Source organism: Streptomyces sp. NBC_00984 (assembly GCF_045162475.1).
Taxonomy (GTDB): domain Bacteria; phylum Actinomycetota; class Actinomycetes; order Streptomycetales; family Streptomycetaceae; genus Streptomyces.
In genome coordinates, this window is record NZ_CP108735.1 from 505,894 (window position 1) to 560,862 (window position 54,969).

The following is a 54,969-nucleotide window of genomic DNA, read 5'->3' on the forward strand; positions in this document are numbered from 1 at the left end:
TCTTCGCTGAGCCGCGCGGCCAGGCCTTGTCCTATCCGGCCGTCTACGACCTGGTGCTCCGGCTGCGGCGTCGCACCGGCATCGCCTTCGACCCGCACTGGTGCCGGCACACTGCAGCCACCCGGGCACTGCGTGACGGGGTCCCAATCGAGGTCGTCTCCAAGCTGCTCGGCCATTCCTCGGTCACCACAACTTCGGCGGTTTACGGGCATTTGACCGTCGAGGACGCCCGCAGCGTCCTGGAGAAGGCCGGCTGGTTCCGCGAAACGGAGGTGCAGTGGTGACCACCGTCCCAAGCCCGCACGAGGACCGTCCTCCCCGGCCCGCGGGCCTGCTGGAAAAGCTGACGGCCGCGATCCGCCCCGAGTTCCGGCAAGAGGACCTGGCGTTCGATCCCCGGCACCCGGTCTTCGGCGGCCCGGCCTGCGCTATCGACGAATGTGACCGTCCGGCCCGAAGCAACCGCATGTGCTGGGGACACTCCGTCCGTTGGGCCCACGCGGGAAGGCCCGATCTCGACACGTTCATCGCGACCACGCCGCCCGGATGGACCGGACACCAGCCGCTGGCCGCCTGCGCGGTCGGCGGCTGCCGCTACGGCCTCGACAGCAACGGTCTGTGCCAGCGGCACTGGCGTCAGTGGAAGCGGTCCACGAGTACGGAGATGGAGGCATGGCAGAGCTCCACGGCGCCCTTGCCGCCCCCGTCGCCGCTGCCCGCGATCTGCCGGATCAGCTACTGCGACTTGTGGGTGAGAGGAAACTCGGTGTTCTGCACCGGCCACGACGGCCGCTGGACGGCGCGCGGTCGCCCCGACATCGAGGACTTCGCCGCCTCCTACGAGGAGATCGGCCCCGGCGGCTCCGAGCACATCGACCTGCGCCGACTGCCCGTCCAACTGCGGCTGGAGGTGCAGTACGCGCTGCAGTGCCGCCACGACGAAGCCACCAAGAAGATCAGGCCAGCATGGGCCCAACGCCTGGTCAATGCCCTCGCCGATGCCCAAGTCCGGTCACTTCTGGACGAGCCGGAGGAGTTCTGGAAGACCTTCCGCGGCCCGAGCGGAATCTGGGCCACCGGATGGGGCACCTTCCTTCTCGGCGCCCGCCGGCGTGTTGAGGAGCTCGCCTACGGCCGTGGCTGGGAGGCGGAATACCCCCGCGCCGTCTGGCGGCTGCGCAATCTCGGCATCGTCCACCCGCACACGTCGACCGTCACCTTCGAGAAGATCACCCAGCTCTGGCTGCGGGACCTGGCCAAGCGCTGGGCGCGTTGGCGGCTGTCCGGCGGCATCAACGCCCACACCGTACGCGCCGGAGTCCGCATGGTCGCGCGCTTCTCCGCCTTCCTCCCGGCCGAGGTGACCGGACTCGCCCAGATCGACCGCGCCCTGTTGGAGCGCTACTTGGCCGATCTTCAGGCCGTGATGGGCGGCCGCAGCACACAGAACGCGCACATCAGCAACCTGAACACCTTCCTGCGCACGATCCGGGTGCACCGCTGGGACGAGACGTTGCCGGGCAATGCGGCCTTCGTTCCCGAGGACTACCCCACGCCGCCACCTCTGCTGCCCCGGGCCGTGGCCGAGCACGTCATGGCCCAGCTGGAAGACCCCGCTAACCTCGCTCGCTGGCAGGACCCCGCACGACGGCTGATCACGCTCGTCCTGATGCGCTGCGGGCTGCGCGTCACTGACGCCATCAACCTGCCGCTTGACCCGGTCGTCCATGACGCGGAAGGGGCGCCCTACCTGCGCTACTTCAACCACAAGATGAAGCGCGAGGCGCTGGTTCCCATCGACGAAGAACTTGAGCAGCAGCTCCGTGACCACCAGCGCCGAATCCTGGAAAAACGCCCCGAGGGGGTATCGGTCCTCTTCCCGCGCGCCGACGCGAACCTCCGCGGTGACAGGCCGATCAGCACCTCCGGCTACCGGATCTCGCTGGCCGAGTGGCTCCAACAGTGCGATACCCGCGACGAGTTGGGTCGACCGGCGCACATCACTCCGCATCAGTTCCGGCACACCCTGGGCACCAGGCTGATCAACAAGGACGTCCCGCAGGAAGTCGTCCGTCAGATTCTTGATCACACTTCAGCCCAGATGACCGCCCACTACGCGCGGCTGTCGGACACGACGGTCCGTCGGCACTGGGAGAAGGCGCGCAAGGTCAACGCCCAGGGCGAGACCGTTGCCCTGGACCCGGCCGGCCCTCTCGCGGAGGCGGCCTGGGCGAAGCAGAGGCTCTCCCGGGCTACGCAGGCCCTGCCCAACGGCTACTGCGGATTGCCTGTGGTGCAGTCCTGTCCGCACGCCAACTCGTGTCTGACCTGCCCGGTGTTCATCACGACCGCCGAGTTCCTGCCCCAGCACCGTGAACAGCGTCAGCAGACCCTGCAGATCATCTCCGCGGCCGAAGCCCGTGGACAGAAACGGCTCGTCGAAATGAACCGACAGGTCGCCGACAACCTGGAGAAGATCATCACGTCACTCGAAGACGACGGCCAGCCAGACACCGGAGAGGCGACCGCCGATGCCTCCTGAGCCCAACACCGCACCGCTCGCGGCTGCCGCCCGAAAGCGTCGCGAACTGACACGCGCCAAGGCAATTCAGGCCCTGCGTGAAGTCGACCGCACCGGGGCCCCGGTGTCCTTCGAGGGCGTCGCCCGGCGTGCTGGCATCTCACGTTCCTGGCTCTATGGCCAGCCTGACATCCGAGCCGAGATCGAACGGCTCCGCGACGCGACTCGACATTCTCCCTCGCCGCAGATCCCGGCAGCTGAGCGCTCCTCCGATGCCTCACTGCACGCACGCCTGGAGGCAGCCCTGGAACGGAACCGGCAGCTCACGGAAGAGAACCAGCGTCTGCGTCGGCAGCTCGCTCATGCGCTCGGCGACCAGCGGGCATCCGCCCGCACAGCTCCCGAACCAAGTGCACCGCGTCGCTCTTCAGTAACGATCGGCCCGTGCTGATCGGACCTCGCAGGTGTCACGCGGCCAGGTCGAAGACAGTGTCCTTGACCTGGCCGCCCAGGTCACAGCCCTGCTCGATCGGCGAGCTTGAGATAACGGCCATGCCGGCGAAGAATGCGAAGAGGGCGGCGCCGTGATGGGGGCCGGCCGACCTGGACGTGGCGCACTGCTCCACTGCCCTTGCCGTGCTGCACGGTGTCCCGGCCGGGATGCGGTTTGCGGACCTCTACCTGGCGGACGGCGGGCAGCTGGCCAAGGATCCGGCCGACCACCACTACTGGCGGCTGCTGGCCGCATTGGTGTACGCGCCCAATGTCGACAGGCTCGCTGTCCCCCTGGCCGCACTGGGCCGCACGGAACTCACAGCGGACAAGCTGACCGCCAGGCTGGAGAACTACCTTCAGGCCGTGTTCGAACGCTTCGGGTAAGAGCCAGCAACGACCGGCGCCGCTTCAAAGCAGTCACGGAATGCAGAAGTCACCGGCCCGGCCGGTGGCGGGCGGCTCCCTACGGCGAGCAATAGCAGTGGGCCGATCTCCACGGCGAGACCGGCCCACTGGTGCTTCTGCGGCCCGTCTTCGCAGACCTGGACCTACCTGTGGGCCGTCTCTCGATCACATCATCTGCTGTGTCGCGTGGTTCGTTCGGTGTCCGACACCGAACGAATGAAGGTGATCGTGCGTGAGTGCAAGCCTTCGCGGCGCGACCTGATGATTTCGTCGACCGGGCGATCGAAGGCTTCGCGGACCGGCTTGGAGTGCACTTTCACCGCGCAGTCGAGATCGGTGCACAGGAGAAGACCGACTGAGTTCAGGCGTTCGCGTTTATCGCGTGAGGGGAGTTGAGCGGTGAACAGCGAAACCTCGTTGAACCGGCGGGCGAACCGGCACAGGTCGCACATCATCGCGCGCGAACCGTGCGCTGCGTCGTTTGGGGCCTGCCGCAGCAGTACTCCCAGCGCTTGGTCGTCGGCCTCGGTGACGAGGTAGGCGCGCTTCGGGGCGCGCAGATCTCGCCACCCGAGGTAGTCGATCCGGTGCCACCGGACGTCGTCGAACCAGGCCGGTAGACGGACCTTCTTCTCGGCTGGGTTGAGGTTCACGATCGCGCCGCGCACCTCTTCCCTGGTCATGGGGCGCATGGCTTCTCCTGGGGAGTTGCACAGGGGTGCAACGTGTATCGAGACGGGGGTTGAAGGAATCCTGTGCGTCGCGGCGTCGGCGTCCTGTGACGCGACGCCGCGAGTGGTGTCCGGGTCACGGTGCGAGTTGCATGCGATGGGCGACGCTGGGATCCCGCAGCGGTTTGAGTGCGAGGCGCACCAGGGCCAGTGCGTTGTCGTCACCGGCGATGCGGTTGGCGCTGAGCTCACCGCAGGACAGGCACTGGTGGATGATCATCCACTCGCCGTCGGGCCTGACCGACATGCTCAGTGCTTCCATCCGGCCGCGGCAGTCCGCGGCCCGGTCGCCCGGCACCCGTCGGTCGACGTGCAGGCTGGCCAGGCAGTTCGGGCAGTGATTGCGGTGCGTGGTGCCGGGCGCGTCCAGGGACACGTCCAGACGGCAGCCCGCGCACCGGAAATCGTGTCCCCGGTGTCCTCCCTGGCTGTGCAGGAGGTCCTTGTGCCGCTGCGGCCGCCGTGCGGCCTGTGCACGGCCACGGGGGTTCTTCACTCGTCTCGGCATGGTCGGTCTTCTCCTTCCGGTTCAGAGGTCGCCGAACGCTTCGAGCGGGAAGGGGGGTTGTGCCAGTGGCCGCACGGCCATCCGCATCAAGATGAGCTGGTTGTCGTCGGCGCAGATGGGGTTAGAGGTCAGCTCGTCGCAGCGCACGCAGCGGTGGATGACCATCCAGTCACCGGTGCGCAGCACGGCGATGGAGATCGGTGACATCCGGCCCTGGCAGTCACTGGCGCCGCCCTCGGCATGGTCGAGGACGTGCTGGGAGTGCAGGCACGACGGGCAGTGATTGCGTCGTGTGCCGTCGCCGGAGACGGCGGACACGGTCAGGCCGCACCACGCGCAGGCAAAGGTGCCGGTCAGGCCGGTGTGTGGAGTGCTTGAGAGAGTTTTGTTGGTGCTGGACACCCGGGGTGCTCCTTGCTGGGAAGTCTGTGATGACAGCAAGAGCAGGCCGAGCGGCCTCGACGAAGGCACCCGCCCCATGCGACGCGGCATGCGTGCAAGCGGAGGCAGGGGCTGATTCAGTGCACCGGAGAGTCACGTCCGGCACCGTCCGAGAAGGACGGCAGCAGAAAGATGGACTACTGGCTAGTCGGTGCAGCGAGGCGCGCGCGGCGCGGGCCGGAACACAAAATCTCTTTTCCAGGGCACAGCAGCCCAGAGCAGATCGAAAGAACTCTGCCAGAGTAACAACAGCTACGCGGAGGGGGCCAATGGATTATCGGGCACCGCTCCACCCCCGTGAGCAGCGAAGACGTGTCTCCGGTACTCCGGGCCGGTGCCCCCGGTGACGGCTGTCATTCCGAGGGTGTCCGGTCACGCAATGATGCCGGTCCGAGCGCAGCCGGTTCAGGCGGCCTGGCCGAGGCCGGCGGCGGTGAGGTCCTGCTCGCGCAGCGGAGTGAAGTCGACGTCCAGCTTGGGGTCGTACGCGTCGGGCTGGATGCCGAGTTCGTGGGTGGAGTACTCGCCGAACCGGTTGATGTGCTCGGTCAGGTAAGGCGAGATGTGCGCCAGGTCCTCCGGATCGATCTCCCATCCCTCCTCCAGTAGCTGCCGCACAATCTCCGCGATGTCCAGGGCGTTGTGGAAGATCACCGCGTTCGTGAGCAGCGCATTGAACTTCATCGCCTTCTCCTGCTCGATCGGGTCGTTGTCGGCGATGACGCCCCGGTTGCCGAAGCCGATCCACTGGGAGAACCGGTTGAACGACTCCACCTTGCTGGTCGCCGCCGTCACCCGCCGGCGAAGCGGCGCGTCCGAGAGGTAGCGCAGCAGCTCCACGGTGCGGATCACACGGCCGACCTCGCGGAAGGCAGCGTAGGTGGCGTTCTTCCTCGACCCCGACCGCAGGCGCTTGAGCAACGTGGAGGAGGAGATCGCCCCCTCGCGTACGGAGACGGCCACGCGCATCAGGTGGCGGAACTGGGACTCGATCAGGTCGAAGTCGATTGTGTTCTGCGGCGGGCCCTGGACGCCACCATCGAGGCCGCGCTCAAGCCCGAGAGGAGGGCCCAATGAAACGCCAGGTCAGCTACCAGTGGCGGCTGCGCGAGCGGATGGCCGCCGTAGGGATGTTCACCACCAGCGAGCTCGCCCCACCGCTCGCCGAGCGCGGCATCGACCTCTCCCTCTCCCAGGTCCACCGCCTGGTCACCGGCACCCCCGAGCGGCTGTCGCTGCCGGTGCTGGCCGCGCTCTGCGACATCTTCGAGTGCACCCCGGCCGACCTGATTGCCACCAAGGCGGAGAACGCCACCATCCGCAGGGTCGCCACCGGCGACGCGGTCGTCGACCTGTCGGCGATCCGTCCCAAGCGCGCCCGCATCCGGCCCGAAGGATGAGCCGCACCCGCGTCCGCGCCGAGGTCCTGTTCTGCGCGCGCTGCCGCCGGGCCGTGCGTCTCGGGGCGGCGCACTGGCCCGAGGGCTATCTCTGCCCGCGCTGCTACGACCACGCGCTGGAGACCTACGGGACTGCACCGGCTGCGGCACTGAGCGGCTGACGCCCGGCCTCGCGCCGGACGGCGGCAAGCTCTGCACCGACTGCGCCGGTGGCCTCGGCGACTTCACCTGCGAACGGTGCGGACGAGAGGCCAGGCGCTACCGGCGCGGAGTCTGCGGCCAATGCGTGCTGGCCGAGCGCCTTGGCGAACTCCTTGACGACGGCACCGGCTCCGTCCGGGCCGAACTCCTCCCACTCGTCGACGCCCTGGGGCAGACGCGCCGCCCGAAGGGCGCCCTGACCTGGACCAGCAAGCCCCACGTCCAGCGGAACCTGCGGGCCCTGGCCCGCGGCGAAGTCCCGCTCACCCACGAGGGCCTGAGCCGGCTCACCCCCTGGCGTTCCGTGGCGTACCTGCAGCGGCCGAACACCATGACCGCGACCAATCCGGACGCCCGATGGCTCTTCCCCGGCCGCCGGGCTGGACAGCCCATGACCCCGGAAACTCTGGAACTCCGACTCCGTCACCTGGCCTTCCCGACCCAGCGAGGACGCACCGCGGCGATCCGCCACCTCGTCCTCCAGGCACCCGCTCCGGTGGTCGCCCGGATGCTCGGCTACCACGACGACACCACCGCCCAGCTCGCCGTCGAGGCAGGAGGAACCTGGCGTTACTACGCTCCTGGCGACCACTCACGGTCGCCAGGAGCGTAGTAACGCCGCCCCGCCGCCCCGCCGGACAGTTCGGCGGGGCGATGCGATCACAGTGGAATCGAATGGGCTCAGGCTCGCTCTCGCACCTCGGTGCCGTCGTACGTCCCGCCGACGCAGGTGCCTAGCCCAGGCTCGATCTGCATAACCTGCCCGCCCCCGTCCAAGCACTGTTGCGGGAAGATCCAAGCTTCCGCGTTGGCGAATCCCGCGCTTCCGAGCGTGAGAGCAACGGTCCCGGCGCACAAGGCAACCGCTGTAAGGGCACGACGCATGGGGACATCCTCGGGTCGAATCGGTTGGGCAAACAGCCAATTGGATCCCCGTTCGGTGCCTTGCTTTCGGCATTCCTCCGATGGTGGGCGCGTCACGCTCGCATCCGTCGGTTGCCGAGGAACGACTACCTGGGGTGTGAAACTGGCGACCACTCACGGTCACCAAGAGCACTCAACAGCTGAGGAATACGAGACTCCCGATTACGCGAGGTCGCCAGTGTCGCCCCCCAGATGCTTCGGCGCCCCGACATCAGATGCTTCGACGCCCGGCGCGGGCGACCGCCTCCGGCGGTGCGGCCCTCATCCGGTCAGCGTGCAGCGCGGTTTCGCAGCAGAGTGTCGAGGGAGTCCACGATCCAGGCCCAGGATTCCTGCGCGTCGGGGGCGCTGTGCTCGAAGCCTCCGGCCAGCTCCAGGCTGACGTAGCCGTGGAACACGCTGCCCAGCATCCGGACCGCGTGCGTCTGGTCCGGCTCCGTCAGGTCGTAGCCGCGCAGGATCGCCCGCGTCATCTGTGCGTGCCGCACCCCGGCGCTGGCGGCCGCCGTCTCGGGATCGAGCCTGAGACGGGCGGCGGCGTAGCGACCGGGGTGCTCCCGGGCGTAGTCGCGGTAGGCATCCGCGAAGGCGGCCAGGGCGTCCTTGCCGGCACGTCCGGCCACGGCATCGGCGACCCGGTCGGCGAGTTCCTCCAGCGCGAACAGCGCGATCCTGGTCTTGAGCTCCTGGGAGTTCTTCAGGTGCGAGTACAGACTCGCGACCTTGACGTCGAACCGCCGGGCGAGCGCCGAGACGGTCACGTGATCGAAACCGACCTCATCGGCCAGCTCCGCCCCCGCCAGGGTCAGGCGCTCCGGTGTCAGCCCTACTCGAACCATAATCTTCCTCCGATCTGGCGATAACCATTATGCATTTGCCTAAAGGTTTTAGGCAAACTAGCCTGCGGTTTATGAGACCTCTGACCGAGCGGGAGATCCGCACCGCCTTCGTGAACTGCACCAAGGGCGAGGCCAAGCGCCTGTCCATCCCCCACGACCTGGCCGAGCGGCCCTGGGACGACCTGGACTTCCTCGGCTGGAGGGACCCCCAGGCCCCCCACCGGGCCTACCTCGCCACCGAGCTGGACAGCCGCCCGACAGCACTCGCCCTGCGCTGCCCCACCAACACCCCCTGGCAAACGCGGAGCAGCATGTGCTCGATGTGCTTGACCACCCACACCGGCGGTGTCTCACTCATGGTCGCCGCGAAAGCAGGCAAGGCAGGACAGCAGGGCAACTCGGTGGGCGCCTACATATGCAGCGACCTCGCCTGCCCGCTGTACGTGCGAGGCAGGAAGGACGCGGGCATCGGTGCCCGGCTCCACGAGTCGCTCACCTTGGAGGAGAAGATCCTGCGGACCGTTACGAACCTCACGGCGTTCATCGCCAAGGTGACCGCATGACGCAACCGGCCACGCACATCACGCTGTGAGTACTCAAGAGTCGACGCGGGCGCCTCAGTGTCCGAGGGGCGCCGACAGCTGTTCCCGTCTGCGCCGGTTCCACGGACCGGACCCGGCATTGCCACCGAACCGCGTCACGCCTCGCCATTCCGTGATCGTCGGGAACGAGTACGCCCATCGGCATGCTTTCCAGACGTGTGACGACCAAGCCGCGCGGCGGGAGGCCGCTGACAGAGAGGATGGCGAAGTCGAGTTCGCCGAGCTGCAGAGCATGCGCGAGGTCACGGGACCCGCCGGGGCGCGTACTCAGCCGGACGACGATCCGCGGGTGATCACGCCGACGTCGCCCACCCCGCTGTACGTGCTCCACGCCGAGCGGCACGCGTTGCCGCCGCTGACGATCACCTACATCGCGCCGTGTACGCGGTGGGCGTCATCGCCGGCCTGATCGCGTTCGGACACGTCTCCGACTGGGTGAGGCGCAAGCGGGTCCTGCTCGCGGGGGTCGTCGTCGAAGTGATCGCCTGCCTGTTCTTCGTCGAGTCGACCGGACTTCCGATGCTGATCGTCGGACGCCTGGTCTCGGGCATCGGGATCGGCGCGGTGACCGCGACCTCGATGGCCTACCTGCACGAACTCCATGACAAGGCAAGGCCGGCAGCCGGCCGCGGGCGCTTCGACACGGTGTCCGGCATCGCCAACCTGGGCGGCCTGGGGGCCGGTGCGTTGATCGCCGGAGCGCTCGCCCAATGGGCTCGGCGTCCGCTCCTGACCCGGCGCCGAGCCATCCCGGATGTCCGCGGGAACCTGATGGTGGACCCCGGTTTCACCTTGTGGGGGACGGCTGTGTCCCGGGCGAGCGGGGCCGCTACCCGGGGAAGGGGGCGACCGTCTGTCCGCCGGTCAGCGTGTTGAGCCGTGCGGCCGCGTCGTCGTCGAGGAAGAAGAGCGTCATGGCCTGGCCGTTGTGCTGGACATGGAAGCGCCGGTCCCCGTGTTCCAGCTCGTCGATGAGATAGCTCACGACCATCAAGTCGGCCCAGTCGTCCCTGACTTCGATGGGCCAGTTGACCCGCCGGCCGTCGGCTGTGTATTCGATCCACGCCTCCTCCGCGCCGAGGTCGACGTGGTCCCGCAGGCCGGACAGGGCGTCCGGCAGGCCGGCGATCCGGCACAGCTGCCGGGCGATCGCCACGTACGAACCCCGGCCGCGGACGCACTCGGTGTCGAAGTGCCATGCCCGGTCACAGAACCACCGCTCCCACGGCTCGTCCTCGACCGCGCAGCCCAGCGCGAACAGCGCCAGGTCGAACGGCTTGCGCTCATATGCCTCCCGCGGCCACGAGTACAGCAACTCGTCCACGGTCCGGCCGGCCGCGAGCGGCAGCCCCAGTTCCGCCAGCCTGTCCAGCTGATCTTCAAGACGCATGACTCGGATCGTAACCACTACCTCGGACAACGCCCCCGGACGCTATGAGGCTGGCTCCGCACCCGGGGTGCCGCGGCGCCAGGCTTCGGCACGCTCATGCCGGCCCCTGCTGGACTTTGATCACCGCGGGGTGCTTCACCGCCTGGTTCATCCTCGCGCTGGTCGAGCTTTCAGCCCGCACCGCCTTGACCAGGCCTTGGTGGCTCGGTCCGTGGTCGGCCCCGGCGAACACGCACTCACCGTTTGCGGATCGATGCGGGGTGAGGGACGGTTCGGGCCGTGTAGAAGGATGGCTGGAGTCGGCCGGTCAGCGTCAGGAAGGCGACGAACGCGCCTGTGACGATCCAGCCGGGCCATCCGGCCATGCTCATGTGCAGGGGATCCAGTGCTGCCTTGGAATCGGCGAACTCCTTGACCATACCGACACTCACCGAACTCACGAACGCATGGCCGATGACGGCGGGTACGACCGAGCCGGAGCGCAGACGCAGCCATGTGAAGACGGGCAGGATGAGGAGGCAACTCACCAGCATGGCGGGCACCGACACATACCAGGGCCGACCTGGGTACTGGCCGCCCATCAGCAGTGTGGGCAGGTGCCACAGGGCGAAGGCCGCGCCGGTGATTGCGTACGCCCGTATCAGGCTCCGGCGGTCACCGTCCTGTGCGAGGCGCGGGAAAAGGTAGCCCTGCCAGCCCAGTTCCTCGCCGAAGAACAGCGGAAGCGACACCAGCATGTTCAGCACCGCTGCGGCCGCCCACGCGCCGAGCCCGTTCCAGTGCACTCCACCGAACGGGTAGCGGCCGGCGAAGGTGCCGACGACAAGAGCAGCCGTGGTGAGGCCGGCGGGGACGACGAAAGCCATCAGGCACGCCCGTGCAGCACGCCCCCAGGGCTTCGTCCAGCGCAGGGCGAGCGTGTCTCGCACCCGGCCGCTGCGCTCGACATAGCGGACGACGAGGATTGCGGCGAGGGCAGGCGCCAACATCGCGGCCGCGATACACACTTGCTCCAGCGCACCAGTCTCCTCGCGTGCGTCGCCGCGCTGGTAACCGCTGGCCAGGAGTGGTGACATGGCCGCCCACATGCCGAGGTAAGCGACTCCGAGGAAGATGAACAGACCACGTCGCCGGTTGACGAGGGGTAAGTGCCTGGTTGAGAGCGTCATGACGTCGAACCTACGGATCAGCGCAGCAGCGAGGAATCCAGCTGGAGCGCGTATCGACAGTGGAGCCAGCTCCACTTCCTGCATGGGGATCTCCCCACCCATCGAAGACAGTCAGCGGTTGACTTCGAGGTTCGTCAGGACCAGCAGAGGGCGCAGGAGGGTGGGTGACACGAGCGGGTTTGGCGCGGAGTTCGGCTTCCCGCGCAGCGGTTCCAGCTTGCCCCGCACGCTGACATCCACCCCCAGCATCTCGCCGACCTGCCGGGCCATGACCGGTCCGGCGGCCTTCCGCACGGCGGCGAGGATGCGCTGGTAGTCCGACGGGGGCGTGCTTTCCTCCACGTCCGGCGCGCGGTGCGGGATCAGCCTGACCGCCCGACCACCCGCCTGGCCGGGTACCGGCGCGGCCGAAGCGCGCTCGTCGGCCGGCTGCTCGCTCACCCGCTCAAGGACGCGTTCGGCGACGGCGAGTTCGTCCCGCTCGGCCCTTACTTCCGTCAGCTCCTTGGCCAGTCGCACTTCGAGTTGGCGGAGGCTCAGTGCGAGCCGGGCCCCGGCCGTCGCCCTCTGTCCTTCAGACGGACGGGTCGCTGCGTGGGTGACAACGACGCGCTGGCCGTCCAGGGCGCCGCCGACGAACTCGACGTACTCGCGGCCGGGCTGCTCGGCGGGGTCGGGGCCGTCGTGGTCCGATCCGTACACCCGTCGCTGCGGTAGTCCCAGTCATGCGATCAGGCCGGCACCGGCCGCCCGGCGACGTCATCCCTTTGTGACTGAGCACCCCAGCCGGACCGGCTGGTCAACTGGAGCGCTCACAGCAGGTGCTGGGCGGCGCGGTCGCCGGACGTGAGGTACCGCCCCGGCGTTTGGTCAGTGGTTGGCGAGGAGCTCGAGCGTATCGATCACGCGGTTCGAGAAGCCCCACTCGTTGTCGTACCAGGCGACCACCTTGACGTGGCGCCCGTCGACGCGGGTAAGGGCCGAGTCGAAGATCGACGAAGCGGGATTGCCCGTGATGTCGGACGACACGAGCGGGTCGTCCGAGTACTCGAGTACGCCGGCGAGCGGCCCCTCCGCTGCGACGCGGTAGGCAGCCAGCACCTCGTCGCGCGTCACGTCGCGGGCGACGGTTGTGTTGAGTTCGACGATCGAGCCCACCGGGACCGGCACGCGGATCGAGTCACCCGACAGCTTGCCGTCGAGGTTCGGCAGTACGAGGCCGATCGCCTTGGCGGCGCCCGTGGTGGTCGGCACGATATTGACAGCGGCGGCACGGGCCCGGCGGGCGTCACGGTGCGGACCGTCGTGCAGGTTCTGCTCCTGCGTGTAGGCGTGCACCGTCGTCATGAAGCCGTGCTCGATGCCGGCAAGGTCGTCGAGCACCTTGGCCAGCGGTGCCAGCGCGTTGGTCGTGCACGAGGCGTTCGAGACGATGGTGTGCACGTCCGGGTCGTACGCATCCGTGTTGACCCCGAACGCGAGCGTGACGTCGGCGCCGTCCGACGGAGCACTGACGAGCACCTTCTTCGCGCCCGCGTCGAGGTGGCCGCGGGCGGCCTTGGCCGACGTGAAGCGGCCGGTCGCTTCGAGCACGATGTCCACGCCGAGCCCGGCCCACGGCAGCTGCGCCGGTTCGCGCTCGGCGAGCACCGTGATGCGGCGGCCCGCTACAACGAGGGCGTCCCCGTCGACGGTCACCGGGCGACCGAGCCGGCCGGCCGTCGTGTCGTAGGCGAGCAGCCGCGCGAGGGAGACGGGCTCCGTGAGGTCGTTGACGGCGACGACCTCGAGGTCGCTGTCGCGCTCGAGCAGCGCGCGGAACACGTTGCGTCCGATGCGGCCGAATCCGTTGATGGCGATGCGAGTCATGAATGGTGTCCCTTCGGTTCACCATCAATTTCGCGTGCTGCATCCGCCCGCGACAGCGGCATGATCGCCACGGTTCAAAAGGATCTCGCCACGTGGCAGCGGGCTACTCACCCTGGGTGAAGGTGCGCCGGTACTCGCTCGGCGTCGTGCCGAGGATCCGCTGAAAGTGCAACCGCAGATTGGCACCGGTGCCGAGACCGACGTCGGTGGCGATCTGCTCGACGCTCCGCTCCGAAGATTCGAGCAGCTCACGGGCCAGGTCGACGCGGGCGCGCATGACCCACTGCATCGGCGTGTATCCCGTGTCATCGACAAAGCGACGCGAGAACGTGCGCGGCGACACCGCCGCATGCCGGGCGAGCGCCTCGAGGGTGAGGGGCTCGCCGAGCCGGTGAAGCGCCCACTCGCGCGTGGCGGCGAACCGCTCACCGAGTGGCTCGGGCACGCTGCGTGGTACGTACTGTGCCTGACCGCCGCTGCGGTAGGGGGCCGCGACAAGACGCCGGGCCGCATGGTTCGACGCGGCCACTCCGAGGTCGCCGCGCAGGATGTGGAGGCACAGGTCGATGCCCGAGGCGGCGCCGGCCGACGTCAGCACGCTGCCCTCGTCGACGAACAGAACGTTCTCGTCGACCTGAACGAGCGGATGCCGTGCCACCAGTGCCCGTGTGTAGTGCCAGTGCGTCGTGGCGCGCTTGCCGTCGAGCAGGCCCGTGGCGGCGAGCGCGAAGGCGCCCGTCGAGATGGCGGCGAGCCGCGCGCCCCGGGCATGGGCGGCGATCAGTGCGTCGAGGACGGCCCGCGGGGGGTCGTCGCGGTCCGGGAACCGGTAACCGGGGACGAAGACGATGTCGGCCCACGCAAGTGCGTCAAGGCCGTGGGCGACGCCGTACGACAGACCATCGCCGCCGGTCACAAGACCGGGTGCCGCCCCGCACACCCGCACCTCGTACGGCATGCTCGCGCGGGTCGCGAAAACCTGCGCGGGAATTCCGACATCGAGCGGCTTCGCACCTTCGAGCACAAGTACGGCGACGCGATACAGGCGGGAGGCTGGCACGTGAGAGAGGCTACGTGGGGTGCGCCTTCGATACGCCCACTGCGTGGACCAGGCGGATGACACCGGCCGGACCGTCTTCCCCGTCGCGGTCCACCCGCCGTCCGTGGGAGCACGGCGTTGCTGCACTGCGACGGGTTTTCGCTGTACGAAGCGACGGCGGGGTTCCTCGACCGTGAGGCGGCGGTGATCGCGCCGGCGGAGCCGTCGGGCGTCGAGCCGAAGCCGAAGCGTGCACGTTGCCTCCGCTCGTAGAACTCCGCGAGCGCGGTCCGCAACAGGGTGAGGCGCCGACGCCGCAGCGCCTCCTCCGACAGCCCGAGGACCGGCGGGGGTCGCGGATCTCCAGCACGTCGATCTCGAATCCGCGTTCCCCGACGCGCGGCCGCGTGTTCATCGCCGGCGAAGACGGTCGCAGGGTCAGGACTGCTTCTGGCAGGGTGCGGTCATGAATACGACCCCGGATGGACGTCCGATCCCGCCTGCGTATGCTGACGAACGAGTCATGTTGGAGGCGTGGCTCGACTTTCACCGTGCGACTCTCGCCCTCAAATGCTCGGGCCTCGAAGATGATCAATTGCGACTGACCTCGGCACCGTCGTCGATGACGTTGCTGGGCCTCGTCCAGCACCTGGCCGAGGTGGAGCGCAACTGGTTCCGGCGTGTGTTTGCACGCCAGGACCTGCCCCCGGTTTTTGGGGAGAGCAATGGCGACGGTTTTGCCCTTGATCCGGACCGAGGCCTCGAAGAGGCGATGACTGCCTGGCAGACGGAGATTGCTCGGAGCCGCGAGCTTATCGCCGCCGCGTCGCTGGACGATGCCGGGCATCTGTCCGAGCAGGAGGCCGGCCATGTAGGAGATCAGGGAGTCTCCCTGCGCTGGATCATGGTTCACATGATCGAGGAGTACGCGCGTCACAACGGCCATGCCGATCTGATCCGAGAGCGCATCGACGGAGTCGCCGGGGTGTGAGACGCAGTGGCGAGGTGGGAGCGACCGCGCGGTCGGCCGTCTCCCGGCTCGGCAGGTTCAGCAGGTGTGGAACCACACACCAGTGACGGGGCAGGGGACGACGCCGCCAGGGTCGTCCCCCTGCCGCGATTCCGGGACGGCAGAGCCAGTGAGGTAGAGAGGCTTCCGGTCTCTGGCCCTTGGGACAAGAACATGAGACGAACGACCGCTTGATCGTTCGCTCATTGCAGTGCTGATCCCGCTTTCGATCCATGCAGCGGTGTTCTTCGCCTTGATCGTGGCGGCGTCTCAGCTGATCGAGACCGGGGGCTTCGCGCCCCGTTCTTGCTGCTCGGGGGTGGGGGGATGTCGTGTGTGCTTGGCGAGGTCCCGATGAGTCTTCGTCACGTGAACGGGCAGATCTGCGACGCCCGACCTCGGAGGGCTACAGGCGTCGACGTCTTCGAGCCTTCGGTGCCGTGGCGTACGTTCCCCCGGCGCCACGGCCAGAAGCAGTACTCGGGCACGTACTGGTCCTCCGCGATGCGTGACCGTGTTGTCTCCAAGTCACGGTTTGGGCTGACGTGCCTGCTCCACGCCGACTTCGACCAGGACGTGACGGCGGTCTTCGCCCGGCTCGGCTGGGCGCGCGAGGTTGCTGTCTCCCGCGGTTGGGACTTCGAAGTCTGGTGCGAGCCGCCGGAAGCGGAGTTGGCGAAACCTGCGCTTCCTCGCCGGCTGCCGCCACGACTGGCTCTTCGACAAGGACCTGCTCGCAGAGATTTGGGAGGCAGACCTGTACGGGCCCCGCTCGGCGAGGCGTTCCGCCTCCGTGCGGCCTGCTGTACTGGCAGGAGGGCACCCTGCGCCCGTGATCTCCCCAAGGCCAGGGCCCGGCCCGTCATCTGTACGGTTGCACTCGACGATCAGCGGGATTCCGCGCGTCCGCATCACCCCGGAGGCGCCGTAATGGACCTGCGTCCCTATGCAGGAGGAGGCGGTCACGGCGGTGGCGGCGGGCCTGCGCGATGGCGGGATCCGCCGCCTGGCCGTTCACTGCCAGTAGTTCCTTGCCCGCGGCGATGTGACCGCCTCGTTCGGCCAGGTCCTCCGCACCTGCTCGTACTGCTTACGCAGGTCATCGACCCAGCCGTGGCCCACGTCCAACCAGACTCGGACCGAAGAGATTGACTCGGTTTCGTCCTTCACCGTGACGATGGGCACGGGCACCGAAAACTGGCGGTCGATCTCAATGTGAATCTCGGTATTGCACAGCCAGCGGATGCCCCGGCCGGCTGCAAGCTCGTCCAGGGCCGAGTACCAGTCGTCCAGATCCTCGGGTGACAGACACACCTCAACGCGCCCGTTGGCGAAGCCACTTGTGACGATGACCTCGGCGTCGAGATAGTCGTTGTACGGAGTCGCCCCCGGCCTGTGTCGACCCAGCACCCGCAGCCGGACGCTGCTGTCCGCGCCGACCATACGGATCAAGTCCACCCCGTCGTCCTCAACCACGAGCCCTCCCGAAACCCAAGACGATCATTTTCATCATGCAGGACTCGTGGACCGACGCTTCCGCCTCGCGCAGGACGACGTCGGCGAGCGCGTTGTCCTCGGAAACGAGGCGGTACACGACCCGGCGCAGCGTGACACCGCCCTCGTAGCTCTCCACGCTCTCCCGGGCCCGGCCCATGACGACCGGCCACCGGATCGGCTCACTCGCCATACCGATACTCGTACCCCTTTGCGTCGTTGTGCGCTCCCAGCAGCGGTCAGGGGATGGTCCGGGCTCGGGCTGGATCCGTCACCGGGGACGGGCGCGGCCGCTGGGGGGACTGCTGGCCCCTCTGCGCCTACCGCTAGAGTGCGATGCTTGTTCGATTCGCCGTGAGGCGGAGGGGGAGGGGCTGTGAGCGCACAACTGAGAGACACTGCCGTTGAGTTGGCGGAGATCTTGTGGCGGGAACACACCGTGTACCGGGAGCGGTCCGGCGGCGTGGTCATCCGGGGTGAGCATGTACGGCGGTGGATCAGCCTCGCTCCGGCGGGCGGCCGGGACGAGATCCTCGTACGCGCGGGGCGCATCCTGGACGGCGGCACCACCGCTCCGGCGCGTTCGGAGGCCGTGGTGCCCCTCTCCGCCACTACGGACGTGCTCGCCGCGACCTGCCGTCGCCTGCTCGCCGACGCGGCGGCCGACGCGGCGCTGGTCGTGCCGCGGGCAGCGTCCGGGCGGTCCAACCGCTCCAGGAAGGCCGCGCGGCCCAAAGGCAGTGGGAAGCACACCAGTTTCGGTTCATGGGTGATCCTCACCTGCGTCGCCGGTGTGATCGCCCTGTATGTCTACAGCACCGCGATGTACGGCTAGGAGCGTGGGTCATAAGCGGTACTCATGGGTTTCGTGATCGCTCGTGCGGGATGACCTCGGTGTACGTGGTGAGGACGGCCTGTTCGAGTCCGAGTCGGTCGAGACGAAGTTCTTCGCTGTCTTCGTCGGGGCCGGCATCTCGCGCAGGTTCGCCACGGTTCTTCTCATAAGCTGATCCACGCCCATGTCCTGGATAGGAAGCGTGAGATGACAGACGACGTAAGAGCCATCGCACAGCGCGTGTATGAGGCATTCAACGCCCGTGACCTCACCGCGGCAAAGACGATCTTCTCCGCCGACTTCGTGAGCCACCCGTTGGGCACCGTTGGCGTCGACAGCGTTGTGAAGGCGTGGAACGGGCTCCACACCATGTTCCCGGACATCCAGGTCATCGTCGAGGACATGCTCGTGGATGCAGACAGAGCCGCAGTCCGTACGAGCCTGCACGGCATCCCGGCGGGAGTTGAGGAACAGGCTCTCCCTTCGATGATGGAGATCTTCCGGGTACAGGACGGCCACATCGCCGAGCTGTGGGGCCTGTCCTCACTCAACCGCCCCGGGCGCTGAACTCAGCATTCAGCCTCCACCCTCGGTTCACGCGTTGAGCCGAGAACCGGGGCTTTCGCTGTTCGGCGGACAACAGGGCGGCCATGGGTGATCAGATGCGGGATGATCTCGGCATGCGTAGTGGGGAGGGTCTGTTCGAGGTCGAGCCGGTCGAGCCGAAGCAGCCGCAGGGCCGTCCGGCGGCGGTGGGCAAGCGTTTCAGGGCGTTCGACCCCCACCAGGTCCTGCTGCTGCCCCCGTCGCTGGACGACTGGCTGCCCCAGGACCATCTCGCCCGGTTCGTCGCCGACCTGGTGGACGAGGTGCTGGAGCTCGGACCGGTCCTGGCGGACTACACCGAGAAGCGCGGCTACCCGCCCTGCGACCCGCGGCTGATGCTGCGTCTGCTGATCTACGGCTACACCACCGGGGTGTGCTCCTCACGGGCGATCGAGCGCAAGTGCGCCGACGACATCGCGTTCCGATACCTGGCCGCCGACCAGGCCCCGGACTTCCGCTCGATCTCGCGGTTTCGCCGCCGCCACCTGAACGCCCTCGCCGACCTGTTCACCCAGTCCCTGCACCTCGCGCAGAAGCTCGGCATGGTCAAGATGGGCCGCGTCGTTTGGACGGCACCAAGCTCGAAGCAGGCGCCTCCAAGCACAAGGCGATGAGCTACGGCCGCCTGATCGACAAGGAAGAGCGGATCGAGGCCGAGATCGCCGCGCTGGAGGCCGGGCCACAGCCTTCCTGGCCGATGCCGATGCCGATGCCGATGCCGATGCCGATGCCGGATGCCACCGACGCCGCCGAGGACCAGAGGTTCGGCGCCGACGGCAAGGACACCGACCTGCCCGCCGAGCTGGACCGGCGCGAGAAGCGCCCGGCCAAGCTGCAGGCCACCCGCGCGCAGATCGAGGCCGAAGCCGCCGACAAGGCCCGCCGCCACGCGGAGGACAAGGAACGCCGCCGCCAGGAGCGCGCCGACACCACCGACGAGCAGGCCCTCATCGACGCCGGGCGTAAGGCCGCTGCGAAGGTCCGTCCCAAGCCCAAGCCCAAGGCGCAGGCCAACTTCACCGACCCCGACTCGCGGATCATGAAGAACAGCGACGGCGCCTACATCCAGGCCTGCAACGCCCAGGCCGTCGTGGACGCCGAACACCAGGTCATCACCGCCGCCGACGTGACCTGCAACGCCTCCGACGCGCTGAACTACACCACGATGCTCGACCAGTCCGCGGCGAACACCGGCGTCCACCCCAAGCAGGCACTGGTCGACGCCGGCTACTGCTCCGAGGCCAACCTTGAGGCCGCGAAGGAACGTCAACTGGCCTGCGGTACCGACACGTTCTCATCGTCCCTCGGCGACGAGGTGGATCTTGGTGGTGAATCCTCCGCGGCTCCGCCGGGAACGGGCGCTCCCGCAGGGAAGCTGAAGCTCTGGCTTTCGCCGCATGCGATGTCTCGGGCGACGGCGTACCCCAGTTGCTTGTTGCTGCTGTCCAGAGCGGACGCGGTGGTCTGCCGGCAATTCGCCGGGTCGACCGACTTCCAGGTGCAGCCGGGCCGTCGAGGTCTCAACGTAGATCGGTGCGCGGACACCGCGCTCGTGATGGTGGCGGTCACGTGGGCGCCGGGCGGATGCCTTCGCTCAACCCGGCGTGAACGCCTCATCGAGGAGTGGCGAGTTGAGCGTTGTGGATGGCGAGGGAGCTGATCTCGCCCCCGACACGCAAGCTCTTGCCGCCACCGCCCGAATCGACCGGGACGCCGCAGCCCAGCCCACTCGGGGTCGTGGCGCATGAGCAGACAGGGCTCACGTGCCGGGGTGTCGTTGAAGGCTCCGCGTCAGCGGGGCGCGAGGACGCAGAACTCGTGGCCCTCCGGGTCGGCCAGGCACCTCCACGGGATGTCGCCCTGGCCGAGGTCGAGGTCGGTGGCGCCGAGGGCCTGCAGCCGCGTCACCTCCGCCTCTTGATCGTCACCGGGGTACGGCAGCAGGTCAATATGAACGCGGTCCGGCACGGTCTTCACGTCGGGCGTGCGGAGGAACTCGAGATACGGGCCGACACCCTTGGCGGAGCGCAATACTGCGTGATCGTCAGTCACCTTGTGCAGGGTCCAGTCCACCGCCTCGCCCCAGAACCGGGCCATGGCCCGAGGATCCGCACAGTCGACCACCACCGCGGCGATCGGCCCGGTGTCCCGGTAGATCTCCCGAGGTTCCAGCACGCAGAACTCGTTGCCCTCCGGGTCGGCGAGGACCGTCCACGGCACTTCGCCCTGGCCCACGTGGGCGGGCGTCGCACCGAGAGCCCGGAGGCGCGCGACCAACTCCGCCTGATGGGCCACAGAGGTGGTGGCGAGATCGAGGTGCACACGGTTCTTTGTTGGTGTCTTGGGTTCCGGGACGGTAACGACATCGACGCAGACGGCGACCGGGTCCGGCCAAACGAATCCGCCGACGGGTTCAACGTTGGTCACGCCGGGACCCTCGCTCGAAACACCCCAGCCGAGCGCCTCCGCCCAGAACCGGCCGACCGCCGAGTCATCAAGAGCCTTTATGTTCACGTTGACCGGTCGCAGTGCCATGCCGACGATCCTATGCACCCGCTCTGCAACGACATCCGCACCGTCGCCAAGCAGAGATCAACTCGCTCACCAGCCGCAATGCTCAGCTCGCCAACCAGAGTGCTCAGCCCCGCAGGTCACTACCTCGCTTCGGACGCCGCCAGCCAGCTACATCACCGGCAACAACCTTGTCGTCTCCACAAACAGCGGTGAAGGGCGCAGGTCTGCACGGTGTGGTCGGGGGGTCTGGAGTTGGCCAGGAGGAACTGGCGAAGCGGCCCGAAGTGCGCCTCTGTCATGTCGTGTGCGGAAGCCGCCTCGGCGAGCACCGCGCCGGACGGGGACGAGCCCCCGTGGCCCATGGCCGCATGCGACATGTGCGTATGCGACATGGCCGCGTGCGACATGTGCGCGTGTGCCGCATGCGCGTTGTCCATCGGCATCGGAGTGCGGACAGGCGGCGCGGACACGGCGACGGCCGCCGCCTGGGACCAGGAGAACACCGCGTGGAGCGCGCTCTGCACGACCACGGACATCGCCGTGACAGCCAACAGTCCGCGTTCGCGTCCTGCGAGTGTCCAGGCAACCGCCACGGTGACGGCGAAGGCGAGTAACAGTGTCCAGGCGGGCACGCCCTGCCCCGACATCAGAATGTGGCCGGTGGCCGCGAGCAGTACACAGACGGCCGCGAACATCGCGGCCCGCACTCCTCGCGAACATCGGCCTGGTGTCATGGCGCGCCCATCCTTGCACCCCTCCTGGAGGCATGAGGGCGGGTACAGCCGTCATGAGGCCGCCCCTCGGCCTGCCGGGACATAAGTACGCGACTGGGGCGTGTTCCACAAGAGTGCCCCGGGAACTTCCGGCAGGGGCGAGGCGACTCCTCGAAGGCGACGACGTTCGGCCGGACGGGGACTGCGGGAGGGAGTACGAAGTGAGGACCGCAGGCAGCAGCGTCGTCTTCCCGGACCCGTTGGTCCCGGTCAGTGCGCTTCGCCCACCGGCGGCGATCTCCAGATCCACACCCACCACGGCTTCGTTGCGGCCGTGCCGACAGGCGACTCCGCGCATGTGTATGTCCAGTCCACCCATCCCGTGCTTCTCGCCGCTTCCGTGTGGGCGCGGTGAAGGAGTCGGACGGAAGAGACGTCGAGTTCCCGCGCCATGGCGGGAACCGGAGGGCACCGCGGTCCGACAACCTCTCCGTCGCCCCTTCTCCGGAACAGGAGCCCCACATGAACCGCAGGCAGATACTCCGCGCCGCCACCGCCCTCAGCGCCACGGGCGCACTCGCCGGCACGGCCACCACCCCCGCGTCCGCTGCCGAGGAGGCCGGAACGACCGGGCCGCTGCGCGTCCATGCAGTGATGTACGACGGTGTCGAGGAACTGGACTTCGCCGCCCCGTACGAGGTCTTCTCGGCCGCCGGGTTCTTCACCCCGCGCCCGGTCGAGGTCCGCTACGTGTCGGCCACCGGAGCCCGCACGGTGACCGCTGCCTATGGCACGGTGATCCGGGGCATACACCACTGGGCCCCGGACACGGCGGACATCCTCGTCGTCCCCGGCGGCGGTTACGCACGTCGCGACAGCCCCGGCGTCTGGGCCGAGATCGACCGCGGCACCTTGCCCCGAGCCCTCGCTGCCGCCACCCGCCCCGGCCTCACCATCAGCGCCCTGTGCACCGGCGTCATGCTCCTCTCCGCCGCCGGCCTCACCCACGGCCGCCCCTGCACCACCCACAACAAGGCCAAGCCCGACCTGGAGCGGCAGGGCGGTCTCCTCAAGAACGCCCGCGTCGTCGACGACGGCGACCTCGTCACCGCCGGCGGCATCACCTCCGGCCTCGAACTCGCCCTCTGGCTCAGCCGCCGCGAACTCGGCGCCGACGCCGCGACCGACCTGGAGACCATGCTGGAGTACGAGGCCCGCGGCACCGTCTGGACAGCAGGGTAGGAGGACGCGAAGCCGGCCGATACGGAGAGACTCGGCCCGACCGGACATCTGAACGCTCAGAGAACGAGCTCGTCCTGCACAGGTGGAGCCCGGGTTACCGCAGGTCGTCGGGCCTGCGAGCTTCAGGCACCAGGGCTGAGTCGCGTCGGCCGGGGGCTGTGGTGTGGGCCGGGGCTGCCGTGCGGGTGAGGCCCCCGTGTGGCACCTGCCGAGCAGGGTGGCCGAACGGAATAGTTGTCCACGAACGCAAGATCGGATTCAGGGTGCAGACCTGGAAGGATGCGTCGTGGACAATTCTTTGCTGGCCCAGATCGAAGCAGCCGTCGGCAGGGGGAAGGTTGTCGTCGCGGCGGACGACGACGCGGTCGTGGCCCTGGTGCAGGAGACCATCAAGAGCGGCAGAACTGCTTCCTTCTACCTGTCGCGTGAGCAGGCCCGCACTCTCCGGGACCTGCACTGGACGCCCGAGCTGGTCAAGGCCTCCCGGCTCGAACCGGTGTCGGCCGAGGAGAGGGCGCGGATCGAGTCCGAGCTGGGGATCGCGGACATCGGCGCCTTCCGATTCGGCCGCTTCACGTGCAAGCAGGGCCACGAGTTCGGCGCGTTCGATTTCCTGCAGCACGGGATCCGGGAACACGGGCCGGACGCGGTGAAGGCGATCTTCGAGCTGAAGAACGCGGCCTTCCTCCGCGTCAACCCGTACTTCGCCGTCAACTGCGCCACCTGCGATCAGCTGATGGAGGGGGGCATCACGTACGAGGGCGACACCTACGCCGGGTGCTCCTACCCGGACCCGCCGGTCTGCGTGTAGCCGGCTCCGGCCTCCGTAGCCCGGTCGGTCTCGCGGGCAGCCCGGCGGACATGCGCGCCGTCCTCGGCGAGGACGACCGCCGGAGTGACGTCCCCGACTGGAGTCGACCGCCTCCGCGGCCCCGGGGAAGCGGTCCGGAGCCCCGGGAGGAGTTCTCCGCTCAAGGCGAGAAGACCCGACTCGTGCTCGTCGGCTGGCCGGGGATGCGTAATCGATGGAGCATGAGGGCATATGGGTGTGCGACGTTCGTGGGATCACCTCATGGAGCCCCCATCAGGCCGTGGTCTGGTGGCGATCCCGTTCGTGCTGATCGTGACGATCACCGTGCTGGATGTCTACACCGGTAGCGATGTCCAGCTGGGCCCACTGCTGGTCATCGCGCCCGCTCTGACCGCCTCCCTCGCCGGGACACGGCTCACCGCCCTCGCCGGGGTCCTGGCAGTGGCGGCCCAAGTGTTCATCGTTGTCTTCCTCGGCACAGTGACCACGCCCAACCGCATGGCGCAGATCATCGGGCTGACCGTGCTCTCCGCCTTGGTGGTCTTCATGCGGTTTGTGCGGGAGCGGCGCGACCGGGCGCTGAGCCTGGCACGCTCCGTGGCGGAGACGGCTCAGCGGGTTCTGCTTCGGCCTCCGCCACGCCGGATCGGGCCGTTGCAGGTGGCATGGCTGTATATGTCCGCGCAGGACGAGGCCGAGATCGGGGGTGATCTGTTTGCGTTCGCCCGCGCCGCGCATGCCGCGACCCGGGTGGTCATCGGCGATGTCCGGGGCAACGGGCTGGCCGCCATCGGTGAGGCCTCGCTGGTGCTGGGGGCATTCCGTGAGGGCGCTCACCGGTATGCGACCCTCCCCGAGCTGGTAACTGCCCTCGAAGAGAGCGTCTCCCGGAACCTGGAGGACGTGGCGGACACCGAGCACGACCCCGGCGAGCACTTCATCACCTGCCTCGTCCTGGAGATCCCCGACGACGCCCCACCTGCTGCCGCCGAGATGATCAACTGTGGGCATCCCCCGCCTCTGCTGGTGCACGATCAGCGGGTCACGGTCCTGCATGCCCGACAGCCGCTGCCTCCGCTGGGCGTGAGCGAACGACCGATCGAGGACGACGGCATCGACCCGTTCACCTTCACATGCGGTGACATGCTCGTCCTCTACACCGACGGAGTCATCGAAGCCCGCTCGCCGTCCGGAGCGTTCTACCCGCTCGCCGAACGAGTCGCCTCCTTCCCCACCACCAGCCCCGATACTCTGCTGCACCACATCCACCGCGATCTGCTCGCGCACATCGGCGGCCACCCCGCCGACGACGTCGCCCTCCTGATCATCGAATGCGCCCCGTCCCACCGGCCGCACCTCACACCCCATCCCCTTGGTCACTACCGGCACCACCTCAATGGATCGACCCCGCCCCCAGGCCGCTGAACCAAAGATCCGGGCGACCCCGGCGGGTGGTGTCAGGCCCATTCCACACCGAGCTCTGCGACCTGCGCCCGCTCGCGCAGAACGGGGCGACCGGCAGTTCCGGGAGGGCGGCGCGCTCGCCCGAAGCAGTCGGCGGGCCGGCCGTTGCGGCCCCCGCGCATCCCGCCCCGATCAGCGGGTCCCGTGTGCGCCCCCGTTCACGTGCAGCACCTGGCCCGTGATGTGGCGGGCCCCGGGGGAGGCCAGGAAGGCGACTGTGGTCGCGATGTCCGTGGGGGTACCGGCGCGGCCCGTCGCCGTGGCGGAGACGAGGGCGGTGCGGCGGGTGTCCCACCCTGCACCCCAGGCCGGGCGCTCGCGCCAACGCCCGTCACCACGATGTCCTGGCCCCCGACCGCAAGGAACGTGCCCGCATCCGCAGTGAGAAGGGCATCTACTGGGGCGGGCGCCTTCTCAAGGCCGTTGTTTGATCCGGCCTGATCCGAACGAAGGACCCTGGTGGGGGTCCTTGCGCATGCACCACGTGCGAGGGCCGTTGTCGGGGAGCGAGATCTCGGCTGTGACCTCGAAGCCGAGGCGCTCGTAGAATTTCACGTTCCGCTCGCTGGAGGTCTCCAGGAACGCAGGGTACCCGGCGTCTGCAGCCGCCTCGATGCCGGGGACGAGCACCGCACTGCCAAGGCCCTGCCCCTGGGCTTCAGGGGCGACTCCGACCGTGTTGAGGAACCACGCCGGCTCTTGCGGCCGGTACGGTGCGACGGCCTGCTCCGCAGACTCATACGCAGCTGCCCGGTCACCGGCGAGGTCGCCGAGCAACGGGCCAACCTCGGCAAAAGCGGGCGAAGGGTCCTGGTCAGGAGCGGCCCAGACAGCGACAGCGCGGCCCTCGTCCGCAACCCACACTCGCCCGTACACCATCCCGACACGGGTCAAGCAGAGCTCTTGGAAGCGCCGGATCCGGTCCTCGTGGTCGTCAGCGGCGACCACGTGCCGGGTGTAGGGGTAGTCGGCGAAGGCCCGGGTCAGGGTCTCGACGGCGGCGGGGATGTCGATGTCGGTGATGGGGCGTACGACGGGGGCGTTCTGATTGTGCGGCATGCTGGTTGAACGGCTTTGCCAGGAGGCGAGTTCCCGGGAGTGTCTGCACGCGGCGGCTTCGGGAGAACAGAGTCGACTGGTTTGGCTGATGTCCGGTGCTGTGGTCGGAGAGCTCTGCCGGCGTGGTGTGTGCGGAGAGCTGGGCGGCGACCAGGAGGTCGTCCAGCTGAAAGGCCGGCCGGTCCGGACTGCGCAGGAGCATGGCGCTCGGACAACGCGGCGCCCGCGCAGCGGTGTTGCCGGATTCGTATGGTGACCGTTCGGAACGCCGCGGTTGTCGCCCAGCAGCTCTGAGCATGCCGTATGCCCGTGCGGCGGGACGCGGCGTTCAGCGGGAGCGAGGTTTGGCGCGGACATGTACGCGCTCGCCCTGGCCACCGAAGAGATTGAGGACCTCCACGGCCGAGTCACCGGCAGACCCGAACCAGTGGGGCAGGCGGGTGTCGAACTCGGCGGCCTGGCCCGGTTCCAGGACCAAGTCTTGTTCGCCCAGGACGAGCCGTACACGTCCGGACAGGACGTACAGCCACTCGTACCCCTCATGTGTGCACGGCTCGGGCAGGTTCTGGGCGGCAGGGATGACCGACTTCCATGCCTGCAAGGGACCCGGTCGGTTGGTCAGCGGAATCAGGGTCCGGCCGTTGCGCACGCGTGGTCTGCTGTGGATACGGGGGTCGCCGACCTCGGGTGCCCCGACCAGCTCGTCCAGTGGCAGTTGGTGGGCTTGCGCGATCGGCAGCAGCATTTCGAGGCTCGCGCGGCGCTGGCCGGATTCCAGCCTCGAAAGTGTGCTCGTGGAGATCCCCGTGGCCTCGGCCAGTGCGGACAGGGTCACGCCGCGCTGCGTACGGATGTGTCGGAGCCGCGCGCCGACCTGCGCCAGTGTGGCGGCAACGGGGGATTGCTCGTCCATGAACCCCATCCAACCCAAGCCGTTCCGGAAATGGCAAGGGAAGTTGCTAAAAGAGCAAAGTGAACATTGTGGAGGGCAGGTCAGGGTAGGCCAGGGCGATACTTGCGGAAATGGCAAGTTCATTTGCCGATGTCTCGATTGGGGATGCACGCTCGGGGCGGAGGTGATCGCCATGAGCGATACAACAAACAATCCGCAGAACTCGCCTGCTGACGATGGCGTGTATGACGTGGTGGTTGTGGGCGCGGGCGCGGCAGGCTTGAGCGCCGCCCTGGTCCTGGCCCGGTCCCGTCGCCGGGTTGCGGTGGTGGATGGGGGAGAGGCGCGAAACGCTCCTGCCGCGCATATGCACGGCTTCCTGTCCCGGGACGGGATGCCTGTGGCCGACCTGCTGGCAGTGGGGCGGGCCGAGGTCACCGGCTACGGGGTGGACCTGTTCGAGAGCCGTGTGGATGAGATCGACCCCGGCTTCTTCGTCCGGCTGGACGGCGGCGCGGTACTCAGGGCCCGCCGGGTGGTGGTGGCCACCGGACTGCGGGACGAGCTCCCCGCGATCCCGGGCGTACGCGAGCGGTGGGGCAAGGATCTGCTGTTCTGCCCCTACTGCCACGCGTATGAAGTACGCGACCAGCCCATCGGAGTGCTGGGCACCCACGCGGGCGCGGTGCAGCACGCGCTGCTGTTGCGACAGTGGTCGCACGACATTGTTTTCTTTGCGCACACCCTGGACCTCGGCACGGAGGAGCGCGAACAACTGTCCGCCCGCGGAATCACTGTCGCCGACGGCGCCATCAAGCGCCTGGTGACGGAGGGCGACCAACTGCGCGGCGTCGAGCTGGCCGAGGGCCATGTCTACCCCCGCTGTGCGGTCTTCCTCTTCCCGCACATGGTGCCCCACGACGCGCTGCTCACCGGCCTGGGGTGCGAGCGGGACCAGAACGGCTGGGTAACCACCGACACTGCGGGACGGACCAGTGCGTTCGGGGTATGGGCGGTCGGCAACGTATCCGACGCGAAGGCGCTCGTGATCACCGCAGCAGGGCAGGGCGCCGCGGCCGCGTTCGCACTCAACCATGACCTCGTCGCGGAAGACATCGAGCGTGCCGTGGAGAACAGCAGACCCACGTCCCGGACACCCCAGCACTTCCCGCAGTCGGCCCCGCAGGCCGCCTTGTCCGACTGACCCCGGCCGTTTCGCCAGCCGTCTTCCGGCACCTGCCGTCCGGGCCCGCCGGGAGCCACGCGCTTACAACGAACACACCAAGAAGGAGAGTCTCACCATGGCAGCAAAGTCCACCGGACCCGTGGACAGTGTCACCGAGCAGACATTTCCCGCCCGCGTACTGAAGGCAGAGCGGCCCGTCCTGATCCAGTTCTGGGCTGCGTGGTGCGGGCCGTGCATGAGGGTCACTCCCATCGTCGAGGCGCTGGCCGCCGAGCACGCGGGCGTCCTGGACGTCGTCAAGATCAACGTGGATGAGGAGCCCGGACTGGCGGACCGGCATGGAATCTCTTCGATCCCCGCGTTCGTGGTCTACGCCGACGGCACCCCTGCAAAGGCATGGACGGGCGCTGTCCCGAAGCCCCTCCTGGAACGCAACCTCAGCCCCTTCCTCCGCTGAGCTCCGGCGGGCACCACGCACTCGACGCGGCAGAGCCGGGCCGAATCGGGGTGCCCGCCGCTCGTGCTTCTGGAACTGGAGGACCCATGAACTCACATCACCATCAGGACATCACCATCAGGACACCGGGTGGGACTCCTTGGGCGCGTACCGCGAACACGAAGCGACGCGGCTTTCTCGGGCTGCCGTGTAGACGGGCTTGAGGACATGCGCATCGCGTCGATGAAGATCACCGGGTGGACGGCGTCGAGGGGCCGGTTCTGCCATTCGGCCATGCCGTCCATGACCTTGCTGGTGATCGTGGCGATCGTCTGGCTCCGGTGTCGGCCTCGATGAGCAGTTCGCGCCCTGCACGGGGCAGCCGAGCACGGGGACCATCCAGGTTGGCGAGTGCGCTGGACATCCAGGGGCCCGAGCGGAGGACGACCTCGTCGGTGTGACCACCGACGTGCCTGTCGCCGTCCCGGCTGTTCCCCGTGATCGACTGAATACGGCTGCTCAGGGCATGGGGTGCGTGGCTAACGCTCGTAGCGGGCGTGCCCTATGTGCCACACGTAGGAGGCTGCGACGGCTTCCACGGCGCGAGCGTGATCCGCGAGTGCGTTCTTGCTGTTGACGGCGAGTTCGGTGATTCGAAGGCGTGCGGTGGCGGCTTGGTCCTCACACATGCGGGAGGCCAGGCGGAACGCCTCTTCGAGGTCGCACTCGCGTTGTCGGATCAGCAGTGTCGGCAGGCTCAGAGGAGTCGGGCCGGCGTGATCCGTCTCCTTCGCGTACGAGGCGAGGTCGTTGATCCACCCGGCAAGGTCGGCAACGGCCTTCTCCAGTTCCCGCACCGCTGCCGAGGCTCGCTGATCCTCGGTCAGTTCGTAACCGAGCGCGACTTCCGCGGTCGCCATGACGGTCCGGACGAAGACTGTGTGTGGCCGCATCGCGCAATAGTCGCTCAGGGTGACCTGGTCGAGCCTGTCGAGGTGATGGGCCTCCCAGAGGATGCCGAAGAGATTGTCCCGCAGGTGCGCGGTGAGCCGCAGGTACTGCGTGGGCGTGGCCCGTTCCCGGAACCGGTGCAGGAGGTCCCGCAGGGCGGCGATGTAGGCGTCGTCATCGGCTGCCGGCTCGTCATGGTCGGCCAGCAGATGGACACAGTGACTGATGCGGCGGACCAGACGGGCGGTGTCACGGCCTCCTTCGGCCTCGCCGTGCACGTCGTCGAACGCGGTGAGCCACAGAAAGAGATCGGCGCAGAGGATCACGCCCTCCCGGTCCGCCGTGGGCAGGACCCGAGCCACCCCCCGGGCCGTGATGTTGCAGAGGGCCTTCGCCTCGCCGGGTGAACCGATCAAGGGGAAGGTCCGGAGCCAGTGGGCGGTCTGCTCCTCGATGGCGTCGGCATACGGGCTGGTGGCGAAGGGGCCGGGGAAAGAGCCTCGGAGGTCGGGCATCGGCAGGCTACGCGCGTCCGAGCTGCGGGTGTCGCTCATACGGCTGTTCCCGCGACGGCCCGCTGCCTGGATTCGGCGACCATACGGGGGTCCGACGGGTGCACGGTGAGCAGCCCGATCGGCTCCACGGTGGCGCCGGGAACGGGCCGCAGCCGCCAGCGGGACGCGATGAACGCCGTGATGACGATCGCCTCCGTCCAGGCGAACGCGTCGCCGATGCACATGCGCTTTCCCGACCCGAAGGGGATGAAGGCTCCCCTCGGCGGCTGGGGGCGCTCCGGCAGCCAGCGGTCGGGGTCGAAGCGCAGCGGGTCGGGGTACAGGGCCGGATCCCGGTGCAGTGCGTAGGGACTCCACAGCACCTGTTCCCCCGCCGGGAGGCTGACCTGCCCGAGGCGCACGGGCTTGGTGGCCTGCCGGGTCACCAGCCAGCCGGCGTGGTGCAGGCGCAGGGTCTCACTGACCAGTCTGCGGGTGAAGGCGAGTTGGGGGACGTGCTCGGCGGTGATCGGGCCCTCTCCGACCACGGAGTCGACCTCCTCGTGCAGCCTGCGCTCCAGTTCGGGGTCGCGGCCCAGCTCGTGGAACAGCCAGGCCAGCATGACTCCCGTCGTCTCGGAGCCCGCGGCCAGCAGGCCGATGATCTCCGACAGGATCTCGTTGTCGGGCAGTGGCGCACCGGTCTGGTCCCGGGCCTCCAGGAGCAGCGTCACGAGGTCGTTGTGGGCGTCGGGGTCCGCCCGGCGCTCCGCGATGATGTCCGCCACCTCGCTGCGCAGCAGGCTGCGGGCGGCCTTGAGCCGCCGGTTGCTGCGGGTGGGCAGCCTTTCCAGCGAGGACACGGGCACCATGGTGCGCCAGATGGCGGCCGTGAAGACCGTGTCGACGGCGTCGAGGATCGCGCGCGCCCGCTCTTGCTCCGCGCGGAAGGAGCACAGCACTGACAGGGCCACGTCCTGGGCCATGAGCCCCATTACGGTCTTCAGGTCGAGCAGTTCCCCCTCACCCCAGGCCGTGATGGACGGCTCCACCGTTTCCCGCATCGTGTTGACGTACCCGCTGATCTGCTCGCGGTGGAAGGCGGGCTGGAGCAGGCGGCGCCGACGCAGGTGCGGCTCGCCTTCCGCGACCGGCAGGGCCGACTGACCGAAGAGCTTGAGCTTCTCGCCCAGCAACCCCTTGGAGAAGGAGCCGGACTTGCTGGTGAGCATCTCGTGGATCAGCTCATGCGAGTTGACCACGGTCACCTTCTTGGGGCCGACCGACATACGGACGATCGGCCCGTATGTGCGCAGGCGTTCGATGAACTCCAGGCGGTCCTTGACCAGGGGTACAGCGTGTCCGATGAGCGGCAGCCGCCCCGGAGCGGTCGGCGGAACGTCCATGTCGGCAGTCATGTCTATGTCGGCAGTCACGCGTCCGTCCTTTCCACATCTGCTTCTGTACATGCGGCTGCACGACGTGCCCGCAGCAACTCCCGCGCGGCGAGCACCTCCGCTTCGATCACCGCGGTGGGCGCATACAGGGTTTTGTCGTGCCACAGGGCGGGGTGCTGGTGGCTGGGGTGCGAGGCGGCGCGCAGATACGTTTCGGCGAGGTCCAGGGCCCGGGTGTGCTGCGGCTGCGGTGCGGGGGTGGCGGCGCTCAGCAGGATTGTGACGGCGTATGCGGTCTCCTCGACGGTGCTGCCCCACACGCCCCAGGAGCCGTCGGCGCGCTGAGTGTCAGTGGTCCACGCGGCAGCGCTCTGGACCGCCCTGGACGCGTGGTGGCCGCCGTACTGCGCGAGCGCGGTGACGCTTCGCGCGGTGGCGTAGTAGGGGGAGGCATGCCACTTGTCGGTCCAGTGTCCTTCGGGTCGCTGCTGGCCGGTCAGCCAGTCGCACAGCTTGGCCGCTCGGGGGCCGTATGTGTGCTCCGCCGTCGGGCAGCGCCGCAGGTAGCTCACGAGGGCCTGGAGGGCGTGGGCGTTCGCGGTGACCGATCCGGTGTCCTCGCCGATGTAGCAGTCGTAGTGGCTGCCGTTGTGGAACAGATCCAGCGGTGCCGGGTCGTACGGCAGGCCGACGAGCGAGGCAACCAGCACCGCCATGGCGGTGTCGTCGGCATCGGTCATGAGGCCGGGCGCACCGCGCACGCCTTGCGGATCGTAGATCTCCTCGGCCCACCCACGGACAGTGGGAAGAGCGGCAGCGGGCAGGTGGGCGCGCGCCAGCGCGGCGGCGACCCACAGCCGTTCGACCACGCGGAGGGGCGCGGCCTCGGGGAAGAGACCGCCGTAGCGCTGCGCCACTGCGGTGAGGTCGGCGACGGCCTGCGCGGTAGTGGCAGGTGACCGCATTGCCCGTGCCGCGGTGGCGGCCGGGGAGCTGCCCAGCAGGCCTTCGGCGTCAGGGACGAGAGACGGCGGTATGTAGCTGTCTATGCCTTCGAATGTGTGGTGAAACTTGACGGGCAGGCTGCCCGCCGACTCGTACCTCCTGGCCACGGAAGCAGGTGCCGACGCGTGGAAGCCGCCCGGAACCGGCAGCCGGGGGCCACCGAAACCGGGCATGTCCCCGCCGGTGATCAGGGAGCCCAGCTTCTCGTTGATCTTGGCTACCAGGCTGGGTACGAGTATTTCCGCTGCGGCCGTGTCCGGCCACGGGCCCACCGATGGCAGCGACCGCAGTACGTCGAGGCCTCTGTTCACCGCGGTCGTGAGCCGGCCGGTGACCTCTGCGGACGCGGTGCCCCTTCGCAGGACCGCCAGTGCGGCCTCCACTCCGCTGAGGGTCGGCAGGAGCCGGTAGCGCAGCGGTCCCTCCCCCCAACTGCCGTCGGGCGCCTGTTGTTCCAGCAGGTACGTGATTCGCCGTGGCTCCTCGGGCAGCCACGGCGCCGCCGAGAGGACCCGGGCCGTCTCGTACAGTGAAGGACGGACGCTTCCCCATCTGTCCTGGTCGGCCCTGGCCACCAGGCTGGTGGCTCGTTCGGGGTAGGACATGCCGATGGGCGTGCTGATGCTCATGGGGCGACTTCCTCCTCGGGGTTCTGACTGGTGGAGTGCGGCGATGCCTTATGTCTGCCTGGCCGTTGCGTCCAGGGCGAGTCGGCGCAGGGAGGCTGTGGCACTTCCCGGGAAGGGAGCGTCGTCCAGGGCGGCGAGGGCGGCGGCCCGTCGTGCGGTGATCATTTCCTCCACGGTCTGCCGGGCGCCGGTGGAGTTCAGGATCGTGCGGACCGCGGCGGCGTGTTCCTCGTCGAGGTCGCTTCGGCCGACGAGCTCGCGCAGTGTTTTCAGTTCGGCCGTGGAGGCTCGCTGGACCGCGAGCGCCATCAGGACGGTGGCCTTGCCTTCGCGCAGGTCGTCCAGTATTGGTTTGCCCGTCTTGGCGGGATCACCGAAGACCCCGAGCAGGTCGTCCCGCAGCTGAAACGCTTCTCCTAGTGGTATGCCGAAGGCGGTGCAAGCATCGAGTACGGGTGGGGTGGCTCCGGCCGCTGCCGCCCCTATGTGCAGGGGCCGTTCTATGGTGTATTTGGCCGTCTTGTATCGAATGACGTGCAGTGCCGTATCCACGTCGCCGGCCAGGCGGCCGGTGGTCTGCAAGTCCAGGAGCTGGCCGTACATGACCTCGCTCCGCATTTCGGCCACCAGGGGCAGCACCTGTGCCAGCCGCCCCGGGCTGAGGTCCGCTGTGCGCAGGAGTTCATCGGACCACACCAGGGCCAGGTCTCCGAGAAGGACGGCCGCACCCAGACCGTGCGCCTCGGCCCTGCTGCCCGGACCGCCGCTGTCGGTATACGCGGTGGCCAGTGCACGGTGGGCGGACGGCCGGCCGCGGCGGATGTCGCTGTCGTCCATCACGTCGTCGTGTACCAGGGCGAACACCTGGAAGAGTTCGAGGCTGGCGGCAGCGCGCACGGCAGCAGTCATGTCGCCCGTTGCTCCGGCAGCTTGCCATCCGTACAGGCACAGCAGGGACCGCAGTCGTTTTCCGCCGGTCAGGAGTCCGCGCAGGGCGGTGGTCAGGTAGAGCAGCTCGGTTCCTGGCGCAGCACTTTCCTTGGTGTCCAGGAATCCGGTCAGAGCCGCGCCCACCTGCTGTTGTAGGGAAGAGAGGTCGGGCAGTTTTGTGGGAAGGGTTTGTGTCACCGGCGGTTGATCCTCTTTCGCTCAAGAACCGTCATCGCGGTTCCGTTCTTGCAGAGGACGGGGCCAACGGACCCGCGTCTCCTTCCTAGGGCTGTCGCGGTGGTGCCGGCCGGCTTCCGGGCGGCACCACCGCGACGCGACGATCGACGGCAGGTGATACGGCTTCTACGCCTCAGACCTGCCTGACGTCGGGGCCGACGGCGTGTCCCGCTCGGGGCGGGAGGGGCTCCGGCTCCAGGGAGTGGCCCCGTCGGCGTCGGGGGTCAGCGGGGTGAATCGGGCCGGGAGCGCGGTGAGCGTCCGGTGGACAGCCCCAGGGCGGTAGGTCAGCTTGTCGGCGGGAATGTCCAGTTCGATGTCCGGCAGGTAGGTCAGCAGCCTCTCGATGGCGGCGGTGGCGATCAGCGTGGCGACGTCACGGGCGGGACACGCATGGGGCCCTGCCGCGAAGGCCAGGTGCGCCTTGTTCCCGGAGCGGTAGCCGTCCGCCGGCATGCCCGAGTGGGGGCAGGTGTTGGCAGCGGCGTACGACACCATGACGGGCGAGCCTGCGCGGATGCGAGCACCGTGGAAGGTCACGTCCTTCTTGGGGAAGTGGACGCTGAAGTTGGCCAGCGGCGCGTCGTGCCACAGCGCGTCGTCGATGGCGTGCTGGATGGGCAGGCTCCCGGTGGTCAGCGTGCCGAAATAGCGGTCGTCGCTGAGCATGCGGACGAGCGTGTTGGCGATGAGGTTGCCCAGTGGCTCGTTCCCGGCCCCGAGGGTGATGAGGATCTGGTTGACGGCCTCTTCCTGGCTCAGCCCATTGGGATGATCGATGAACCAGGAGGTCAAATCGTGGCCGCGCTGTGCCGCCTTGGTCCCGTAGAGCGTTTCGAGGTAGGCGCCGAACGACTGCCCACCCACTGCCTGTGTCTCCGGATCGTTGTCCATCATCGCCCCGAGCGCCCACACAAGCCGTCGGCCCTCTTCGTCCGGCATACCGAACAGAGCGTTGAAGACCATCAGGGGCAGCTGCTGCGCGTACTGGCGGACGAGGTCGACCGTCCCGGTATCGGCGAATTCCTGGAGCAGCGTGTCGGCGAAGCGGAATGTCAGGGCGCGCACATCACTGGGATCCAGGAGACCGAAGCTGTCCGTGATCACACGTCGCAGATGCGCGTGTGCCTCGCCGTCGGCGAAGAACAGACTCGGCCGCCACTCCACCAGGGGACGGATCGGGCTGTCCTCCGGCACCTGCGGCAGCCAGCCCCGGGTGTCCTTGGTCCACGTATCAACGTCCTGGAGGAGGTCGAGGGCGGCCCGGTAGTCGGTGACCAGGTTGACCACGACACCGGGAGCCACTTCGGCTACGCCGACCGGTCCCTGTCGGCGCAGCAGTTCATAGCTGCGCTGCGGGTTCGCGGCGTGTTCGGCCCCGTGCAGGGACACGGGGGCTTCGGCTGGTGTGAGCGTCACGAGGCTTTGACTCCGGCAACGGATATGGAATGGGCGGTCAGTTGGGCGAGGGCGTGCAGGCCGCTGTTCTTCTCTCGTGCGTCACAGGTGACCAGTGGTGTCTCCGGGGCGAGGTCGAGCTTCGAACGGATGAGCGCCAAGTCGTACTTGGGTGAGTCAGGGAAGACATTGACAGCGACGGCGTACGGCAAACCGCGCTCCTCGATGAGTTCCATCACCTCCCAGGAATCTTTGAGCCGCCGGGTGTCGACCAGGACGAGAGCACCGAGTGCTCCGACCGCGATGCCTTCCCACAGAGGAAGGAAGCGGCGCTGCCCGGGAGTTCCGTACAGGTACAGAACGTATTTGTCGCCCGGCAGGGTCAGACGGCCGAAGTCGATGGCGACCGTGGTGGTGGTCTTGTCACGCAGGACATCGTGACTGAGGTCATCGGTAGCGACCGCCGCGTTCGTCATGACCTCGTCGGTGTGCAGTGTGGGAATCTGCGACAGCGACTTGACCACAGTCGTCTTCCCGATACCGAGCGGGCCGGCAACGAGGATCTTGATCCTTCGGTGTTCCCCCTCAGGCAGGTAGACGGGAGGCGAGCTAGGCGGCAAGGAGAGCGTGGAGTCCACTCAGAACCTCTTCCAGGACTTCTTTCGACGGTCGGCCATCGTTCGACGCGCGCAGAGCGTCCGGAATCGGAACGCTGGCTTTTAACTGACCGTCACTGACAAGTTGTTCGGCGAGCACCAGAGTCACGCTGACCGGGAGGCCGAGATAGCCGGCCAGTTCGACGACGGTGAGAGATCCACCGGTCAGCAGCTCGATCACGCGCTGGTGCACCGCCGTGTGGTACCTGGCGAGGGGCAGACCACTGGCACGCAGAGCTGCCAGCGAATCGAGGGTGCCCGAGAGGCCGGCGCCGGGGCTGGTTCCGGTCGCAAGGTAGGCCGGCAGCAGCCGTCGCTGTTCCTGGCCGCGGCTCATGACGCCCCGTCGCTGGTACGGGCGGGAACGGACATGATCTGTTCTCCGAGTTTCATTGCCTGGCGGGCCATGGTGGCCGCGACCACCCCCATGGGCATGTCCTCATCGCCCGCTGCCGCGATCAGGGTGTTGGTTCCTTCGCCGACCGGCATGACCATGTAGATACCCCGGTCGTTGTGCGAGGTGACGGTCTTGAGCGGAGTGCTTCGAGGGGCTCCCAGAACGGCGTTGGTGGCGGCGCGGGAGGCGGAGTGCAGCGCGGCGGTCATCGCACCGATGCCGTCTGCCTCGTCCTTGGTGAGATCCTCGGAGATGGCCTGGACCATCCCGTCGAGAGTCATGGTCAGGGCGTGCCGGACACCACGGATTTCGGTGATGGGCTTCAGGACCCAGGCGGACGGGCCGGTCTCTTCGTGGGCTTCAGGCATGGTCACAGTGTTGACTCCGAATCGGTGACGGACCGGTCGCCGGTGAGGCCACTTTGGAAATCGCTCCACATGGCACCGGTGTCTTCCGGGTTCAAGGGGCGGGGCGCTGCGGCGGCGGCGTCATCATTGGTGGCTGTCGCCGAGAAACGGCGGCGGCGCTGCGGCAGCGCGGCCGCGCCGGTCGGCGCGGGCGAGTGCGCGGGCGAGTCGGCAGCGACGGGCCGCTTGTGGGCCTGGGGCGCCACGGCAGGTTGGGGAGCCATCACCGACGGAGGTGTGGCGTTTTCGTCGATCGAGGTCAGCAAGTTCTCGGGAACGGACACCACAGCGCGCACCCCGCCATAGGGAGAGGAAGTGTCGATGGAGACATGGAGGCCGTAGTCGGCTACGAGACGGCCGATGGCGGCGAAGCCCATGGACGGCGGGTCGCCGAGCTCGAGGAGCAGCACCTCCTGCTGTTCACCTGATATCAGGCTTCGGCCGCGGGCGAGCGCTTCCGAGGTCATGCCCTTGCCGGCGTCGTCGATCGTGATGCACACACTGCCGTTGCCGGTCTGGACCAAGCCGACGTCCACCATGAGGTCGTCACGGGAGTGTTCCAGCGCGTTGGCCATCAGCTCGGCGCAGATCACCGCAACGGGCTCGGCCGCACGTCCGACCACGCCGATGTTGGAAAGGCCCAGCCGAGAAACGATGTTGATGCGGTCGAAGCCGCGCAGTCGGGAAGAGGCGCCACTGACGACCTCGCTCACGTAGGTGTCCTTGCGGACGTGACCCGGCCAGCCTCCGCACACGATGGCGGATCTCTGCGTGAGGCGCAGGTTCTGCTCGTTGATGTGGTCGGACTCAAGCAGGCTCTGCGTCAGACGGGGCGGCGCGCTGAACTCGTGCTGCAGACCCACGATATTCGTCTGCAACCGGTAGGAAAGGGCCTGGGACTCCTGAGTTGCGCCACGCAGGGCAGCCCTGGCAGCGGCGTCGATGCGGCGCCTTTCCTTGAGGACAATGCCAGAAACAGCTTCGGGCAGGGCGTCGAGGAGCTGCGCAGCCTCGGACCCCGCAAGGCTCTTGTGCAGCAGTCCGGGGACGGGGTGATGAGAGCTGATCAGGTGCAGTGCGAGAGCGGGAAGCCGATCGGAGACGAGATGACGCACCTCGTCGAGAAGCTCCGCCTCGCGGGTATGGAGTTCGTTCGTGCGGGCCTCTGCGGCCTGCCTGTTCTGCACCTCGGTCCGGGCGCGGCCCTCGGCAGCCTGCATACGGGAATTGGCGGCCTGCGCCTCCGCGGACAACTCTTTGCCCCGTCGTATGTGTGTGCGGCGCGAGCGTGCCAGGAGCAGCGCCCAGACTGCTAGGAGGAGAGACAAGACGCCGAGGGCAAGGGCGATTTTTGAGGACAAGGTCACGGAGGGTGGTCCTAGGGGTCGGTCGAGCCTTCGAAGAACGGCGCAGCGGTTCAATCCCCCGCAGGGGTAGTGAGTGCGGCCTCCGGAGAACTGGCGGACAGGAGGAACAATGTGGCAATTCGCGAATAGTGCGTGGACCGTTCAGGCCAGGCGAAGAAGTACCACCGCAGACAAGCAGCTGCGAGGCCGAGCTGGGGTCCGGTGAATCGCCCGAGTCGGCCAGGGCTCCAGTGGCGCGATCCCCTCGGGCAGCGTCGGCCGTCCGGCCAGCCCTCGCGCAACTCCCGGCCCAGGAAACGGTCGCAGGGCGGAGCCCGCCGAGAACGCGAATGAACAGGTGCATCGGAGCTCCGTTGAGGACTGCGAACGCCAGCTACATCTGGTGCTTCCCGCCATCGCACGCAGTCGACTCGCGGCCTTGCCACTTCCTAAAACGTGATCAGCTTACTGGAGTTGATCTGTATATGCGGCCCTGGTGGGCCCGCGCAGTTACGAACCGGACGATCTTTGCTTGCTGGGTTCTCGCCGATCGCGCACGGCGTGGACACTGGCATTCCCCGGCAGCCCGCCGAGCGCGCCCTCCGGTGGCCTCGGTGCGCAACGCGGCGGCGGTCAGGTGCCCGAGGCCAGGGTGAGTGGCGCGGGTGAGGTTGAACCCTGGGAGTGGACACCGGGCGTACGCCGGGAAGGATTCCGCAGGGAAGGGGCCGGCGGGCAGGGTACGGCTGCCGGGACCGGTTCCAACGAGAACGGCAAGGTCGGCAGGTGCCGTACCGACGAGCTGGAGATCACGGCGGCGGGCAGCACCATCGACGCCGACACCGATGGGGCCGTCGCGGTGCGGCTGAAGAACGGCGGCAGCCGGGACTGTGCGCTCTCCGGGTACGCGGGCGTCGACCTGAAGACCAGCTCGGCTCGGCGCGCCGCTACCCGAGCACTCGCCCATGCGGAATGCAAAGCCCCCTCCAGCCCCCAACACGCTGAACTTGACAGACATCCCATGAGCTGGCGTGTCAAACAGCGAGTGCGTGGGCCCGGCGGGACCAGGCGGTTGGCTCGTCGCGCGGCTGCCGGTCGCTCAGACCGAACGGATGCCTAGGGCCTGTCCGGCGGATCACGGCCGGGGTCGCGGCGGCTGACACGGCACCTCGCAGCGTTGCCGAAACGTCCGAATAGCTCCGCTATCAGGACGCTCCGGCGCCTTGCGATGCACCGCACCAGCCGCCGCGCCCTGTCCGACCCTGATCCGCCGGACAGGCCCTAGCCTCGGCAGGTGACGCTCTACAGGCGCCGCCATATGTACCGCCGGAAGGCCAGATACCGTTTCAGCCGGCCCGCGTTGCCGTCGGCAGGGCGTTCCTCTCGGGCATCGTGGCGTCGCGCAGCCCGGCGGTGGCACCGGACTTCTCCAGGATCTCCAGCCATAGTGCGGGCAGTTCGCGGTCGGTGCTCTGCGGCATGACGTTCAGCAGGGTGCCGCGTACCGCGGGGTCCCGCCGGGACTCGAAACCCCGCCGGTGAGTGCACGGTTGTCACCGGACCGGATTCCGGATCGCTGTGCCGGAATTCCTTATCGGCCATCTGCGGCTGCTCCATGGGTGATGTGCCTGGCAGTTCGGTGAGTGAATCGGGAGATGGGCACCCAGGCCGACGGACGAGCTCGCCCAGCGGGCCTCAGTGCCCCTCGGGAACCGCGTCGGCGCGGAAGACGGGCAGGCCCTCGCGCAGCCGTGCGAAGAGCAGGCTGGCGTCGAACATCTCCTCGTCCTCGTCCTCGTCCTCGTCCTCGTCGGCGGCGAAGACCTCGTCCACCAGGAACGCGCGCAGCTGCTCCTGCACGTCGTCCCCGTATCCCTGCTGGTAGTCGTCCAGGTCGAAGTAGAGGTCCGCCTGCACGGTCGCGATCGTCTGGTGGTCGTCCTCGATGACCAGGCGGGCGCGGATGGTGCCCGCGTGAAGCGTGTTGTCGTTGTAGTCGCCGTAGACGACGTCGGCCTCGATGTCGCCCATGACCAGCATCTCGCCGCTGGTGAGGACCCCCCGAGCCTTCACCGTGCCGCCGATCGCCACCACCGAGTAGGGGGCGCAGTCCGCCATCACACCTTCGACCGTGACCGATCCGGTGACCACGAAGGGCGCGCCCACGCCCAGGTCGCCCTTGACCACCAGGTCGCCGTGGTGGAAGAACGGGGTGTCCACTTGCTGGTCGCCGATCAGGGTGCGGGTCGTTCCGGTGTCGCCGAGAGTCTTGGCGCACATCTCTGGGACGTACCCGAGCAGCTCGGGGTCGAGGGTGACACGCAGCTGGGCGACGAACTCCTGGTAGCTGTCGAGGTCCCACTTCACGAGATCGGCAAGCCAGCCGCTGTCGTCGGCCTCGAGCCTGGCGGCCCGTTCGGCCCGCGTCACCTCAACGGTCCGCCGGATCGCGGCCATATCGATGGGCAGCGGGGTGTCGCCGTTCTTGTTGTGTGCCATGACGTTCGCCTTGTCTGTGATCAGGGAACGGCCCGGTGTGGCCAGCCCGTTGGGGTCACCCGCACCAGTAGGGGTGCGGGCAGCAAAGACGCGAACCGCAGGTTACTGGCCCCGCTGCGAGCCGAGGCCGTCCGGGGGTTGCGGCGGCGGCAGGCAGGTGGCCGGGAGCGCTCTCGGCGGCTCTGGAGGCGCTGAGCAGGCCGCGGTGGAACCGGCGTGGTCGGCGCAGGTTGCCGCTGACGCGGCCGGAGTCGCGTGGGGCCGGTGCCAGGCCGGCGTAGCCGGCGAGCCGGTCGGCGATGACGAAGGCGCCGCCACGCCCTCCGGCAGCCGAGCCTTGGACAACCGACGGCCCGCGGCGTCCATCAACTCGACGTCGTGGTGGTCCTGGGCCCAGTCGTCCCCAACGAACAGCAACTCGTCCTCCGTCATTGACCTCGATCGGCAGTAGCCCGCAGGAGAACCATCAGCGACCTGATAAGGCAGTGCTCACGCCGCAACCGGGCGGGCACGACATACCATCAGCGATTTCGCTCCAGGCCGACCGGCAGGGGCACGATCTGTCAACAGGACTCGGTGTCCAGGGAAGAAAGAGTGCTCACCTGCTGGCGGCTACCAGGCACCAAGTCTGCCGGATGGAGCCTCGGTAGGTCTTGTCAGAGAAGGCGACCCGGAGGGCGAGGACGTACGGATCGCGTCCGTCGGTCGGCTGTCGGTCATCTTCTTCGAGAACCGCGCCCTGCGGCACCTGTCGGTGCTGGACATCGTCTGGCTCGGACAGCCACCTGGTGACAACGCCCCGACCCCGGCATCGCAACGACACTGTTGGCGAATTCGGTTCAGAAGCTTCTCCTGATCAGGCATGACTGATTGGTGTGCTCTGTTACAGGCAGATGAGCTCAAAGCAGCCGTGCCCGTCCAAGCCGAAATCAGATGGTCGCGAGCTGGTGCAGGAACCGGAGGACGGGTGAAAGGCGTCTCCCAGGCGATCAAGCTTAGGAGATGGCACAGTGCGGATCTACATCAGTGCGGACATGGAGGGCGTCACAGGGCTCGTCGACGCCGACGACGTCCAGCCCGACGGCCGGGACTACGAGCGTGGACGGCTGATGATGGCTGAGGACGTCAACGCGGCCGTCCGTGGCGCCGTCGCGGCCGGCGCCACGGAGATCACCGTCAATGATGCGCACGGCCCGATGCGCAACCTCCTACCCGAGTTTCTGCACCCGGCAGCCCGCCTCATCCGCGGCAAGCCCAAGCACATGGGCATGCTGGAAGGCCTCACCCCGGAACACGACGCCGTCATCTGCGTCGGCTACCACTCCCGGGCCGGGGCGCTCGGCGTTCTCAGCCACAGCTTCATGGGCCACGAGATCGAAGACATGTGGCTGGACGGCCGACCTGTCGGTGAGATCGGCCTGGCCCACGCCACCGCGGCCGCCATCGGCGTTCCGGTGACCGTTCTCACTGGTGACGACTGCGCCTGCGCAGAGATGACGGAATGCGACGCCTCGGTGAGAACTGTGGCCGTGAAGTACGCACGGGACCGATTCGCGGCAGATCTACGCCCTGCGGAAGAAGCACATGCGGCCATCGAGAAAGCGGTCACCTTTAGTCTCTCCACACCGCCGAAGACATCGGCGGCCCCTGCGACCCCAACCACCCTCAGGGTGCGCTGGCAGTCGGCTTCAGTGGCCTCGACGCTCCTGGGAATCCCAGGGGTCACCTCGGCAGACAGCCGTACCGTGCAGGCGCAGGGCACTCTGCCCGGTCTATACCGGTTGTTCGGCGTGTGGATGCGGGTGGCAGCGTCCCTGACCAACCAGGCACCGTACTGCTGACCGTCACGCGAGCGTGCCACGGTCAGCGGCGTCCGGCCTGCCTCACACCCACCGTCGTCATTGGGGTGAACGCCATCGAGCAGGAGTTCTGCTCGATCTGCTTCGTCTTCCCCTTGGGCAGACGGGTGTCTTCGAACCGAATCGCGTACCGGTCGAACCAGTCGGATGGAACCCACCCTGCCAGCCACTCCGGCTCGTCCGCGGCCACGCTGTTCAACGCAGCCCGCAGCATCTCACCGAGCCGTACCAGTCCGTTGATCTGCCCTCTTGGCGTGTAGAGACACCCCGACACCCTCCCCAAACGCAATGACGGCCTTCACGACCACAACGGGTCCTGAAGGCCGATGTCACGTTCAGGCACTGGATTCGCCAACAGCGTCTCGCAACTGCCGGGGTCGGGGCGTTTCGCATCGTAGCCACGGCCGTATCCACCGGTATGCATCCGGGCGGCAACGTGTATCCACCCGCGTTGCCAGAAGGCCGGCCCCCGCTCCGCCCGCGCCGGTGTCACGCGTTTGGTTTCACGTCAGCCCGAGTCTGTCAGGTGTGTGAGGTGTGTGAGGTCTGTGAGGCTCGCAGACCGTGCCTCGTCCGCCCCGCTCCACGGGCATCCCCGACGATGCCGTCGACCCGGACCCGGGCCGCCGACGAGATCCGCACTGCACCGGACGGGAAGACCGTCGTGATCTGGCCGGGCGGCGTCCTCACCGACCTCGGCACCGCACTGCGCGACCTCGGGACCTCTTGGCCGATCCCGATCCCGACCGCTCAGCGCAGCTCTCTTCAATCCACGCGGACACGAGGCTGCCCTCGACGCAACGGACAGGTTGCGCGACGAGAAAGCGGGTTGCTGGTGAAGACCGCGACGCGGATGCTTCCACCATGAAGATGCACGCAAACCAGCTGACGGTGTCACCCGAGACGGTGCGCACGTTGGTGGATCAGCAGTTTCCTGAATGGCGGAGCCTGCCAGTCAGGAGCATCGCTGCGCAGGGTACGGTCAACGCTATCTTCCGCATTGGCGATCGGTTCGCCGCTCGATTCCCTCTTGAGTCCGCAGACGTCGAATCGACGCGGCGCTGGCTGGAGGCCGAAGGGGACGCGGCTCGCGAGCTGGTAGGCAGCACGCGTTTCCCTACGCCCGAGCCGGTCGCGCTTGGTGAACCCGGGGCAGGCTACCCGCTTCCGTGGTCGGTGCAGACATGGCTGCCCGGGATCGTGGCCGTCAACGAGGACCCAGGGGAATCGTCCGCGTTTGCCCACGACTTGGCCGATCTCATCGGCGATCTACGCGCGATCGACACGCGTGGCCGCACGTTTGTCGGCACAGGTCGAGGAGGCGACATGCAATCCCATGACGCATGGATGGAGACCTGTTTCAGGCACAGTGAGCAACTCATGGATGTCCCTCGGCTTCGCCGCATCTGGGCAACATCGCGCGATCTGCCGCGAGGTGCAGCTGAGGACGTCATGGCCCATGGTGATCTGATTCCGGGCAACGTGCTCGTGTCCGCCGGTCGGCTTGCGGGGATTCTTGACGTCGGAGGCTTCGGGCCGGCTGACCCTTCTCTGGATCTGGTGAGCGCGTGGCATTTGCTCGAGGCTGGGCCGCGGCGGGTGCTCCGCGATCACCTGGGCTGCGACGACCTTGAATGGGAGCGAGGCAAAGCGTGGGCTTTCGTTCAAGCGATGGGGTTGGTCTGGTACTACGTCGAAAGCAACCCGGCCATGAGTCGGATGGGCCAACGGTCCTTGGAACGTGTCCTGGCGGACAAAACGCTCGCGTGACCTGTTCGCCTTCCTCGAAACCCTCGGCATCCACGCCCCTGGCACCGTGCTCGACGACCCCACTGGACCGAATGGCGCGGCGGCCGCGCCCACGAGCGGAACTCCGCCTGACAACAGCGGCCTGCGGGGAAAGCCTGGGCGGGCATCACGTGCCCCCTACCAGCGCATGCCGAGCGCATCCGGATCCGCCCGGCGCTGCCCAGCGAGCTGCCTGGTCCGTTTCCGGACGTTGTCGAGTCATGTGCCGAGATTGGCCACCATGCCCCGTCAGTGCCGTCCTGACGGCCACGGAGATGTGTCCCGGTGCAATGGATCCTGTCCCAACGTGCACGTGGACGGCGCGTTGTTGGTGGTGGCGGCGAATCCGATCGCGTGTCTACACGTGGTGTGCGCCTCCGGGAAGTGCACCCGCCCTCCCACGAGACCGACGCCGGCACGTCGCGGCGGCTGGCTGCGGCCGACCCCGGGGTGCACCGCGCGTTGTCCGAAGCTGCCGCGCAGGCGATTGCCCGGGATGCGAAGGTCTTCACCGCAGTCGTGGCAGAGGTGCTCGACCAGGCTGGCGGCCCGCTGCGGGATGGGTATGCCGTCCGGTGAGTCGGTGGGGCGCGGTCACACCACCCCAGGGCGGCCGCTCGGGACCCGGCACCCTTGGTGCCCTTGGTGACCTTGGTGGCCTTGGTCCGCAGCCTGACCGTCGCGAAGGCCGACTCGATCGGATTCGTGGTCCGCAGGTGGATCCAGCTTGAGTTGGCAGGGCTGAGCGTCAGAGTTGGCGGGCAAGGTGGCCGCCGGGTGACCGGTGGGCCATCGATTGGCGCCGCGGATGGTTCCCTTCCGGCAGGTGGGAGTGGGCTGGGAAGCCTGCCGCTCAGGCGGCACGGTGGCGGGCATGGCGCGAGGCGGCGGTCTGCATCCCAACGGTACGAGGTCGAGAAGACCGTGAAGACGGCTGTGCGGCACCCCGAGACGGAGTAGCCGCAGGTGCTGGAGCCTGCGGTGGCAGGGACAGTGGAGGGTAGGACCCACGGGGCCGCGCATCGGGGTTCACGCCTGTCGGGCGTGCGCTGCCCCGGCCAGCCGAAAGGTGCATCCCCATGTCTGCGGAGCGCGCAAACCTCGCCCCACACCCCCTCACTGCCCTGGTCACCGGGGCCACGTCCGGCATCGGCCGGGCGGTTGCCAAGCGGCTGGCCGCCGACGGAATGTCCGTCGTCGTGGCCGGACGCAACGCCCAGCGCGGCGCCGAGACCGTTGACGAGATCACCACGGCCGGCGGCCACGCCCGATTCGTCGCGGCGGACCTGGAGGACCCGGTCGGCATCGACCGGCTCGCCGCAGAGGTCGGCGAGATCGACATCCTGGTCAACAATGCCGGACATGCCGTCTGGGCACCGACCGAGGAGATGAAGGTCTCCGACTACGACGCGATGTTCGCCGGCAATGTCCGCGCGGCGTTTTTCCTCGTGGCCGCGTTCGTCCCGGCGATGGCGGCGAAGGGATCGGGAAGCGTGATCAACATCGGCAGCATGGCCGGCAGCCTCGGCTTGGCCAACGCTGCCGCATACGGCGCGACCAAGGCCGCGCTGGCATCACTGACGCAGAGCTGGACGGCTGAGTACAGCGGACGTGGCGTCCGCTTCAACACCGTTGCCCCCGGCCCGGTCTACACCCGGGGCGCGACCCGCGAGCTGTTCGACTCGATCGCCGAAACCACAGCGATGAAGCGCGCCGCCGAGCCTGCCGAGATTGCCGAGGTCGTCGCATTCCTCGCCTCGTCGAAGGCCAGCTACGTCACCGGCGCGACCGTCGCCGTCGATGGTGGCCGTACCGCCATCTGAACCCTGGCTCGCACACTGGGCGGCCCCACTGACAGGTCCCTACGGACGGTTCGAGCCGGGCTGAGTCGAGCCGCCCGTGTTGAACCGAACTCCGAGGCCCTTACCGAGGTGTTGCCTGCATCCGAAGTTCGCGCGGTCTCAGTGTCACTCCCAGGATGGGGCGGGTCTGGTGATGGCCGGGCAGGTGTTTCAGGTTCCAGCGGGCGGTGATGTTGGCGAGGGCGAGGGTGGCCTCGGTCATCGCGAAGGTGTCGCCGATGCACTTGCGGGCGCCGGTGGCGAAGGGGATGAAGGGGTGGCTGGGGGCGCTTGGGGTCCCAGCGGTCGGGGTCGAAGGTTTCGGGATCGGTGTAGAGATCGGGGCGGTGGTGGATGAGGTAAGAGCTGTAGACGACGCTGCTGCCCGCGGGTAATGAGTGCCCGCCCAGGTGGGTGTCTCGGGTAACGGTGCGGGTCAGGAGCCAGGCCGGGGCGTATAGCCGGAGGGTTTCGGTGATGATGCGTTCGGTCAGTTCCAGGCGGGGCAGATGGGCGTGCGTGGCCGGGTTTCCGCGCAGGAGCCGTCACCCAGCACTTCCCGACCGCGGTCCCACAACGGGCCGCCCTTGTCGAAGAGACGGTCGTCCACCAGGGCCTGACGGGTCAGCTCCGGATCACAGATCACGACCAGCGGCACAGGTCCCATACGGATGCGGACCAACTCCCCATGGGCGGGAAGCGACTTCAAGAGTGTCAAAGGGTCCCGGACCATCGGCACCAAGTGACCTACCAGAGGCCACGCGTGGGGGGCTGTAGGGATCAACCGGGGATCGCGCATTCTTGCTCCTGACGTTCTCCGGACTCTTCTCTCCAGAACGCCCCTTCGGCGTGGTTCGCTCATGGCGCTCCGGGGCGTTACAGGGGGTGGTACGTGGCCCCACGCCGGTACAGGGTCGTGTGCTCGGCGGAGCCGTTCTGCTCGCGGTCTGTTCGCGTGTGGCCGTGGCAGCGGCTCGACCGGCGGTGGAGGCGGAGGTTGCCGTCAATTGTCCATTGTGGTGGGCTCGGCTGAGCATGGACTCTCGGGTAAAACCGTCACCCAGGCGCAGGTCATCGACATAACCGGGGTTGTCTGGGGAAAAGCTGCGGCGCGGTGAGTAGCGCAGACTTTCCAGGTGGAGGTCGTGGACGCCACGGATCAGCCATTCGAGTCCCTGGATGAACCGATCGCATCCTTGCCGATCGTATTCGGACAGATTTATGACCTCGTAGAGTTCGCGTATTTCTTTCTTGGCACGGATGAAGTCCGCGACGATTTGGTCGTTCAGGTCGACGGCGAGTTGGATGGCTTCGCCTGCGGTGCAGTTGTGTTCCGCGTAGGCGGCATTGATGATGGACGGGCCTCTTTTGTCGTGGTGTTCCTTGAACAGGGTGTACACGTCGTTATGGATGATCGCGAAATCCAGTACGGCGGTGCACATCGTGCGAATGGGGCGGGTGCCGTGGATGACCATGGGGACCGGTTCAAGGCGCCGGTAGGCGAACCCCACCTGCGCACACGCCTCCGCCTCCGCCTCCGCCTCCGCGGCCGCGGCCTCCAACGCCCGTTCGCCGTCGGCTTTCGGATGGCTGGGACAGTCGGCCAGCATGCCGGTGCCACCCTCGTACCGGGCGAAGAGCTGCGGCACCCCCGAGCGCCCCCGCCCCCGGCCGTCATGCCACAGCAGCCGTACCGGCCGCCCGGCCAGGCCCACCACCCCGGGGTCGCGGTCGAGCATCATCAGCTGCGCCCGCATCGCGTTCGACCCCGCGGACACGCGCCGCCCGGTGGTGGCCGACCACCACAGTCCCGGCGCCCACCGACGGCCCGATACGACCGGGAACGCCGAGACCGGGTCCAGTTCCGCGACCGCGACAGCGGTGTCCACCCACCGCTGCGGCACCACCCGCCCCACAGGATCGAGAAAGACCACCTCGAACCCGGTCCCGATACGCACGTCCACCCGCCCGGGACGACGAGCCCCGGCCCCTGCACCCTTGCCGCTCACCGCCCCACCCAAACCGGACCCGCTGCCACCCGGAGCTGTTTCGGCATTCCGATCACACAGCACCACGCGATGCGATATCACTCGCGGACCGCGGACCGTGTCCGCTGCGCCGCCGGACACGTGCTCACCGCTCGATACCAGGCCGCTCGTTGTGGTCCACAACTACCTCGGCCAGGACATCAGCAGGCAGACCCGCCCACCGGGCCAGATCCTCCAACTCCACCCGGCCCGCAGCGCTGCTGTTGCGGTACCACGTCATCGACACCGAAGACCTCCGCAGCCATCAGGGCGTCGGACGGGAGGTGTCCTTCGTCAGGGGAGTCTTCTGGATCGCCGTGATCCTCCACCGGCCGTCCTGCTTCGCAAGGCTGATGGTGCGGTGCTGGGTGTACGGCGTGTTGAGGGCGAAGCCGCCCTTCTTCAGATAGCCGGGAGCGGCGGCCGTGAACTCGATCACCGTGTCCATTTCGGCCTTGGCCGTCGCCCGGTCCTTGTAGAGCGTGGAGCGGTACCAGGCCGTCTTCACCTGGCGCGTGGTCACCTCGTTGTCGCGGAAGAGGGAGGCCAGCTGTGCAGCGTATCCCTGCCGTTTGAGGGCCTTGACGAACTCGGGCGAGTAGAAGGCGAATTCGGCGTCGGTGCTGTCGGTGACGGACCGGTGGTCACGGTTGTCCGTGGTTCCGGAATGCAGGGCGACTGCCTTGCGCACCGCCACGACATCCGGGTCGTCGTCGGGCAGCGTCTGGATGGTTTCGCCCTTGTCGCCGATGAGCGACCACAGAGACCTGCCGGCCGGCCCGGTGGGTGGACCACCCTGCGAGGACCCGTCGGCGGAGGTCGCGGAGGTCGGGGTGGTCGGGGTGTCGCCTGGTGCGGAGTCGCAGCCGCTCAGCACGAGGACCAGGGCGGCAGTGAGGGCGGCTGTGAGGTGGCGCATCGGGTTCGCTCCTGGGAGGGGAGGCGGGCGCGCCCCTCGGCAGGGCGCGCCCGGATGTTCAGCAGTGATCAGAGAGCGGGTTCGCGAGTCCACTGGCTGGTCCAGTACGTCGCCGGTACGGAGCCGTACTGGACGGATCCGGTGGCGCCTTCCGTGTGCATGTACTGGCCGGTCTGACGGTTCCTGAACCGGATACGGCCGTCGACGGTCTCCTCGGTCCACTGGCCGCTCCACCAGGTGGCGGGGAACGTTCCGTACTGCACGGTGCCGGCCCCGTCCTCCGTGTGCAGGTACTCCCCGGTCGCTCGGTTCTTGTAGCGGTAGTGGCCGTCAGTGGTTTCCCGGGCCCACTGCGAGGTCGGATCGGTGGCGGGCACATCGCCGTACTCCAGCCGGCCGGTGTTGCCCTTGATGTGCATGTACTGGCCGGTCTGACGGTTCTTGTACCGGTCGTACGTCTGCGGGTAGCCGCCGTCCTTCTTCCAGACCCGTAGGTAGTCGACGCTCCACGACTTGGGCCAGACGGCATTGTGCCGGCCGGAGCCGGCGTCGGTGTACAGGCCGAGAATCATGCCCATGGGCATGTTGGGTGCGTCGTTGATGGTCTTGAAGAGCTGGTTGTCGTAGTAGAACTTCAGCTCTGTCGGAGTCCACTCCATGCCGTAGACGTGGTACTCCTCCGTCGGCTCGCCGCTGGGCACCGGGTCCTCGGAGGACACCCAGGAGCCGAGGAAGTCGGGGTCGCCCCATCCGTAGGCGGCGATGCGCCATGTGTCGGGCTTGCTGAAGAACGTCTCGATGAAGTCGATCTCGGGGTTGGCCGAGGCGCTGGAGTTGTCCTCGGTGCCGACGAGCCAGAGTGCCTGGTGGCCCCCGCCGCCGACGTTGGAGAACTTCGCCCGCGTCTCGAAGTAGCCGTACTGGGTGGAGTATCCGTCGAAGCGTGGCTCGTGATGGTCGTTCGGCATCGAGTAGTTGAAGCGGTGCCACCAGTCCTGGTTGAAGGTCTGGATGCTGGAGATCTTCACGGTGCCGTCGTACTGGGGGTTCCAGGCGGGAGTGTCAGGGTCCAGGCGCTCGGTGAGCACGCCGTCCGCGACGGTGTAACGCGCCTTGGCGTTCTCGCGGTCCGGGGTCCAGTGGGGCAGGTAGTACGGCAGCCACTTGTCCTCGTCCAGCGAGGTGCCGTCGAACTCCTCCTGGAAGTCGATGGTGTAGCCCGTCCGGGAAACGGGATTGGGCGGGAAGTCGGCTGCGTGGGCGCTCTGACCGCTGACGGTGGTCCCCATCAGACAGAGAGCGGAAGCCAGCGCACCGGTGAGCAGGGTCCGCAGAGGACGACGTCTCACAGTAGCTCCTTAGGTGACTCTTTCGTAGGTAACTTTCCTTCGAAAGTGTGACCCGCAATGTGCCGGGTCCCCCAGGAGCTGTCAATGCTCGCGTCAGGAATTCAGGAATTCAGGAATTCAGGACTCGGTCGACGGTCACACGCATGCCGGCGCGCACCAGGTCGCGGGCGGCCTCGACTCCACCGACGCTCACCACGTCGTCCACCAGGGCCGTCAGGGCGAGGGGCGGTGCCTCGTAGCAGATCTCCGTCAGGCGGTGCCGGATCGGATCGAGAACCACGGCGCCAGACTTCGCCAGGGCGCCGCCCAGGACGATCAGCCGGGGATCCATGGCCAGCACCATCGCGCCGATGCCGTCCGCGAGGGTGCTGGCGTAGGCGTCGACCGCGGCCCGCGCCTCTGGGTCCCCGTGTGTCGCTCGGGCGAAGACGAGTACCCCGGCCTCCTCCTCGCTGTCGCGCGCCGAGCCGGATGCCGCGAAGAGTTTCGCCGGAGCGTCCTGCCAGCCCAGTTCGGGGTGGCGCCCGATCTCGCCCGCTGCCCCGGTCCGTCCGGTGAACGGAAGCCCGTCGACCAGCACGCCCACGCCGAGCCGGCTCCCCATCTGCACGTAGAGGATGTCGGGAGTGCCCTGCGCCGCACCGATCCGGTGCTCGGCGAGGGCGGCGAGATTGGTGTCCTTGGCCGTCGCCGCCGGGCAGCCCAGTCTCTCGCCGAGTTCGCGGGCGAGCTCGATACCCGTCCAGCCGGGGATGACGACACTCAGCCGCACGGTGCCGGCGCTGTCGACGATGCCGGGAGTGCCGGCTCCCACGGCCCACAGCGGGGTTTCCGGCGAGGGAAGCTGGTTCCGGACGAGGGTCGTGGCTGCGTCGATGCGCTGTTCGGGAGTGGCGTCCGCCGACACTGCGGCATGGGCCGTCACGGCCGACTCCCCGGCGAGATCCGTCACCCGCACCCAGATGCCGTCCACGTCGAAGTGGAGTCCCGCGAGGCGGCCCGCGCTGTGGTCGAAGGCGTAGCGCTGGGCCGGACGCCCGCCCGTGCGGGCCGCGTCCCGGCCGTCCGGCCTGAGCAGCCCGGCTTCGAGAAGGGTCGTCACGATTCCCCGCACGGTCGGCCGCGAGAGGCCGGTCACGCGCGAGAGCGCGTTGATCGTCAATGGGACCCCGTCGTACAGGAGATGGAGCACCCGGCTGGTGTTGAGCTGCCTGAGCGAGCTCTGGTCACCGCCCGGCGGAACCTCCGTGTCAGTCATGAGTCCCCCTGGACGAGCGGTGTGACATGGGTCACTTTGATAGAAAACTTTCTTACGAAACTGCAGGGACGCGACTAGTGTCCCGACTCGTCATCCTGCCACATGGCGCCTGCGCCTTTCCCGAAAGCGATCGACCCCGATGAAGCTCAGAACAATGCTGGCCGGGACCGTGTTCGTGGTGCTCTCCGCGACTTCCTGTGCGCCGGGCGCCGGCAGCGAGGCTCCGGCCGAATCCGCCGGCCCCGTCAAGACCGGAGTGCCGGAGGGCAAGGCCACCCTGTCGCTGGTCTCCACCCCCGAGTCGGGCGCGGCCGTCAAGGCGATCATCAAGGCGTTCGAGTCGAAGCACCCCAACGTGCGCATCGACTACCAGGACACCAACTACGACGACTACAACAAGAGCCTGAACCTCTCCCTCGCCTCCGACCAGGCGCCGGACATCGCTCTGCTGAACTCCGTGGGCACCACCGTCAAGGACAACCTCGTCCGCGACCTCTCCCCTTACGCCAAGGCGTACGGCTGGGACAAGACGTACGCGAGCACCCAGCTCAACCAGTGGCGGGTGGGCACGGACGGCTCCACGCTCGGAGAGGGCAAGCTCTACGCGGCGCCCGCCGGCTTCTCCCTCGTCGGTGTCTACTACAACAAGGCGAAGGCCGCGAAGCTCGGCATCGACGCGCCGGCCACGCTCGCGGAGTTCGACGCCGCGCTCGCCAAGGCCAAGAAGGCCGGTGAGACGCCGCTGCAGCTGGGCAACGCGCAGGGCCACGCCTCCTTCCCGATCCAGCTCGTCGGCCAGTCCGCGGACGGCGCGGAGTCCGCCGCGAAGTGGACCTTCGGGCAGAAGGGCGCCACGTTCGACACCGCGGGCAACCGGGCCGCCGTGACCAAGGTCGCCCAGTGGGCCAAGAAGGGCTACCTGCCCAGGAGCGCCAACGGTACCGACCTGCAGAGTGCGACGGACAAATTCTCCAAGGGCGAGGGCGTGTTCTTCGTCGACGGCAACTGGGATGCCGCGAAGATCGGCGAGAAGCTCGGCAAGGACGCGGGCTTCATCGCCTTCCCCGGCCCGAAGGCCACCGCCATCGGCACGTCCGTCGCCTACGCCGTCTCCACCAAGTCCGAGCACCCCGACGCGGCTGCCGCTTTCCTGGACTTCCTGCACTCGCCCGAGGCGTCCGCCGAGCAGTTCAAGGCCGGTTTCATGCCCGCGGACATCTCCGCGGCCAAGCCGCAGGACGGCACGGTGATGTCCGACATTGTCGCCGCCTGGTCCAAGGTCAACGCCGACAACGGCCTCGTCGGCTTCAACAACAACGCCACGGCGACCATGAACGACAAGCTCACCGCCACCACTCAGGAACTCCTCGCGGGCAAGACCGACACCTCGGGCTTCGTCAAGGCCATCCAGGACGAGTGGGCCGGCACCCATGGCTGATGTGCTTGTCGGCGCCGGGCGGGTGGGCAAGGACGCCACCCGCCCGGCGCCCGCGCCGGCGCCCTCGGGCAGCCGGTCGAGACGGCACCGCCTCGGCCCGCTCCTCTACGTCCTGCCGGCTCTCCTCTTCTACGCGGCCTTCGTCATCGCGCCCTGGCTGCACAGTGTGTGGATCTCGTTCTGGAACTGGAACGGCATCGGCGCCGCCACCTGGGCGGGTCTCGACAACTACGCCGCGGTCTTCAACGAACCCGCCCTGCGCAGCGCCCTGCTCCACTCCTTCGTCTTCATCCTCTTCTACACCGTGATCCCGGTGGGCCTGGGACTCGTCCTGGCGGCGCTGGTGGCATCCGTGCCGTGGCGCGCGATGCCGGTGATCCGCACCGTCATCTTCCTGCCCCAGGTCCTTCCGCTCGTCGCCGTCGGCGTCGTCTGGAAGTGGATCTACAGCGAGGACGGTCCGCTCAACCAGCTCCTGCGCGCCATCGGCCTCGGCGACTTCGCGCGGGCCTGGCTCGGGGACTTCACCTGGGCCCTGCCGACCGTGGGCCTCATCGGCACCTGGGTCTCCACCGGACTCTGCTTCCTCCTGCTGCTCTCCGGCATCGGGAAGATCGACCCGTCGCTCTACGAGGCGGCGAGCCTCGACGGCGCCGGCCGGCTGCGGCAGTTCTGGCACATCACGGTGCCCGGCCTGCGCAAGGAGATCGGTGTCGCCTGCACCGTCACGGTCATCGCCGCCCTCGCGGGCTTCGATGTCGTGTACGTCATGACGGGCGGCGGTCCCGGCTACTCGACCATGGTCCCCGGCGTCCAGGTCTACCAACTCGTCTTCACCGCCGGCCGCGTCGGCACCGCCTGCGCCCTCGCCACCGTACTGTCCGTGCTCACCTGCGCGGTCATGTACGTCCTGAACAGGCTCACCCGGGAGCAATGAAATGACCAAGCACCTGCCCCGGCTCGTCCTGGTCCTGGCCGCCGTGTCGGTTCTCTTCCCCTTCCTCGCGCTCTTCAGTGCGGCCCTCCAGCCGGAGACCGAGCTCTCGCCCGGTCTCAAGTGGCCGTCCGATCCCCATTGGGAGAACTTCGCTACGGCCTGGACCACCGCGGGTTTCGGCTCGCTCCTGAAGTCGAGTGCCGTGATCGCGCTCGGCGTCGTGCCGATCGCCCTGGTCCTCGCGACCCTCGCCGGATACGGCCTGTCGTCCATGCGCCTGCGGGTCAAGGGACCGCTGTTCGCACTGCTGATGTTGGGCATGGCGCTGCCGTACGAGGCGATCGTCATCCCGCTCTACTACGACCTGCGGTCCGTCGGCCTGCTGAACAGCTACTGGGCCGTGATCCTGCCG

General features: G+C 68.1%; 58 protein-coding genes and 7 pseudogenes (2 of these 65 cut by a window edge). 25 read left to right on the forward strand and 40 right to left on the reverse strand.

Translation table 11 applies throughout. The features are described from left to right. The 4 genes from OG520_RS42265 to OG520_RS42280 form a co-directional block, all read left to right on the forward strand. Positions 1-284, forward strand: the 3' portion of a protein-coding gene (locus tag OG520_RS42265; protein ID WP_331748696.1) for a tyrosine-type recombinase/integrase. Its footprint begins 823 nt before the window's first position; only the last 284 of its 1,107 coding nucleotides appear in the window; the start codon falls outside the window, past its left edge; its stop codon occupies positions 282-284. Then, positions 281-2,542 (forward strand): site-specific integrase, encoded by a 2,262-nt coding sequence (locus OG520_RS42270; RefSeq protein ID WP_331748698.1) that lies wholly within the window; start codon positions 281-283, stop codon positions 2,540-2,542. The genes OG520_RS42265 and OG520_RS42270 overlap by 4 nt, the downstream gene beginning before the upstream one ends. After that, positions 2,532-2,972, forward strand: a complete 441-nt coding sequence (locus OG520_RS42275; protein ID WP_331748700.1) for a DUF6262 family protein — start codon at positions 2,532-2,534, stop codon at positions 2,970-2,972. Before OG520_RS42270 ends, OG520_RS42275 begins: the two co-directional genes overlap by 11 nt. 209 nt (positions 2,973-3,181) lie before the next feature. Then, positions 3,182-3,400 carry an aminoglycoside phosphotransferase gene (locus OG520_RS42280; RefSeq protein ID WP_331748704.1) on the forward strand — a complete coding sequence of 73 codons (219 nt, stop codon included), beginning with the start codon at positions 3,182-3,184 and terminating at the stop codon, positions 3,398-3,400. Between the two features lie 191 nt (positions 3,401-3,591). Here OG520_RS42280 and OG520_RS42285 read toward each other — a convergent pair whose 3' ends face one another. The 4 genes and pseudogenes from OG520_RS42285 to OG520_RS42300 all read right to left on the reverse strand — a co-directional run. Beyond that, positions 3,592-4,113, reverse strand: a complete 522-nt coding sequence (locus OG520_RS42285; protein ID WP_331748707.1) for an FBP domain-containing protein — start codon at positions 4,111-4,113, stop codon at positions 3,592-3,594. Positions 4,114-4,228: 115 nt separating this feature from the next. Further along, the gene (locus OG520_RS42290; protein ID WP_331748710.1) at positions 4,229-4,660 is read right to left on the reverse strand and encodes an RNHCP domain-containing protein; all 432 of its coding nucleotides are present in this window, start codon (positions 4,658-4,660) and stop codon (positions 4,229-4,231) included. A gap of 21 nt (positions 4,661-4,681) precedes the next feature. Next, on the reverse strand, positions 4,682-5,062 hold the full coding sequence (locus OG520_RS42295; RefSeq protein ID WP_331748713.1) for an RNHCP domain-containing protein: 381 nt from the start codon (positions 5,060-5,062) through the stop codon (positions 4,682-4,684). A gap of 444 nt (positions 5,063-5,506) precedes the next feature. Beyond that, positions 5,507-6,124, reverse strand: a pseudogene (locus OG520_RS42300) (Tn3 family transposase); the annotation flags it as partial. A 50-nt stretch (positions 6,125-6,174) separates the two neighbouring features. Between OG520_RS42300 and OG520_RS42305 the strand changes: the two are divergent. From OG520_RS42305 to OG520_RS42315, 3 genes are all read left to right on the forward strand, one after another. Then, positions 6,175-6,501 (forward strand): helix-turn-helix transcriptional regulator, encoded by a 327-nt coding sequence (locus OG520_RS42305; protein ID WP_331748719.1) that lies wholly within the window; start codon positions 6,175-6,177, stop codon positions 6,499-6,501. Continuing rightward, positions 6,498-6,662: a hypothetical protein gene (locus OG520_RS42310; protein WP_331748722.1), complete on the forward strand. Its 165-nt coding sequence runs from the start codon at positions 6,498-6,500 to the stop codon at positions 6,660-6,662. The genes OG520_RS42305 and OG520_RS42310 overlap by 4 nt, the downstream gene beginning before the upstream one ends. Before the next feature lie 125 nt (positions 6,663-6,787). Continuing rightward, positions 6,788-7,315: a hypothetical protein gene (locus OG520_RS42315; RefSeq protein ID WP_331748725.1), complete on the forward strand. Its 528-nt coding sequence runs from the start codon at positions 6,788-6,790 to the stop codon at positions 7,313-7,315. A gap of 580 nt (positions 7,316-7,895) precedes the next feature. Here OG520_RS42315 and OG520_RS42320 read toward each other — a convergent pair. Beyond that, on the reverse strand, positions 7,896-8,465 hold the full coding sequence (locus OG520_RS42320; RefSeq protein WP_331748728.1) for a WHG domain-containing protein: 570 nt from the start codon (positions 8,463-8,465) through the stop codon (positions 7,896-7,898). Between the two features lie 71 nt (positions 8,466-8,536). Here OG520_RS42320 and OG520_RS42325 point away from each other — a divergent pair, with 71 nt between their 5' ends. Further along, positions 8,537-9,028, forward strand: a complete 492-nt coding sequence (locus tag OG520_RS42325; protein WP_331748731.1) for an FBP domain-containing protein — start codon at positions 8,537-8,539, stop codon at positions 9,026-9,028. On the opposite strand, the gene OG520_RS42330 is transcribed toward OG520_RS42325, so the two are convergent. Next, positions 9,006-9,410 (reverse strand): LysR substrate-binding domain-containing protein, encoded by a 405-nt coding sequence (locus OG520_RS42330; protein WP_406016752.1) that lies wholly within the window; start codon positions 9,408-9,410, stop codon positions 9,006-9,008. The genes OG520_RS42325 and OG520_RS42330 overlap by 23 nt on opposite strands. Positions 9,411-9,445: 35 nt before the next feature. Between OG520_RS42330 and OG520_RS42335 the strand changes: the two genes are divergently transcribed. Then, entirely contained in the window at positions 9,446-9,943 is a 498-nt protein-coding gene (locus OG520_RS42335; protein WP_406016753.1) for an MFS transporter, read from the forward strand. Here OG520_RS42335 and OG520_RS42340 read toward each other — a convergent pair. From OG520_RS42340 to OG520_RS42360, 5 genes are all read right to left on the reverse strand, one after another. Next, the gene (locus OG520_RS42340; protein WP_331748741.1) at positions 9,897-10,457 is read right to left on the reverse strand and encodes a hypothetical protein; all 561 of its coding nucleotides are present in this window, start codon (positions 10,455-10,457) and stop codon (positions 9,897-9,899) included. The two genes, OG520_RS42335 and OG520_RS42340, sit on opposite strands and share 47 nt — an antisense overlap. 236 nt (positions 10,458-10,693) lie before the next feature. Then, on the reverse strand, positions 10,694-11,626 hold the full coding sequence (locus OG520_RS42345; protein WP_331748744.1) for a CPBP family intramembrane glutamic endopeptidase: 933 nt from the start codon (positions 11,624-11,626) through the stop codon (positions 10,694-10,696). 111 nt (positions 11,627-11,737) lie between these two features. Then, positions 11,738-12,328: a hypothetical protein gene (locus OG520_RS42350; RefSeq protein ID WP_331748747.1), complete on the reverse strand. Its 591-nt coding sequence runs from the start codon at positions 12,326-12,328 to the stop codon at positions 11,738-11,740. A 168-nt stretch (positions 12,329-12,496) separates the two neighbouring features. After that, positions 12,497-13,495, reverse strand: a complete 999-nt coding sequence (gap, locus tag OG520_RS42355) for a type I glyceraldehyde-3-phosphate dehydrogenase (RefSeq protein WP_331748749.1) — start codon at positions 13,493-13,495, stop codon at positions 12,497-12,499. A gap of 103 nt (positions 13,496-13,598) precedes the next feature. After that, the gene (locus OG520_RS42360) at positions 13,599-14,555 is read right to left on the reverse strand and encodes a helix-turn-helix domain-containing protein (RefSeq protein ID WP_331748751.1); all 957 of its coding nucleotides are present in this window, start codon (positions 14,553-14,555) and stop codon (positions 13,599-13,601) included. A gap of 445 nt (positions 14,556-15,000) precedes the next feature. On the opposite strand from OG520_RS42360, the gene OG520_RS42365 reads away from it, so the two are divergent. Further along, complete coding sequence (locus tag OG520_RS42365) at positions 15,001-15,525, forward strand: DinB family protein (RefSeq protein ID WP_331748754.1); 525 nt, start codon at positions 15,001-15,003, stop codon at positions 15,523-15,525. 1,032 nt (positions 15,526-16,557) lie between these two features. Here the strand turns inward: OG520_RS42365 and OG520_RS42370 are convergent. Both OG520_RS42370 and OG520_RS42375 read right to left on the reverse strand, forming a co-directional pair. Beyond that, a complete protein-coding gene (locus OG520_RS42370; RefSeq protein WP_331748758.1) occupies positions 16,558-17,019 on the reverse strand; it encodes a DUF5959 family protein in 462 nt (153 codons plus the stop codon). Next, the gene (locus OG520_RS42375; protein ID WP_331748761.1) at positions 17,012-17,230 is read right to left on the reverse strand and encodes a hypothetical protein; all 219 of its coding nucleotides are present in this window, start codon (positions 17,228-17,230) and stop codon (positions 17,012-17,014) included. Before OG520_RS42375 ends, OG520_RS42370 begins: the two co-directional genes overlap by 8 nt. A 225-nt stretch (positions 17,231-17,455) precedes the next feature. Between OG520_RS42375 and OG520_RS42380 the strand changes: the two genes are divergently transcribed. The 3 genes and pseudogenes from OG520_RS42380 to OG520_RS42390 form a co-directional block, all read left to right on the forward strand. After that, entirely contained in the window at positions 17,456-17,872 is a 417-nt protein-coding gene (locus OG520_RS42380) for a hypothetical protein (protein WP_406016784.1), read from the forward strand. Positions 17,873-18,079: 207 nt separating this feature from the next. Next, positions 18,080-18,439: a nuclear transport factor 2 family protein gene (locus OG520_RS42385; RefSeq protein WP_331748770.1), complete on the forward strand. Its 360-nt coding sequence runs from the start codon at positions 18,080-18,082 to the stop codon at positions 18,437-18,439. 131 nt (positions 18,440-18,570) lie between these two features. After that, positions 18,571-19,856, forward strand: a pseudogene (locus OG520_RS42390) (IS1182 family transposase); the annotation flags it as partial. A 413-nt stretch (positions 19,857-20,269) separates the two neighbouring features. Here OG520_RS42390 and OG520_RS42395 read toward each other — a convergent pair. From OG520_RS42395 to OG520_RS42405, 3 genes and pseudogenes are all read right to left on the reverse strand, one after another. After that, positions 20,270-21,013: a VOC family protein gene (locus OG520_RS42395; protein ID WP_331748773.1), complete on the reverse strand. Its 744-nt coding sequence runs from the start codon at positions 21,011-21,013 to the stop codon at positions 20,270-20,272. 152 nt (positions 21,014-21,165) lie between these two features. Next, complete coding sequence (locus OG520_RS42400; protein ID WP_331749636.1) at positions 21,166-21,687, reverse strand: hypothetical protein; 522 nt, start codon at positions 21,685-21,687, stop codon at positions 21,166-21,168. A gap of 241 nt (positions 21,688-21,928) precedes the next feature. Continuing rightward, positions 21,929-22,177: pseudogene (locus OG520_RS42405) on the reverse strand (hypothetical protein); the annotation flags it as partial. Positions 22,178-22,227: 50 nt separating this feature from the next. Between OG520_RS42405 and OG520_RS42410 the strand changes: the two are divergent. The 3 genes from OG520_RS42410 (at position 22,228) to OG520_RS42420 (ending at position 25,183) form a co-directional block, all read left to right on the forward strand. Further along, on the forward strand, positions 22,228-22,947 hold the full coding sequence (locus tag OG520_RS42410) for a DJ-1/PfpI family protein (protein WP_331748776.1): 720 nt from the start codon (positions 22,228-22,230) through the stop codon (positions 22,945-22,947). Positions 22,948-23,233: 286 nt separating this feature from the next. After that, entirely contained in the window at positions 23,234-23,758 is a 525-nt protein-coding gene (locus OG520_RS42415; RefSeq protein WP_331748779.1) for a hypothetical protein, read from the forward strand. A gap of 261 nt (positions 23,759-24,019) precedes the next feature. Further along, the gene (locus OG520_RS42420) at positions 24,020-25,183 is read left to right on the forward strand and encodes a PP2C family protein-serine/threonine phosphatase (protein ID WP_331748782.1); all 1,164 of its coding nucleotides are present in this window, start codon (positions 24,020-24,022) and stop codon (positions 25,181-25,183) included. 171 nt (positions 25,184-25,354) lie between these two features. Here OG520_RS42420 and OG520_RS42425 read toward each other — a convergent pair. The 3 genes and pseudogenes from OG520_RS42425 to OG520_RS42435 all read right to left on the reverse strand — a co-directional run. Then, positions 25,355-25,513, reverse strand: a pseudogene (locus OG520_RS42425) (SDR family oxidoreductase); the annotation flags it as partial. 123 nt (positions 25,514-25,636) lie between these two features. Then, the gene (locus tag OG520_RS42430) at positions 25,637-26,281 is read right to left on the reverse strand and encodes a GNAT family N-acetyltransferase (protein WP_331748785.1); all 645 of its coding nucleotides are present in this window, start codon (positions 26,279-26,281) and stop codon (positions 25,637-25,639) included. Between the two features lie 328 nt (positions 26,282-26,609). Then, a complete protein-coding gene (locus tag OG520_RS42435) occupies positions 26,610-27,194 on the reverse strand; it encodes a helix-turn-helix domain-containing protein (protein WP_399337186.1) in 585 nt (194 codons plus the stop codon). A 172-nt stretch (positions 27,195-27,366) separates the two neighbouring features. Between OG520_RS42435 and OG520_RS42440 the strand changes: the two genes are divergently transcribed. Then, entirely contained in the window at positions 27,367-28,377 is a 1,011-nt protein-coding gene (locus OG520_RS42440) for an NAD(P)/FAD-dependent oxidoreductase (protein ID WP_331748792.1), read from the forward strand. 97 nt (positions 28,378-28,474) lie between these two features. Further along, positions 28,475-28,816: a thioredoxin domain-containing protein gene (locus tag OG520_RS42445; protein ID WP_331748794.1), complete on the forward strand. Its 342-nt coding sequence runs from the start codon at positions 28,475-28,477 to the stop codon at positions 28,814-28,816. A 206-nt stretch (positions 28,817-29,022) separates the two neighbouring features. On the opposite strand, the pseudogene OG520_RS42450 reads toward OG520_RS42445, so the two are convergent. The 10 genes and pseudogenes from OG520_RS42450 to OG520_RS42495 form a co-directional block, all read right to left on the reverse strand. Next, positions 29,023-29,130: pseudogene (locus OG520_RS42450) on the reverse strand (transposase); the annotation flags it as partial. 204 nt (positions 29,131-29,334) lie between these two features. Next, positions 29,335-30,300, reverse strand: a complete 966-nt coding sequence (locus tag OG520_RS42455; RefSeq protein ID WP_331748798.1) for a terpene synthase family protein — start codon at positions 30,298-30,300, stop codon at positions 29,335-29,337. Then, a complete protein-coding gene (locus OG520_RS42460; protein WP_331748802.1) occupies positions 30,297-31,676 on the reverse strand; it encodes a cytochrome P450 in 1,380 nt (459 codons plus the stop codon). Before OG520_RS42460 ends, OG520_RS42455 begins: the two co-directional genes overlap by 4 nt. Further along, complete coding sequence (locus OG520_RS42465; protein WP_331748806.1) at positions 31,673-33,271, reverse strand: prenyltransferase/squalene oxidase repeat-containing protein; 1,599 nt, start codon at positions 33,269-33,271, stop codon at positions 31,673-31,675. Before OG520_RS42465 ends, OG520_RS42460 begins: the two co-directional genes overlap by 4 nt. 48 nt (positions 33,272-33,319) lie before the next feature. Then, on the reverse strand, positions 33,320-34,399 hold the full coding sequence (locus OG520_RS42470) for a polyprenyl synthetase family protein (RefSeq protein ID WP_331748809.1): 1,080 nt from the start codon (positions 34,397-34,399) through the stop codon (positions 33,320-33,322). Positions 34,400-34,564: 165 nt separating this feature from the next. Beyond that, positions 34,565-35,857, reverse strand: a complete 1,293-nt coding sequence (locus OG520_RS42475) for a cytochrome P450 (RefSeq protein ID WP_331748812.1) — start codon at positions 35,855-35,857, stop codon at positions 34,565-34,567. After that, on the reverse strand, positions 35,854-36,456 hold the full coding sequence (locus OG520_RS42480; protein WP_331748815.1) for an ATP/GTP-binding protein: 603 nt from the start codon (positions 36,454-36,456) through the stop codon (positions 35,854-35,856). The genes OG520_RS42475 and OG520_RS42480 overlap by 4 nt, the downstream gene beginning before the upstream one ends. Then, complete coding sequence (locus OG520_RS42485) at positions 36,446-36,829, reverse strand: DUF742 domain-containing protein (protein WP_331748816.1); 384 nt, start codon at positions 36,827-36,829, stop codon at positions 36,446-36,448. The genes OG520_RS42480 and OG520_RS42485 overlap by 11 nt, the downstream gene beginning before the upstream one ends. Next, positions 36,826-37,257 carry a roadblock/LC7 domain-containing protein gene (locus OG520_RS42490; RefSeq protein ID WP_331749558.1) on the reverse strand — a complete coding sequence of 144 codons (432 nt, stop codon included), beginning with the start codon at positions 37,255-37,257 and terminating at the stop codon, positions 36,826-36,828. Before OG520_RS42490 ends, OG520_RS42485 begins: the two co-directional genes overlap by 4 nt. Positions 37,258-37,259: 2 nt before the next feature. Then, the gene (locus tag OG520_RS42495; RefSeq protein WP_406016754.1) at positions 37,260-38,516 is read right to left on the reverse strand and encodes an ATP-binding protein; all 1,257 of its coding nucleotides are present in this window, start codon (positions 38,514-38,516) and stop codon (positions 37,260-37,262) included. Between the two features lie 778 nt (positions 38,517-39,294). On the opposite strand from OG520_RS42495, the gene OG520_RS42500 reads away from it, so the two are divergent. After that, entirely contained in the window at positions 39,295-39,762 is a 468-nt protein-coding gene (locus OG520_RS42500) for a DUF4232 domain-containing protein (protein WP_406016785.1), read from the forward strand. 226 nt (positions 39,763-39,988) lie between these two features. Here OG520_RS42500 and OG520_RS42505 read toward each other — a convergent pair whose 3' ends face one another. From OG520_RS42505 to OG520_RS42515, 3 genes and pseudogenes are all read right to left on the reverse strand, one after another. Beyond that, a complete protein-coding gene (locus tag OG520_RS42505; protein ID WP_331748822.1) occupies positions 39,989-40,123 on the reverse strand; it encodes a hypothetical protein in 135 nt (44 codons plus the stop codon). Positions 40,124-40,337: 214 nt separating this feature from the next. Next, positions 40,338-41,141, reverse strand: coding sequence for a hypothetical protein (locus OG520_RS42510; RefSeq protein WP_331748825.1), 804 nt, complete (start codon positions 41,139-41,141; stop codon positions 40,338-40,340). Between the two features lie 187 nt (positions 41,142-41,328). Then, positions 41,329-41,475: pseudogene (locus tag OG520_RS42515) on the reverse strand (transposase); the annotation flags it as partial. 676 nt (positions 41,476-42,151) lie between these two features. Here OG520_RS42515 and OG520_RS42520 point away from each other — a divergent pair. Continuing rightward, on the forward strand, positions 42,152-42,982 hold the full coding sequence (locus OG520_RS42520) for a M55 family metallopeptidase (RefSeq protein ID WP_331748829.1): 831 nt from the start codon (positions 42,152-42,154) through the stop codon (positions 42,980-42,982). 22 nt (positions 42,983-43,004) lie between these two features. On the opposite strand, the gene OG520_RS42525 is transcribed toward OG520_RS42520, so the two are convergent. After that, a complete protein-coding gene (locus tag OG520_RS42525) occupies positions 43,005-43,214 on the reverse strand; it encodes a hypothetical protein (RefSeq protein ID WP_406016755.1) in 210 nt (69 codons plus the stop codon). A gap of 656 nt (positions 43,215-43,870) precedes the next feature. Here OG520_RS42525 and OG520_RS42530 point away from each other — a divergent pair. Together OG520_RS42530 and OG520_RS42535 are read left to right on the forward strand one after the other, a co-directional pair. Further along, positions 43,871-44,770 carry an aminoglycoside phosphotransferase family protein gene (locus OG520_RS42530; protein ID WP_331749561.1) on the forward strand — a complete coding sequence of 300 codons (900 nt, stop codon included), beginning with the start codon at positions 43,871-43,873 and terminating at the stop codon, positions 44,768-44,770. 1,097 nt (positions 44,771-45,867) lie between these two features. Further along, complete coding sequence (locus OG520_RS42535) at positions 45,868-46,611, forward strand: SDR family oxidoreductase (RefSeq protein ID WP_331748836.1); 744 nt, start codon at positions 45,868-45,870, stop codon at positions 46,609-46,611. Between the two features lie 100 nt (positions 46,612-46,711). Here OG520_RS42535 and OG520_RS42540 read toward each other — a convergent pair. From OG520_RS42540 to OG520_RS42570, 7 genes and pseudogenes are all read right to left on the reverse strand, one after another. Then, positions 46,712-47,168, reverse strand: a pseudogene (locus OG520_RS42540) (cytochrome P450). Beyond that, positions 47,120-47,296, reverse strand: coding sequence for a hypothetical protein (locus OG520_RS42545; protein ID WP_331748838.1), 177 nt, complete (start codon positions 47,294-47,296; stop codon positions 47,120-47,122). The pseudogene OG520_RS42540 and the gene OG520_RS42545 overlap by 49 nt, the downstream one beginning before the upstream one ends. Beyond that, positions 47,265-48,593, reverse strand: a complete 1,329-nt coding sequence (locus OG520_RS42550) for a TnsA-like heteromeric transposase endonuclease subunit (protein WP_406016756.1) — start codon at positions 48,591-48,593, stop codon at positions 47,265-47,267. The genes OG520_RS42545 and OG520_RS42550 overlap by 32 nt, the downstream gene beginning before the upstream one ends. Before the next feature lie 169 nt (positions 48,594-48,762). Then, the gene (locus OG520_RS42555) at positions 48,763-48,903 is read right to left on the reverse strand and encodes a hypothetical protein (RefSeq protein ID WP_406016757.1); all 141 of its coding nucleotides are present in this window, start codon (positions 48,901-48,903) and stop codon (positions 48,763-48,765) included. 18 nt (positions 48,904-48,921) lie between these two features. Then, positions 48,922-49,575, reverse strand: coding sequence for a hypothetical protein (locus OG520_RS42560; protein ID WP_331748843.1), 654 nt, complete (start codon positions 49,573-49,575; stop codon positions 48,922-48,924). 68 nt (positions 49,576-49,643) lie between these two features. Continuing rightward, positions 49,644-50,924, reverse strand: coding sequence for a family 16 glycosylhydrolase (locus OG520_RS42565; protein WP_331748846.1), 1,281 nt, complete (start codon positions 50,922-50,924; stop codon positions 49,644-49,646). 109 nt (positions 50,925-51,033) lie between these two features. After that, positions 51,034-52,182, reverse strand: a complete 1,149-nt coding sequence (locus OG520_RS42570; RefSeq protein WP_331748849.1) for an ROK family transcriptional regulator — start codon at positions 52,180-52,182, stop codon at positions 51,034-51,036. Between the two features lie 139 nt (positions 52,183-52,321). On the opposite strand from OG520_RS42570, the gene OG520_RS42575 reads away from it, so the two are divergent. The 3 genes in view from OG520_RS42575 to OG520_RS42585 are tightly spaced (at most 1 nt apart) and all read left to right on the forward strand, a layout consistent with a single transcriptional unit that may run on beyond the window. Continuing rightward, a complete protein-coding gene (locus OG520_RS42575) occupies positions 52,322-53,620 on the forward strand; it encodes an extracellular solute-binding protein (RefSeq protein WP_331748852.1) in 1,299 nt (432 codons plus the stop codon). Then, positions 53,613-54,557 (forward strand): sugar ABC transporter permease, encoded by a 945-nt coding sequence (locus tag OG520_RS42580; RefSeq protein WP_331748855.1) that lies wholly within the window; start codon positions 53,613-53,615, stop codon positions 54,555-54,557. The genes OG520_RS42575 and OG520_RS42580 overlap by 8 nt, the downstream gene beginning before the upstream one ends. 1 nt (position 54,558) lies before the next feature. Then, positions 54,559-54,969, forward strand: the 5' portion of a protein-coding gene (locus tag OG520_RS42585) for a carbohydrate ABC transporter permease (RefSeq protein WP_331748858.1). The gene runs 396 nt beyond the window's last position; only the first 411 of its 807 coding nucleotides appear in the window; it begins with the start codon at positions 54,559-54,561; its stop codon lies off the right edge, out of view.

Excerpts from the sequence above, each read along its gene's own strand:
- OG520_RS42275 (WP_331748700.1), top strand. The coding sequence starts at position 2,532 with ATGCCTCCTGAGCCCAACACCGCACCGCTCGCGGCTGCCGCCCGAAAG.
- OG520_RS42280 (WP_331748704.1), top strand. The coding sequence starts at position 3,182 with ATGCGGTTTGCGGACCTCTACCTGGCGGACGGCGGGCAGCTGGCCAAG.
- OG520_RS42285 (WP_331748707.1), bottom strand. The coding sequence starts at position 4,113 with ATGCGCCCCATGACCAGGGAAGAGGTGCGCGGCGCGATCGTGAACCTC.
- OG520_RS42290 (WP_331748710.1), bottom strand. The coding sequence starts at position 4,660 with ATGCCGAGACGAGTGAAGAACCCCCGTGGCCGTGCACAGGCCGCACGG.
- OG520_RS42305 (WP_331748719.1), top strand. The coding sequence starts at position 6,175 with ATGAAACGCCAGGTCAGCTACCAGTGGCGGCTGCGCGAGCGGATGGCC.
- OG520_RS42310 (WP_331748722.1), top strand. The coding sequence starts at position 6,498 with ATGAGCCGCACCCGCGTCCGCGCCGAGGTCCTGTTCTGCGCGCGCTGC.
- OG520_RS42320 (WP_331748728.1), bottom strand. The coding sequence starts at position 8,465 with ATGGTTCGAGTAGGGCTGACACCGGAGCGCCTGACCCTGGCGGGGGCG.
- OG520_RS42325 (WP_331748731.1), top strand. The coding sequence starts at position 8,537 with ATGAGACCTCTGACCGAGCGGGAGATCCGCACCGCCTTCGTGAACTGC.
- OG520_RS42340 (WP_331748741.1), bottom strand. The coding sequence starts at position 10,457 with ATGCGTCTTGAAGATCAGCTGGACAGGCTGGCGGAACTGGGGCTGCCG.
- OG520_RS42345 (WP_331748744.1), bottom strand. The coding sequence starts at position 11,626 with ATGACGCTCTCAACCAGGCACTTACCCCTCGTCAACCGGCGACGTGGT.
- gap (WP_331748749.1), bottom strand. The coding sequence starts at position 13,495 with ATGACTCGCATCGCCATCAACGGATTCGGCCGCATCGGACGCAACGTG.
- OG520_RS42365 (WP_331748754.1), top strand. The coding sequence starts at position 15,001 with ATGAATACGACCCCGGATGGACGTCCGATCCCGCCTGCGTATGCTGAC.
- OG520_RS42375 (WP_331748761.1), bottom strand. The coding sequence starts at position 17,230 with ATGGCGAGTGAGCCGATCCGGTGGCCGGTCGTCATGGGCCGGGCCCGG.
- OG520_RS42385 (WP_331748770.1), top strand. The coding sequence starts at position 18,080 with ATGACAGACGACGTAAGAGCCATCGCACAGCGCGTGTATGAGGCATTC.
- OG520_RS42395 (WP_331748773.1), bottom strand. The coding sequence starts at position 21,013 with ATGGCACTGCGACCGGTCAACGTGAACATAAAGGCTCTTGATGACTCG.
- OG520_RS42400 (WP_331749636.1), bottom strand. The coding sequence starts at position 21,687 with ATGTTCGCGGCCGTCTGTGTACTGCTCGCGGCCACCGGCCACATTCTG.
- OG520_RS42410 (WP_331748776.1), top strand. The coding sequence starts at position 22,228 with ATGAACCGCAGGCAGATACTCCGCGCCGCCACCGCCCTCAGCGCCACG.
- OG520_RS42420 (WP_331748782.1), top strand. The coding sequence starts at position 24,020 with ATGGAGCCCCCATCAGGCCGTGGTCTGGTGGCGATCCCGTTCGTGCTG.
- OG520_RS42430 (WP_331748785.1), bottom strand. The coding sequence starts at position 26,281 with ATGCCGCACAATCAGAACGCCCCCGTCGTACGCCCCATCACCGACATC.
- OG520_RS42435 (WP_399337186.1), bottom strand. The coding sequence starts at position 27,194 with ATGGACGAGCAATCCCCCGTTGCCGCCACACTGGCGCAGGTCGGCGCG.
- OG520_RS42440 (WP_331748792.1), top strand. The coding sequence starts at position 27,367 with ATGAGCGATACAACAAACAATCCGCAGAACTCGCCTGCTGACGATGGC.
- OG520_RS42445 (WP_331748794.1), top strand. The coding sequence starts at position 28,475 with ATGGCAGCAAAGTCCACCGGACCCGTGGACAGTGTCACCGAGCAGACA.
- OG520_RS42455 (WP_331748798.1), bottom strand. The coding sequence starts at position 30,300 with ATGAGCGACACCCGCAGCTCGGACGCGCGTAGCCTGCCGATGCCCGAC.
- OG520_RS42465 (WP_331748806.1), bottom strand. The coding sequence starts at position 33,271 with ATGAGCATCAGCACGCCCATCGGCATGTCCTACCCCGAACGAGCCACC.
- OG520_RS42485 (WP_331748816.1), bottom strand. The coding sequence starts at position 36,829 with ATGAGCCGCGGCCAGGAACAGCGACGGCTGCTGCCGGCCTACCTTGCG.
- OG520_RS42490 (WP_331749558.1), bottom strand. The coding sequence starts at position 37,257 with ATGCCTGAAGCCCACGAAGAGACCGGCCCGTCCGCCTGGGTCCTGAAG.
- OG520_RS42495 (WP_406016754.1), bottom strand. The coding sequence starts at position 38,516 with ATGCAGGCTGCCGAGGGCCGCGCCCGGACCGAGGTGCAGAACAGGCAG.
- OG520_RS42505 (WP_331748822.1), bottom strand. The coding sequence starts at position 40,123 with ATGCCGCAGAGCACCGACCGCGAACTGCCCGCACTATGGCTGGAGATC.
- OG520_RS42510 (WP_331748825.1), bottom strand. The coding sequence starts at position 41,141 with ATGGCACACAACAAGAACGGCGACACCCCGCTGCCCATCGATATGGCC.
- OG520_RS42525 (WP_406016755.1), bottom strand. The coding sequence starts at position 43,214 with ATGCTGCGGGCTGCGTTGAACAGCGTGGCCGCGGACGAGCCGGAGTGG.
- OG520_RS42530 (WP_331749561.1), top strand. The coding sequence starts at position 43,871 with ATGCACGCAAACCAGCTGACGGTGTCACCCGAGACGGTGCGCACGTTG.
- OG520_RS42535 (WP_331748836.1), top strand. The coding sequence starts at position 45,868 with ATGTCTGCGGAGCGCGCAAACCTCGCCCCACACCCCCTCACTGCCCTG.
- OG520_RS42545 (WP_331748838.1), bottom strand. The coding sequence starts at position 47,296 with ATGGGACCTGTGCCGCTGGTCGTGATCTGTGATCCGGAGCTGACCCGT.
- OG520_RS42560 (WP_331748843.1), bottom strand. The coding sequence starts at position 49,575 with ATGCGCCACCTCACAGCCGCCCTCACTGCCGCCCTGGTCCTCGTGCTG.
- OG520_RS42570 (WP_331748849.1), bottom strand. The coding sequence starts at position 52,182 with ATGACTGACACGGAGGTTCCGCCGGGCGGTGACCAGAGCTCGCTCAGG.
- OG520_RS42575 (WP_331748852.1), top strand. The coding sequence starts at position 52,322 with ATGAAGCTCAGAACAATGCTGGCCGGGACCGTGTTCGTGGTGCTCTCC.
- OG520_RS42580 (WP_331748855.1), top strand. The coding sequence starts at position 53,613 with ATGGCTGATGTGCTTGTCGGCGCCGGGCGGGTGGGCAAGGACGCCACC.